The organism is Streptomyces adelaidensis, assembly GCF_016598475.1.
Taxonomy (GTDB): Bacteria; Actinomycetota; Actinomycetes; order Streptomycetales; family Streptomycetaceae; genus Streptomyces; species Streptomyces adelaidensis.
In genome coordinates, this window is record NZ_JAEMUX010000004.1 from 115,343 (window position 1) to 172,491 (window position 57,149).

51 protein-coding genes and 1 pseudogene (2 of these 52 running past the window's edge) are annotated in these 57,149 nt (G+C 70.7%); 28 read left to right on the plus strand and 24 right to left on the minus strand.

The window, feature by feature from the left end:
- Both I8N67_RS03355 and I8N67_RS03360 read left to right on the plus strand, forming a co-directional pair.
- Positions 1-971 carry the 3' portion of a PucR family transcriptional regulator gene (locus tag I8N67_RS03355; RefSeq protein ID WP_200301037.1) on the plus strand. Its footprint begins 310 nt before the window's first position, so only the last 971 of its 1,281 coding nucleotides appear in the window; the start codon falls outside the window, past its left edge; its stop codon occupies positions 969-971.
- An 80-nt stretch (positions 972-1,051) separates the two neighbouring features.
- Complete coding sequence (locus tag I8N67_RS03360) at positions 1,052-1,693, plus strand: cutinase family protein (protein ID WP_200301038.1); 642 nt, start codon at positions 1,052-1,054, stop codon at positions 1,691-1,693.
- A 95-nt stretch (positions 1,694-1,788) separates the two neighbouring features.
- Here I8N67_RS03360 and I8N67_RS03365 read toward each other — a convergent pair whose 3' ends face one another.
- The 4 genes from I8N67_RS03365 to I8N67_RS03380 all read right to left on the minus strand — a co-directional run bounded on the left by I8N67_RS03365 (position 1,789) and on the right by I8N67_RS03380 (position 6,899).
- Positions 1,789-3,435, minus strand: coding sequence for an IS1182 family transposase (locus tag I8N67_RS03365; protein ID WP_234044938.1), 1,647 nt, complete (start codon positions 3,433-3,435; stop codon positions 1,789-1,791).
- 204 nt (positions 3,436-3,639) lie between these two features.
- A complete protein-coding gene (locus tag I8N67_RS03370) occupies positions 3,640-5,361 on the minus strand; it encodes a hypothetical protein (RefSeq protein WP_200301040.1) in 1,722 nt (573 codons plus the stop codon).
- Positions 5,362-5,480: 119 nt separating this feature from the next.
- Positions 5,481-6,080 carry a hypothetical protein gene (locus I8N67_RS03375; protein WP_200301041.1) on the minus strand — a complete coding sequence of 200 codons (600 nt, stop codon included), beginning with the start codon at positions 6,078-6,080 and terminating at the stop codon, positions 5,481-5,483.
- A 42-nt stretch (positions 6,081-6,122) separates the two neighbouring features.
- On the minus strand, positions 6,123-6,899 hold the full coding sequence (locus tag I8N67_RS03380; protein WP_200301042.1) for a pectate lyase family protein: 777 nt from the start codon (positions 6,897-6,899) through the stop codon (positions 6,123-6,125).
- Positions 6,900-7,092: 193 nt separating this feature from the next.
- Between I8N67_RS03380 and I8N67_RS03385 the strand changes: the two genes are divergently transcribed.
- Positions 7,093-10,263 carry a glycoside hydrolase gene (locus I8N67_RS03385; protein ID WP_200301116.1) on the plus strand — a complete coding sequence of 1,057 codons (3,171 nt, stop codon included), beginning with the start codon at positions 7,093-7,095 and terminating at the stop codon, positions 10,261-10,263.
- Positions 10,264-10,326: 63 nt separating this feature from the next.
- On the opposite strand, the gene I8N67_RS03390 is transcribed toward I8N67_RS03385, so the two are convergent.
- Positions 10,327-12,000 carry a cellulase family glycosylhydrolase gene (locus tag I8N67_RS03390; protein ID WP_200301043.1) on the minus strand — a complete coding sequence of 558 codons (1,674 nt, stop codon included), beginning with the start codon at positions 11,998-12,000 and terminating at the stop codon, positions 10,327-10,329.
- A gap of 150 nt (positions 12,001-12,150) precedes the next feature.
- On the opposite strand from I8N67_RS03390, the gene I8N67_RS03395 reads away from it, so the two are divergent.
- Positions 12,151-12,408, plus strand: coding sequence for a substrate-binding domain-containing protein (locus I8N67_RS03395; protein ID WP_307835134.1), 258 nt, complete (start codon positions 12,151-12,153; stop codon positions 12,406-12,408).
- 102 nt (positions 12,409-12,510) lie between these two features.
- On the opposite strand, the gene I8N67_RS03400 is transcribed toward I8N67_RS03395, so the two are convergent.
- Both I8N67_RS03400 and I8N67_RS03405 read right to left on the minus strand, forming a co-directional pair.
- Positions 12,511-13,191, minus strand: coding sequence for a response regulator (locus I8N67_RS03400; RefSeq protein WP_200301044.1), 681 nt, complete (start codon positions 13,189-13,191; stop codon positions 12,511-12,513).
- Positions 13,188-14,423, minus strand: a complete 1,236-nt coding sequence (locus I8N67_RS03405; protein ID WP_200301045.1) for a sensor histidine kinase — start codon at positions 14,421-14,423, stop codon at positions 13,188-13,190. The genes I8N67_RS03400 and I8N67_RS03405 overlap by 4 nt, the downstream gene beginning before the upstream one ends.
- Positions 14,424-14,600: 177 nt before the next feature.
- Here I8N67_RS03405 and I8N67_RS03410 point away from each other — a divergent pair, with 177 nt between their 5' ends.
- On the plus strand, positions 14,601-14,981 hold the full coding sequence (locus I8N67_RS03410) for a peptidoglycan-binding domain-containing protein (RefSeq protein ID WP_200301046.1): 381 nt from the start codon (positions 14,601-14,603) through the stop codon (positions 14,979-14,981).
- A 56-nt stretch (positions 14,982-15,037) separates the two neighbouring features.
- On the opposite strand, the gene I8N67_RS03415 is transcribed toward I8N67_RS03410, so the two are convergent.
- Positions 15,038-15,208, minus strand: coding sequence for a hypothetical protein (locus I8N67_RS03415; protein WP_307835135.1), 171 nt, complete (start codon positions 15,206-15,208; stop codon positions 15,038-15,040).
- A gap of 162 nt (positions 15,209-15,370) precedes the next feature.
- Between I8N67_RS03415 and I8N67_RS03420 the strand changes: the two genes are divergently transcribed.
- From I8N67_RS03420 to I8N67_RS03430, 3 genes are all read left to right on the plus strand, one after another.
- A complete protein-coding gene (locus tag I8N67_RS03420; RefSeq protein WP_200301047.1) occupies positions 15,371-16,486 on the plus strand; it encodes a LacI family DNA-binding transcriptional regulator in 1,116 nt (371 codons plus the stop codon).
- 340 nt (positions 16,487-16,826) lie between these two features.
- On the plus strand, positions 16,827-18,845 hold the full coding sequence (locus I8N67_RS03425; RefSeq protein WP_372443623.1) for a galactose-binding domain-containing protein: 2,019 nt from the start codon (positions 16,827-16,829) through the stop codon (positions 18,843-18,845).
- Positions 18,846-18,880: 35 nt separating this feature from the next.
- On the plus strand, positions 18,881-19,486 hold the full coding sequence (locus I8N67_RS03430; protein ID WP_200301049.1) for a TetR/AcrR family transcriptional regulator: 606 nt from the start codon (positions 18,881-18,883) through the stop codon (positions 19,484-19,486).
- 33 nt (positions 19,487-19,519) lie between these two features.
- Here I8N67_RS03430 and I8N67_RS03435 read toward each other — a convergent pair whose 3' ends face one another.
- From I8N67_RS03435 to I8N67_RS03455, 5 genes are all read right to left on the minus strand, one after another.
- Entirely contained in the window at positions 19,520-20,101 is a 582-nt protein-coding gene (locus tag I8N67_RS03435) for a GTP-binding protein (RefSeq protein WP_200301050.1), read from the minus strand.
- Positions 20,088-20,444 carry a DUF742 domain-containing protein gene (locus I8N67_RS03440; RefSeq protein ID WP_200301051.1) on the minus strand — a complete coding sequence of 119 codons (357 nt, stop codon included), beginning with the start codon at positions 20,442-20,444 and terminating at the stop codon, positions 20,088-20,090. The genes I8N67_RS03435 and I8N67_RS03440 overlap by 14 nt, the downstream gene beginning before the upstream one ends.
- 1 nt (position 20,445) lies before the next feature.
- On the minus strand, positions 20,446-20,874 hold the full coding sequence (locus I8N67_RS03445) for a roadblock/LC7 domain-containing protein (RefSeq protein WP_013005296.1): 429 nt from the start codon (positions 20,872-20,874) through the stop codon (positions 20,446-20,448).
- A 48-nt stretch (positions 20,875-20,922) separates the two neighbouring features.
- On the minus strand, positions 20,923-23,409 hold the full coding sequence (locus I8N67_RS03450; RefSeq protein WP_200301052.1) for a sensor histidine kinase: 2,487 nt from the start codon (positions 23,407-23,409) through the stop codon (positions 20,923-20,925).
- Positions 23,410-23,707: 298 nt separating this feature from the next.
- The gene (locus I8N67_RS03455) at positions 23,708-24,709 is read right to left on the minus strand and encodes a substrate-binding domain-containing protein (protein ID WP_200301053.1); all 1,002 of its coding nucleotides are present in this window, start codon (positions 24,707-24,709) and stop codon (positions 23,708-23,710) included.
- Positions 24,710-25,177: 468 nt separating this feature from the next.
- Here I8N67_RS03455 and I8N67_RS03460 point away from each other — a divergent pair, with 468 nt between their 5' ends.
- The 4 genes from I8N67_RS03460 (at position 25,178) to I8N67_RS03475 (ending at position 30,574) form a co-directional block, all read left to right on the plus strand.
- Complete coding sequence (locus I8N67_RS03460) at positions 25,178-27,241, plus strand: pectinesterase family protein (RefSeq protein ID WP_200301054.1); 2,064 nt, start codon at positions 25,178-25,180, stop codon at positions 27,239-27,241.
- Positions 27,242-27,411: 170 nt separating this feature from the next.
- On the plus strand, positions 27,412-28,869 hold the full coding sequence (locus I8N67_RS03465) for an alginate lyase family protein (RefSeq protein WP_200301118.1): 1,458 nt from the start codon (positions 27,412-27,414) through the stop codon (positions 28,867-28,869).
- A 46-nt stretch (positions 28,870-28,915) separates the two neighbouring features.
- On the plus strand, positions 28,916-29,290 hold the full coding sequence (locus I8N67_RS03470; RefSeq protein ID WP_200301055.1) for a DUF779 domain-containing protein: 375 nt from the start codon (positions 28,916-28,918) through the stop codon (positions 29,288-29,290).
- 57 nt (positions 29,291-29,347) lie between these two features.
- The gene (locus I8N67_RS03475) at positions 29,348-30,574 is read left to right on the plus strand and encodes a phosphodiester glycosidase family protein (RefSeq protein WP_372443620.1); all 1,227 of its coding nucleotides are present in this window, start codon (positions 29,348-29,350) and stop codon (positions 30,572-30,574) included.
- A 59-nt stretch (positions 30,575-30,633) separates the two neighbouring features.
- On the opposite strand, the gene I8N67_RS03480 is transcribed toward I8N67_RS03475, so the two are convergent.
- The 6 genes from I8N67_RS03480 to I8N67_RS03505 all read right to left on the minus strand — a co-directional run bounded on the left by I8N67_RS03480 (position 30,634) and on the right by I8N67_RS03505 (position 35,922).
- Positions 30,634-30,828 (minus strand): hypothetical protein, encoded by a 195-nt coding sequence (locus I8N67_RS03480; protein WP_200301056.1) that lies wholly within the window; start codon positions 30,826-30,828, stop codon positions 30,634-30,636.
- 103 nt (positions 30,829-30,931) lie between these two features.
- Positions 30,932-31,795: a phosphatidylinositol-specific phospholipase C/glycerophosphodiester phosphodiesterase family protein gene (locus tag I8N67_RS03485; RefSeq protein WP_200301057.1), complete on the minus strand. Its 864-nt coding sequence runs from the start codon at positions 31,793-31,795 to the stop codon at positions 30,932-30,934.
- Between the two features lie 195 nt (positions 31,796-31,990).
- Positions 31,991-33,094 (minus strand): acyl-CoA dehydrogenase family protein, encoded by a 1,104-nt coding sequence (locus tag I8N67_RS03490; protein WP_200301058.1) that lies wholly within the window; start codon positions 33,092-33,094, stop codon positions 31,991-31,993.
- Entirely contained in the window at positions 33,091-34,275 is a 1,185-nt protein-coding gene (locus I8N67_RS03495; protein WP_200301059.1) for an acyl-CoA dehydrogenase family protein, read from the minus strand. Before I8N67_RS03495 ends, I8N67_RS03490 begins: the two co-directional genes overlap by 4 nt.
- A complete protein-coding gene (locus I8N67_RS03500) occupies positions 34,272-35,249 on the minus strand; it encodes an NADPH:quinone oxidoreductase family protein (RefSeq protein ID WP_200301060.1) in 978 nt (325 codons plus the stop codon). The genes I8N67_RS03495 and I8N67_RS03500 overlap by 4 nt, the downstream gene beginning before the upstream one ends.
- Positions 35,250-35,343: 94 nt before the next feature.
- Complete coding sequence (locus I8N67_RS03505) at positions 35,344-35,922, minus strand: helix-turn-helix domain-containing protein (protein WP_372443622.1); 579 nt, start codon at positions 35,920-35,922, stop codon at positions 35,344-35,346.
- A gap of 95 nt (positions 35,923-36,017) precedes the next feature.
- Between I8N67_RS03505 and I8N67_RS03510 the strand changes: the two genes are divergently transcribed.
- From I8N67_RS03510 to I8N67_RS03530, 5 genes and pseudogenes are all read left to right on the plus strand, one after another.
- The gene (locus I8N67_RS03510) at positions 36,018-36,947 is read left to right on the plus strand and encodes an NAD(P)/FAD-dependent oxidoreductase (RefSeq protein WP_200301062.1); all 930 of its coding nucleotides are present in this window, start codon (positions 36,018-36,020) and stop codon (positions 36,945-36,947) included.
- A 158-nt stretch (positions 36,948-37,105) separates the two neighbouring features.
- Positions 37,106-38,643, plus strand: a pseudogene (locus tag I8N67_RS03515) (ATP-dependent DNA ligase).
- Positions 38,640-39,113 carry an NUDIX hydrolase gene (locus tag I8N67_RS03520; RefSeq protein ID WP_200301063.1) on the plus strand — a complete coding sequence of 158 codons (474 nt, stop codon included), beginning with the start codon at positions 38,640-38,642 and terminating at the stop codon, positions 39,111-39,113. Before I8N67_RS03515 ends, I8N67_RS03520 begins: the two are co-directional and overlap by 4 nt.
- A 70-nt stretch (positions 39,114-39,183) precedes the next feature.
- The gene (locus I8N67_RS03525) at positions 39,184-40,569 is read left to right on the plus strand and encodes an NADP-dependent succinic semialdehyde dehydrogenase (protein ID WP_200301064.1); all 1,386 of its coding nucleotides are present in this window, start codon (positions 39,184-39,186) and stop codon (positions 40,567-40,569) included.
- A 25-nt stretch (positions 40,570-40,594) separates the two neighbouring features.
- On the plus strand, positions 40,595-40,828 hold the full coding sequence (locus tag I8N67_RS03530) for a DUF6213 family protein (protein WP_200301065.1): 234 nt from the start codon (positions 40,595-40,597) through the stop codon (positions 40,826-40,828).
- Positions 40,829-40,891: 63 nt separating this feature from the next.
- Here the strand turns inward: I8N67_RS03530 and I8N67_RS03535 are convergent, their stop codons facing one another.
- Positions 40,892-41,554 (minus strand): thiaminase II/PqqC family protein, encoded by a 663-nt coding sequence (locus I8N67_RS03535; protein WP_200301066.1) that lies wholly within the window; start codon positions 41,552-41,554, stop codon positions 40,892-40,894.
- Positions 41,555-41,770: 216 nt separating this feature from the next.
- Here I8N67_RS03535 and I8N67_RS03540 point away from each other — a divergent pair, with 216 nt between their 5' ends.
- The 3 genes from I8N67_RS03540 to I8N67_RS03550 are packed head-to-tail and all read left to right on the plus strand — an operon-like array spanning position 41,771 to position 44,580.
- On the plus strand, positions 41,771-42,832 hold the full coding sequence (locus I8N67_RS03540; RefSeq protein ID WP_200301067.1) for a type III polyketide synthase: 1,062 nt from the start codon (positions 41,771-41,773) through the stop codon (positions 42,830-42,832).
- A 6-nt stretch (positions 42,833-42,838) separates the two neighbouring features.
- Positions 42,839-44,053, plus strand: coding sequence for a cytochrome P450 (locus I8N67_RS03545; RefSeq protein ID WP_200301068.1), 1,215 nt, complete (start codon positions 42,839-42,841; stop codon positions 44,051-44,053).
- Positions 44,050-44,580, plus strand: a complete 531-nt coding sequence (locus I8N67_RS03550) for a cupin domain-containing protein (protein WP_307835136.1) — start codon at positions 44,050-44,052, stop codon at positions 44,578-44,580. The genes I8N67_RS03545 and I8N67_RS03550 overlap by 4 nt, the downstream gene beginning before the upstream one ends.
- Positions 44,581-44,638: 58 nt before the next feature.
- Here I8N67_RS03550 and I8N67_RS03555 read toward each other — a convergent pair whose 3' ends face one another.
- Positions 44,639-45,865, minus strand: coding sequence for an acyl-CoA dehydrogenase family protein (locus tag I8N67_RS03555; protein ID WP_200301069.1), 1,227 nt, complete (start codon positions 45,863-45,865; stop codon positions 44,639-44,641).
- Positions 45,866-46,047: 182 nt separating this feature from the next.
- On the opposite strand from I8N67_RS03555, the gene I8N67_RS03560 reads away from it, so the two are divergent.
- Positions 46,048-46,716, plus strand: a complete 669-nt coding sequence (locus tag I8N67_RS03560; RefSeq protein WP_200301070.1) for a TetR/AcrR family transcriptional regulator — start codon at positions 46,048-46,050, stop codon at positions 46,714-46,716.
- Between the two features lie 99 nt (positions 46,717-46,815).
- Here I8N67_RS03560 and def read toward each other — a convergent pair whose 3' ends face one another.
- Positions 46,816-47,367, minus strand: coding sequence for a peptide deformylase (gene def, locus I8N67_RS03565; RefSeq protein ID WP_200301071.1), 552 nt, complete (start codon positions 47,365-47,367; stop codon positions 46,816-46,818).
- A 152-nt stretch (positions 47,368-47,519) separates the two neighbouring features.
- Between def and I8N67_RS03570 the strand changes: the two genes are divergently transcribed.
- From I8N67_RS03570 to I8N67_RS03600, 7 genes are all read left to right on the plus strand, one after another.
- Positions 47,520-48,758 (plus strand): MurT ligase domain-containing protein, encoded by a 1,239-nt coding sequence (locus I8N67_RS03570; protein ID WP_200301072.1) that lies wholly within the window; start codon positions 47,520-47,522, stop codon positions 48,756-48,758.
- A 38-nt stretch (positions 48,759-48,796) separates the two neighbouring features.
- Positions 48,797-49,528 carry a type 1 glutamine amidotransferase gene (locus I8N67_RS03575; RefSeq protein ID WP_200301073.1) on the plus strand — a complete coding sequence of 244 codons (732 nt, stop codon included), beginning with the start codon at positions 48,797-48,799 and terminating at the stop codon, positions 49,526-49,528.
- A gap of 209 nt (positions 49,529-49,737) precedes the next feature.
- Entirely contained in the window at positions 49,738-50,763 is a 1,026-nt protein-coding gene (locus I8N67_RS03580) for a 6-phosphofructokinase (RefSeq protein ID WP_200301074.1), read from the plus strand.
- Positions 50,764-50,936: 173 nt separating this feature from the next.
- Positions 50,937-51,881, plus strand: a complete 945-nt coding sequence (locus I8N67_RS03585; RefSeq protein WP_200301075.1) for a cytochrome c oxidase assembly protein — start codon at positions 50,937-50,939, stop codon at positions 51,879-51,881.
- Between the two features lie 241 nt (positions 51,882-52,122).
- Positions 52,123-53,544 (plus strand): DUF6777 domain-containing protein, encoded by a 1,422-nt coding sequence (locus I8N67_RS03590; protein WP_307835137.1) that lies wholly within the window; start codon positions 52,123-52,125, stop codon positions 53,542-53,544.
- A gap of 16 nt (positions 53,545-53,560) precedes the next feature.
- Positions 53,561-55,486, plus strand: coding sequence for a serine/threonine-protein kinase (locus I8N67_RS03595; protein WP_200301077.1), 1,926 nt, complete (start codon positions 53,561-53,563; stop codon positions 55,484-55,486).
- A gap of 14 nt (positions 55,487-55,500) precedes the next feature.
- Complete coding sequence (locus tag I8N67_RS03600; protein WP_149824039.1) at positions 55,501-55,656, plus strand: hypothetical protein; 156 nt, start codon at positions 55,501-55,503, stop codon at positions 55,654-55,656.
- Positions 55,657-55,675: 19 nt separating this feature from the next.
- On the opposite strand, the gene I8N67_RS03605 is transcribed toward I8N67_RS03600, so the two are convergent.
- Positions 55,676-56,884 (minus strand): sensor histidine kinase, encoded by a 1,209-nt coding sequence (locus tag I8N67_RS03605; protein ID WP_200301121.1) that lies wholly within the window; start codon positions 56,882-56,884, stop codon positions 55,676-55,678.
- A gap of 98 nt (positions 56,885-56,982) precedes the next feature.
- A protein-coding gene (locus I8N67_RS03610) for a sodium/solute symporter (RefSeq protein ID WP_200301078.1) crosses the window boundary here: on the minus strand, positions 56,983-57,149 show its end. 1,579 nt of this gene lie beyond the right edge of the window; 167 of the gene's 1,746 nt are visible here — the last part of the coding sequence; its start codon lies off the right edge, out of view; its stop codon occupies positions 56,983-56,985.

Sequence of the window (57,149 nt, forward strand, 5' to 3'; positions counted from 1 at the left end):
ACGGCCGGGGCCTGGACGCGTTGCAGTCCGCGTTGCGGGTCGGGGGTCTGCACGCCTGGCGGCTGATGGGCCGTACGGCGGAGGAACTGGGCCTGGACTCCTCGGTCGTGGCCGCGCTGGGCGAACTCGCGTTCCAGACGGTGCACGAGGTCGCCGAGGCGGCCGCCGCCGGCTACGCGGAGGCTCAACTGCGCAACACGGACGAGCTGGAGCGGCGGCGCGCGCGGCTGCTCGATCTGCTGCTGGCCGAGGGGCCGGTGTCCCCGGAGGCCGTGCAGGACATGGCGCACGCCGCCCGCTGGTCGGTGCCGAGGCAGGTCGCGGTCGTCGCGCTGGCGGCGAGCCCGGACCAGCGGGAGGCGGACCGGCCGTTGGCGGCGGCGGGGGCGCTGGTGGACATGGAGTCCCGGCCGCCGCGGATGCTGGTGCCCGACCCGGACGGTTCCGGCCGTTTCGGCGGCCGGGCGTTCACCCTCGCGCTGCGCGGCCGGCCCGCGGCGATCGGCCCCACGGTCCCGCTGACGGAGGCCGCCCGTTCGCTGCACTGGGCCATCCGGGCGCTCGGCCTGATGGGGCGCGGCGTCCTCCCCCGGCAGGGCGTGGTGCGCTGCGCCGACCATCTGTCGACGCTGCTGCTGCACAGCGACGAGCCGATGCTCGACCAGCTCCGGTCACAGGTGCTGGCCCCGCTGGACGCGATCGCGGAGGGACCGCGCGGCAGGCTCGCCGAGACCCTGCTGGCGTGGCTGCTCGGCGGCAGCAACGTGCCCGACGTCGCCGCCCGTCTCCACATCCACCCGCAGACGGTCCGCTACCGCCTGCGCCAGCTGGAGAAGCTCTTCGGTGACGCCCTGCACGACCCCGGCACCCGCCTGGACCTCATTCTCGCGCTGCGCGCGGAGGCGCTTCGGGATTCGCTCCCGCTCACCTCGGCACAAAAACCAGAGGAATTCCTGAATTCCCGTCCATAACACTCGGTCCGACAACGCGAATACCTTCGGGACGTCCTTTTCCACAGGCGCTCCACGCGCCCCACCCTCAAAGGATCCCCATGCGTATCCGCTTGTGCCTCGCCGCGCTCTCACTGGCCGGCGGGGCCGGACTGGCCACCGTCTCGGCCCCCACGGCAGCAGCCGCTGCCTGCACGGACATCGACGTCGTCGCGGCTCGCGGCACGTTCGAGCCGGGCACGCTCGGCTTCATCGTCGGCGACCCGGTGTATTCCGCCCTGCAGAAGAAAATCACCGGGAAATCCCTGTCCAGCTACAAGGTGAACTATCCGGCCGACCTTTCGCTCACGTCGGCCGCGCAGGGAAACTCCGACCTGGTGAACCATGTCACGAGCCAGGCTTCGGCCTGTCCGAACCAGCGTTTCGTGCTCGTCGGCTATTCGCAGGGCGCGAATGTCGTCGACAACTCCATCGGTATCAGCAGCGCCGGCGCGGTGGTCGGCAGCCCCATCGTGGCCACGATTCCGGCCGCGCTGGAGCCGAGGGTCGCCGCGGTGCTGCTGTTCGGCAATCCGATCCGGGCCATCGGCAAGAGCGTGACCGGCACCTACCAGAGCCGCACCATCGACTTCTGCGCGGCCGGTGACCCCGTCTGCGAGAACGGCGGGGGCGACGTGGGCGCGCACCTCGGCTACACCGCGAACGCGGACGCGGCGGCGGCCTTCGCCGCGACCAAGGTCTGACCCGTAGCCGTCGCGCATGAGCCTGTATCCGTACAGGCGAAGGGCCCGGGAGGAGAGATCCGACGCTGACTCTGTCGGGGATCTTGGCGGTCTGCTCAGTCTCTGGCGGACCGCCAAGACCTCGGCCGGGTGATTCCGTGCTGGTCCAGGTAGTTCTGGAAGGCGGTCGGCGGCCGGGACGGAGGTGCTTCTCCGGCCGGCGGCCGTCGGCTGAGGCGCTCGATGTTTGCGGCGATGGCCGTGAACACGTGCTGTAAGTGGGCTTTGTGCTGTCCCCGGTAGCGGCAGCGACGCATGCCGTGTCCGTGGGCGAGCTCGTTGATGGTGCCTTCCACTCCGGAGCGGACCGCATAGCGGGCCTGCCATTCGGATGTCTGCTGCTCGGCACGGACGCGGAGCTGCAGGTCACGGAGTTCTCGCGGGGGAAAGCCCACGCTCCGGGCGCTGTCGGCGGTGGTCGTGCAGCGGGTGCGGACCGGGCAGGGACGGCACTGGCTCTTGGTGAACCGTGCCACGATCAGAGGCGCCGCGATGGGCGAGGAGGTCGGATAGGGGCCGTGCCATCCCGCGCTGGTCTCGCCCTGCGGGCAGGTGACCTGCCGGCGGTCGAAGTCGATGTGGAAGTCGTCGCGGCCGAAACCGTTGTTCCTGCGGTTCTGGCGGGCGGTGTTGACCGGCAGTGGTCCGGTGACCGTGACCTGGTGTTCGCGGGCCGCCTGTTCCAGATGGACCAGGGAGGTGTAGCCGCCGTCGACCAGGTGCTCGGCGGGCAGCAGACCGCGGTGCTTCAGCCGGGTGTGGATGCCGGGCAGAGCCTTCGCGTCGTAGCTGGTGGCGTCGGTGGTCGCCACATCCGTGATCACGTTGACGCCGTCGGGATCACAGGTCTCGGTGAGATGCGCGACGAACCCTTTCCAGCGGGTGACGTGTCCGCGGCGCGCGTAGCGGGCCGTCGGATCGTAGGGCGAGACGACTGCGACGGCCGAGGGCGGCAGGCCGCCGTCCTCGGCGGTGCGCCAGCGCAGGCGGCCGACCCCGTCGCGGTAGTAGTTCTGCACCATGATCTGCCGCAGAGCCTGGACGCAGGGACCGGACAGGCGTTCCGGCCCGTGCTGCCCGAGGTGCTCGATCAGCCGGACGGCGTCGCCTCCGGTGGCGAGGATCCTGGTCTTGGGGCGGGTGGGGTTCTTGCCCAGACGGACCGGGCGGCCGTAGCGGCGCCCCCACTCCTCGTCGACCAGGCCGGCCAGCAGGTGCGGAGCTGCGCCGGCCAGTTCTTCCAGCGCGGCGCGGACGGCCTCGGTGACCAGTTCCAGCCGGGTCAGGTCGCGCACTGCGGCCAGGACGTGGGTGGAGTCCGTGCGCCGGGTGGTGCGCTCGCGGACGAGACCGGCCTCCTTCAGGCGCGCGAGCGCGAGGTCGAGGAGACGGTCGGCTCGGCCGTCCTCGGTGAGACGGTCGCGGAAGTCGGCCAGCACGCTGTGGTGGAAGCCGGGATCGTCCAGTTCCATGGCCAGCGCGTACTTGAAATCGATGCGGCAGCGAACCGCTTCGGCCGCCTGCCGGTCCGACAGACCAAGGAGGAACTGGAGCACGCAGACGGTGGCCAGCTGAGCGGGCGAGAGACCCGGACGGCCATCACGCGGATACCAGTCGGCGAAGTCCTCGTCCCGCCACAGCCCGCCCAGGTGGTCTCTCACCCACATCGCCGTCGTACCGCCCGGGTTGCTCGCCCGTGCCATCCGCACAGTCGAAGAAGGGACTTGCTCACCAGAACGGGCGTGGAGCGACAACGGGCACCTCGACAACTGCATCGGCCTTTGAACAGAGCCGAGCATGCCCGTTGATCACGCTGCCCCGCCGGGGATCCTCAAGATCCCCGACAGAGTCAGCGTCGGAGAGATCCTCCCGGGCCCTTCTTCCATGGGGGAAAGTGGCTGGTGGGGTTACTCGGGAGCCCGCGCGAACTCCGTGAGACCCGTGGAGACGGGCTCGGGGCGGCCGTTGTTCTGGGTGGGCGCGGCGGTCAGCACGTCGAGGTGCTGGTAGCCGTCGGCGACGACGGGGTCGAGGTCGGCCGGGACCCGGCCGGCGAGCAGTCCGTCGCCCGCGAGCACGGTGAGCGTCGGGTTGGCGGTGAGCCCGTCCGGGTGGACGACGAGGCGCTTCACCTGGGGCGAGGTGGCGAGTTGGAGGTCGGTGACGAGCTTGGTCGGGAAGTACTGCTCGGTGAAGTCCAGCGGCTGCTGGGCCATGCTGCGGGCCAGTTCCTGGATGTCGGTGACCTCCTTGCCGGCGTCGGTGAACGGCGTCCCGTCGGCCGACCGGTACCCGGGGTCGTCGGGATCGCCGACGCGGTCGTAGTTGCGCCAGGTGTAGAGCGGGCCGTGCGGCTGGTCGGGGATGGCCTTGTACTCGCCGCCGAACAGCGCCGGTTGCTCCTCGCCGCCGTTGGCGACGGGGAAGTTCTTGTCGACGATCGGCCCGCCGTCGTAGAAGCCCACGCTGCTCTGCAGGAAGGCGAGCGGCACGGAGTGGTCGTCCATGAGCGCGCCGAGTATCGCCTCGTTGGTGAGCCGGAAGTCCTTCACCGCCGGTGAGCCGGTGAGGAAGGTGGCGGTGTCCTCGGAGAACAGGAAGCGGTTGGTGGCCTCGATGTTGGTGTTGAGGGGCAGGTAGCCGGGCAGATCGGCCTCGCCGCCGGGGTCCTGTACGGCGCCGAGGCCGGCGATGGCCAGCAGGGTCATGGTCTCGGGGTTGAGGAGCACCGGCGCGGACAGCGAGCGCGGCACTACTCCGCTGTCGAGCCCGGCCTGCACGACGCCGTAACCGAGGCCCACGTCGGGCAGGTTGGTGTCGTCCGGGATGCTGCCGCTGAGGTCGGCGAGCGAGGTGGAGACGGTGGTGTCGAGGGCGAAGTAGCCGGCGCACTGGTTGTGTCCGGCGTCCGCGGTGGTGGCGGGGTCGCCGTCGAAGTCGGCGGTCGCGAAGTACCCGGTGACGACTCCGCCCAGGGAGTGCCCGCCGCACAGCACCTTCTCCTCGCGCATCCGCTGGTCGGGCAACTCGGCGGTGAGCAGGTCGTACTGGTCGCGGACGGTCCGCTCGATGCCGAGCTTCGCCATCCACCCCAGCTCGCCGTCGCCGACGTATCCGGCGAAGGTGCGGCCCTCGACCTGCTTGCCCCGGTAGTAGTAGTCGACGGCCGTGTGCTGGTCGCCGGAGGCCACGCCGGTGCGGTCCTCCAGGCAGTTGGAGCGCCGGTCCAGGGCCCAGAACTCGATGTGCCGGCCCTGTTCGGCGGCGCGGGCGACGGTGTTGCGGGCGACGCTGTCGAACGCTCCGGCGCCTTCCAGGATGCCCGGCTGGGCGACGAGGACACGGTCGGCGTCGGCCGAGGCCGCCGGTCCGTCGGCGGCTCGGTAGCGCAGGTACGACAGCCAGTCGCACGCCGCCGGCCGCGCCCCGAAGGACGCGGGCAGCGGCGACTTGACCCGCACCATGGTCTCGGTGACCCCGCTGACGGGGCTCGTCGACGACACGGCCGTCTCGGTGCGCGCGTCCGCGCCCCGGGCGTCCGGGACGGCCCCGGTGAACGCCCCGACGGTCAGCAGCGCCGCCACCGCGGTGGTGCGGCACGTTCCTGTTCTGCTGCGACTCATGTTCATGCTGGGACGGTAGGACCGCCGCGACGGCCCTGCCGTCCCATGCTCACAAGTACGCAGCTCCTGCCGGCACCTTTGTCACCAGGCACCAACTACCCTTGTTCCAGCGGGACTTACAAGAACTACAGCCCGTCGCTCACCATCGCGGCGACGATCCGGACGTGCCGGTCGGCCGCCGTGCCGGAGTACTCGTTGTCGTAGTTCAGCCCGTACGGCCAGAAGTGGCCGCCGCCGGTGGAGATCTTGGCGCTCGACCCGTCGTACTGCCGGACGAGCGCCGTGGCCTGCGCGCCGGTCCAGGTGCCGCCGCCGCCCAGCCGCGACCAGCCGGAGCTGGTGCCCACGCCGATGGTGTGCGCGATCTCGTGCAGCGCGGTCCGCTCGTTCATGTAGCTGCGGTTGCCGAAGCGGATGGTCCCGTTGATGTTCCCGTCGGCGGTGGGCACACCCGGTTCGTAGCGGACGGTGATGTTCTTCCCGAGGTCGCTGAGGTTGTTGTAGCGGGCGACGGCCGCGTTCATGGCCGCCGTGATGAGGTTGTACGCCGTCTGCTGGTCCTGAGTCGGGTTGCTCGCCCGTACGAGGGTCCAGGTGATCGTGGCCGCCGCGGCCCGTTCGCCGGGCACCGGCGCGGCCTGCGGGGCCGCCTGTGCGACACCGGGTCCGGCCAGCAGCGCCGCCGCCAACGCGGCCATGACCGCTTTCTTGCGCAGTGAACTCATGTGGGGGTCCTTCTGTGGGGGGGGGTGGGGATGGGGGGGTGATCAGGCGCCGATCCTGCCGACGCCCGCCCCGGCCCGTACGAGGGCGGGGACATCTGCGGTGGGGTCCAGCGTGTAGGCGTAGTAGGTGCGGGGCTCGGTCACCGTGCCGTTGGTCTCGCAGGTGCCGGAGCCGGTGAAGAGGTTGTTCCGCTGCACCAGCCGGCCCGGCCCGGAGGCGTCGTAACCGCTCGCCGAGTAGCAGGGTTTGGGGACGCCCTCGAAGTGGTTGCCCTCGACGACGACGCCCGCGTCCATGGTCGACGCGACGCCGTAGACGGCGTTGCCCTTGAAGTCGACGAACTCGTTGTGGTCGATCCAGATGTGGTGCGACTCCTGGCCGACGTTGACGGCGTCGTCCTCGGCGGCGGTGAACCTGATGTTCCGCACGATGACGTTGTACGAGCGGTAGAAGTCCAGGCCGCCGTTGATGACGGCCGACGAACCCACGCCGATGATCGTCTTGTCGGGGCGGACACCCTGCTTGCTGGTGATGTCGATGGTGCCCTGGACCCGGATGACCAGCGGGCCCGTGGTGTCGATGTACTCCAGGAACTGCTCGGTGGTGGTGGCGGTCACGGTCGCACCGGCGGCTCCGCCCGTGGTGCCGTTCTGCCCGAGGGCGTTGACGGCGGCGAAGCCCGTGGGGGACGTCTCCGCCTGCGGCGCCGCCTGGGCCCGCGGCGCCTCCTCCGCCCCTACGGGAGCGGTCGCGGCGAGCAGCAGGGCGAGGGTGAGCGCCGGAACGCCGTGTGCGGCGCGGGACAACGACGAGCTCATGTGGTTCCTCCCGGGTCGAGTGGGGGATCTTCCGGGCCGTACGAGAACGGGAGCACAGAGACTAGAAAGCGCTTTCAGTTTCGTGAATGCTAAGCAGGTGTTTTGGGCATGTCAACGAAATCTCGTCGGCCTCTGTGTTGTGGAAGGGAGTGTCGTGACCCCACGGCATCGCATCGTCCGGGCAATCGCGCCCATGGTCCCCCTGGTGCTCGGCGCGGGGCTGATGGCCGCGCCGGCGGCGACCGCGGACGCGTCGGCCAGGGAGGCCTCCGCCTCGGCGGCGCGGAGCGCGGTCACCGTACGGATCGACCCGTCGTACCGGCAGCAGGAGTTCGAGGGGTGGGGGACGAGCCTCGTCTGGTTCGCCAACGCCACGGGCAACTACCCGGAGCCCGTACGAAGACAGCTCGTCGACATGCTGTTCGGCGAGGACGGTCTCGGGCTCAACATCGCGCGCTACAACATCGGCGGCGGCAACGCCCCGGACGTCCGCACGGACTACATGAAGGCCGGCGCGACGATGGAGGGCTTCTGGAAGGCCCCCGAGGGCACCACCCGGCAGGACATGGAGTGGTGGGACCCCAGCGATCCGGACCACTGGAACTGGGACGCCGACTCGGGCCAGCGCTGGTGGGTGGACCAGATCAAGGACAAGGTCACCACATGGGAGGCGTTCAGCAACTCGCCGCCCTGGTTCCAGACCGTCAGCGGCTATGTCTCCGGCGGCTTCGACGCGAACACGGACCAGATCCGGGCGGACCGCGTCGACGAGTTCGCCGCCTATCTGGTGCGGGTGACAGAGGAGCTGGAGAAGGCGCACGGCATCGACTTCGACACCATCGCCCCGCTGAACGAGCCCAACACCAACTACTGGGGCACCCAGATCGGCGCGAACGGCCAGCCCACCGGCGGCCGCCAGGAGGGCGCGCACGCGGGACCGGCGCTCCAGCAGAAGGTGCTCCTGGCGCTCGACAAGGCGCTCGAAGGGGCGGCGATCGACGCCGAGATCTCCGCGATGGACGAGACCAACCCCACGATCTTCACCCAGAACTGGAACGCCTACGACACCTCCGCACGTGCCGCCGTCCCCCAGCTCAACGTGCACACCTACGGCACGGGCATGCGCACCAGCGCCCGTGACATCGCCAAGGGCGCGGACAAAAAGCTCTGGATGAGCGAGGTCGAGGGCACCTGGGGCACCGGCAGCGACTTCACGAGCATGGAACCGGGCCTCGGCATCGCCACCCGCATGGTCGACGACATGCGTGAACTGGAGCCCTCCGCCTGGGTGTTCTGGCAGCCCATCGAGGACTCGATCCCGCAGGCCGCGGCCGGCAAGAACTGGGGCAGCATCCACGTCCCGTTCAACTGCACGGCCGAGGACACCCTGGAGACCTGCCCGATCCGGGCCAACTCCAAGTTCCACACCATCCGGAACTTCACCCACCACATCCGTCCCGGCGACCGCTTCGTGAAGGTCGACGACCCGTCCAGCGTCGCCGCCGTCAAGAAGTCCGGCCGCGCGGCCACCGTGGTCCACGTCAACAGCGGCACGACCGCGCGCTCCGTCACCCTCGACCTCTCCCGCTTCGGCAAGGTCTCCTCGCGCGCCACCGTCACCCCCGTGGTGACGAGCACCGACGGCGCCCTCGTGGAGGGCACCCCGGTGCGGGTGACCGACCGCACGGCCACCCTCGACGTTCCCGCCAAGTCCGTCACCACCTTCCTGGTCGAGGGCGTCAGCGGGGTGGCGAAGGATGCCCCGCTCGTCCGGTCCGGGCACGTCTACCGGCTCCAGGGCGCGCAGAGCGGCAAGTCGCTCGCCCCGTCGGAGGACGGCACCGGCGTGGTCATCCGCACGACCGACGCCGCGAGCGCCCGGCAGCTGTGGTCGGTGGAGCAGCTGACCCCGGGCACCGACAACCGCGAGCGCTACGCCCTCACCAACGCCGACACCGGCAAGCGGCTGGCGGTGCGCGACAACCAGGCCGTCCTCGAAGACCCGGCAGCGGACCCGGCGGACGGTGATGTCCCCGAAGCCGCGCAGTGGATCATGTCGACGACGGGCGACGGCAGTTGGACCTTCGTGAACGTCGCCACCGGCCGCCTGGCCGACGTCGCCGGGCAATCGTCGGCGGACGGCGCCAAGGTGTCGACGTACACCCCGACCTCGGCGGGCAACCAGCGCTGGACCGTGACCGACGAGACCGTGCTGCGCACCGAGCGGGCCGAGGCGTTCACCGTGCCGCGGCTGCGGCCGAAGCTGCCGGAGACGGTGACGCCGGTGTTCCGGGACGGCGCCCGGGGCTCCCTGCCCGTGGTGTGGGACCTTCCGTCGGACCGGAATTGGCGCGAGCCCGGGACCGTACGGGTCACGGGTGAGGCGACCGACGCCCTCGGGCGGAAGATCGCCGCGAAGGCCGTCGTCACCGTCGACACGATCGCCTCGACCGTCCCCGGCCGCGCCAAGACCTACGTGGGCGGCGAGCCGGAGCTGCCGGCGACGGTCGTCGGCCTCGGCAGGCACGGCGGCCGGACCGCCCTCCCCGTCACCTGGGGCGCCGCTCCCGAGGGGGCGTTCGACAAGGCCGGGGCCGTGACGCTGACCGGCACCGCCGAGGTCGTCGACGGCAGCACGGCCGCCGCGTCGGTACGCGTCCAGGTCACCGAAGCCACAGCGACCAACATCGCGCCCGAGACGGGCGTCTTTGTCGCCGCCACCTTCACCGAGAGCGGCTACTCCGCGGAGCGCCTGCGCGACGGCACCACCGGCGAGAAGGCCTGGTCCAACTGGAGGTCGGGCACCAAGAACCCGTCCGACACCCTCACCTTCACGCTGCCGAAGAGCCGCGACCTCACCCGGATCGTCGCCCACTTCCACCGGGACGGGACCAATGTCTCCTTCCCGGAGAGCCTGAAGGTGCAGGTCAGGGCGGCCGACGACGGTCCGTGGACCGATGCGAGCGGTTCGGTCGCGGTCGGCACGGAGGGCACACCGGTCATCGACGTCCCGCTCGACGAGGGCCCGGCGACCGGCGTGCGCGTGGTCATGACCGCACGTCAGGGCGGCTACATCACGATGAGCGAGATCGAGGTGTACGCCAAGTCCGCCGGCGTCTCCTCGGACGCCGCCGCCACCGCCGTCGAGGTGGCCGGAAAACCGGTCGCGTCCTTCGACCCCGACACCACCGCCTACCGGGTCGTCACGTCCGACCCGACCCGGGCCGAGGTCACAGCGACGGCCCGCGACCCGTACGCGACCGTCACCGTCGACCGGACCACTCGCACCTCGGCCGTCGTCTCCGTGACGAGCGAGGACGGTACCGAGACCCGGAAGTACCGGATCGATCTCGTACGACGCTGAAACAGGTCGGCGGGGGCCGATGACGGCCCCCGCCGACCGTACGAGCGACTGGTCGACCGCTGCTCAACTGCTCACGCAGGCCGCCCCGTTGAGAGTGAAGGTCGTCGGCGCGGTGTTGGTGGTGCCCTTGCTGCCGATGAACCCGGCCGTGACGGAGCCCGCGGCGGGGACGGTGGAGGTGTAGGAGGCGGGGGCGACGCTCACCGAACCGCCTGTCTGCGTGGGGGTTCCGCCCCACATGTTGGTGATCTTCTGGCCGTCCGCGAAGGTGAAGGCGAGGGTCCAGCCGCTGATGGCGCTGGTGCCGGTGTTGCGGATGACGATCTCGCCCTGGTAGCCGCCCTGCCACTCGTTGGTGGCGCGGTAGGCGACGGAGCAGGTCCCTGCGGGTGTGTCGTCGGTGGTGACGCTCACCGTGGCCGAGCGGGGCGACCGGTTGCCGGCCGCGTCCCGGGCGTAGACCGCGAAGGTGTAGGCGGTGTCGGCGGTGAGGCCGGTCACCGTGGCGGAGTTGGCGGTGGACGCGGCGACCTTGGTCTCCGTGCCGCCGCTGACGCGGACGACGTCGTACGCGGTGACGCCCACATTGTCCGTGGCGGCGGTCCAGGAGAGCGTGGCGGAGGTGGCCGTCACCGCGGAGGCGGCCGGGGTGCCGGGGGTGGTCGGGGCCTCGGTGTCGCCCGGGTTGCCGCCGCCGAAGACCGTGGCTTCCTCGGCGGTCTGCGCGATGCCGTCGGCGCCGTTGAAGATGCGCTGGCCCCAGGCGCTGAGCCGCGTGGGGTCGAAGTCGGTCGCCAGGTCGAGGATCGGGTCGGTGTTGCCGCTCCAGGACCAGGCGAGATAGCCGAGGTCCAGCTGCTCGGCGGTGGCCATCATGGTGTCCTCGTCCGGGTCGCCCCACTGGTCGGCGGGCCCGCCGAACTCACCGATGAGGATCGGCAGTCGCGCGTTCACGAAGGCGTTGAGATAGTCGGTGATCTCCGCGGCCGTGTCGAAGACGCTGTACATGTGGATCGAGAAGATCAGGTTGCCCGTGGTGTCGGCGTCGTACACGGACTGGGCGTTGGCGCGCATGACGCCCTGCCAGTCCTGGCCCCAGTTGGGCGCGTCCACCATGATCGTGTGCTCGAAGCCGGCGGCCCGCAGCTTCTGTACGGCGGCGATGGTGGGGGCGGTCCAGCCTTCGGGGTCGGTGTTGCCCCAGGGCTCGTTGCCGATGTTGATGACGACGTAGTTCTCTTCGCCCGTGAGCACGCTCTTGAGGCCGATCCAGTAGTCGGCCGCGTGGTCGAGGGTCCCGGCCGCCGTCTCCTCTCCGTATCCGGTGGTGTCGTGCACCTCCAGGACGCAGATGAGCCGGTTGGCCTTGCACTGCGCGACGACGTTCGCCACGTCCGAGGCGCTGTTCTGGGTCCAGCGGTGTCCGTCGGAGAGGACGACGCGGACGGTGTTGGCGCCCAGCGCCTTGACGTCGGCCAGCGACTGCGTCTCGCCCGGATACCAGGTGTGGGCGTGGTTGACGCCGCGCATCACGAAATCGTTGCCGTTGCCCTCCAGCAGCCGGCCGTCGTCGATGTGGAGTCCGGTGGCGAGCGCACCGGGCGACGACTGCGCCTGGGCGACGGCCGGGGCGAGGACCCCGAGCGCCCCGAGGAGGGCGAGCCCGATCAGGCTCGCGAGTCCGGCCAGGAGGCTGGGTAAGGGGTTCCTTCGCTGTGTGGTTCTTGTCGTTCTCACAGTTCTCACGGTTCTCACTGCGGCTCCAGGTGGGGGTGAGCGCCGGGAATCTCAGGCGTGAAAGGGGGTGCGGAGGCGTGGGGGGTGGCGATGGGAGCGCTCCCATGAACCCACTTCGCCACGTACACGTCAAGACTTCGCGCGCGCTCGGTGACGCAGGCCCCCGCGGACGGCCGCCGCGACGACCGCGTCCCGCTCGGCGCCGTCGCGGTCATGGGCTTCGACAACTGGCAGGTCCTGACCGCCGGTTCCCGCCCCCACCTGACCAGCGTCGACATGAACCTCGAACAGGTGGGACGCGTGGCCGCCCAAGCCCTGTTCACCGCGATCTCCGGAACCGGCCGCTCAGGGATCGAGACGCTCCCCTGCCGAGTGGTGATCAGAGGCTCCACGGCACCACTGTCATGAGCGGCCGCGCCGGAAGACCGCGAGTCAGCGGGTGGTTCCCGGCTCAGGTCACAGCCGCCGAAGCAGCGTGGAACTGACGGGCGCTCACCGGCACGCGGCACATCAGCCAGGAAGACCCGTGCGCCCCGGTTTCACCAACCCGGACTCGTACGCAAGCACCACCGCCTGCGCGCGGCTGCCGAGGTCGAGCTTGGACATGGTGCGGTTCAGATGCGTCTTGACGGTCGCCTCGCTGATGAACAGCCGGCCGGCGATGTCCATGTTCGACAGCCCCTGTGCGATCAGCCGGAGCACCTCCACCTCGCGCGCCGTGAGGACCGCCAGATCGGCCGACGGCTCCACCACCCGGTCATGGGGGGCGAGAGCCTCGATCAGCCGCCTGGTCACGCTCGGCGCGAAGAGCGTGTCGCCGTTCGCGACCGCCGCCACCGCGGCGAGCAGCCGCTCGGGGCCGGCATCCTTGAGCAGGAAGCCGGAGGCTCCCGCGCGGAGCGCGGCGTACACGTACTCATCGAGGTCGAACGTGGTCAGCACCAGGATCCTGGGCGGCGGCCCCGCGCCGTCCGCCCCGGCCAGAATCCGTTCGGTGGCGGTGATGCCGCTGATGCCCGGCATGCGGATATCCATCAGGATCACGTCGGGGCGGGTCGCCGCCGCCCGCTCGACGGCCTCCGCCCCGTCGGCCGCCTCACCGACGACCTCGATGCCGGGCGCGGCGCGCAACAGCCCCACGAGTCCGGCCCGGATCAGAAACTGGTCGTCGACGACGAGCACCCTCGTCATGTGCGTGTCTCGTCCCCCTGAGGCGTGGCCGACGCCGAAGTGGGCAGCGTCAGCCGGACGCCGAAGCCCCCCTCGGGCCGGGGGCCGATGTGCACCGTCCCGCCGTAGAGCCTGGCGCGCTCGCGCATGCCGATCAAGCCGTGTCCGGCACCCGGCAGGAATCTGTCCGGATCCGTACGTTCTTTCGAGCCGCCGTCGTCCGTGACGGTCACCGACAGCTGCCGCACCCCGTACGCGACCACGACGACCGCCCGAGCCGCATGCGCATGCTTGAGAACGTTCGTCAACGCCTCCTGGACCACGCGGTACGCGCACAGCTCCACACCCGGCGCGAGCGGCCGCGGCCGCCCGGTGACGGTCAACTCCACCGGCACCCCCGCGGCCCGGATGCGTCCGGCCATCTCGTCGAGCCGGCCGAGGCCGGGCACGGAGTCGTACGACGCCGGGCCCCGGGCGTCGCCGTTGCCGTCGGTGCGCAGGACGGCCAGCATCCGGCGCAGCTCCTCCAGCCCCTCCCTGCTGGTGTCGCTGATCGTGCGCAACGCCTCATGTGCCGCGCCGGGATCGGAGCCGAAGACGTATCCGGCCATCCCGGCCTGCACCGAGATCACCGACATGTGGTGGGCGACCACGTCATGCAGCTCTCTCGCTATGCGGCCCTGCTCCTCGGCGACCGCTCGCCGGGCCCGTTCCGCCTGCTCGCGGCGGAGTTGCTCGGTCAGTACGGCCAGTTGGTCGCCCCGCTCGGCGGAGACCCGGGCCGCGTGGCCGAACCGGCACATGACCAGAGGGAACACCACCGCTTGCACGGTCACCGTGGCCATGGAACTCTCCTGGGCCGTCAGCCCCGCATACATCCACACCCCGCCCGTCAGCGCCGCGCAGCCCAGCGCCGTGCGCGGCGAGCGCGCGGCGGCGACGGTGTAGAGCGCCAGCATCGGCGCGAGGCAGTTCACCACCGGCCAGTAGCCGGCGGATATGTAACCGGTCCACGCGGCGCACACGATCAGGCAGACGGCGACGGGGGCCCGACGGCGGGCGGCGACGGGCACATTGACCAGTGCGGTCAGCGCATAGCCGGAGGAGTCGAGCGGCTCCCAGCCGGGCGCCGGGACCTGCTCGTGCCCGAGCAGCATGCTCGCCGCCGTGAAGGCCAGCGCCAAGCCCACGTCCACCAGCCCTGTGTTCCGCAGCACGCGCGCAGCGTAGACCCAGGCGACGGGCTCAGGCATCAACCAGGCGGTGTAGCACGGGAGTTGTACGCGACCGGACCGCTACCGCCGTGGTTGGGCGAAAGCTCAACCCCGCACGGGACGCGGTGCGGCCCCGGCTGTACCTACCGTCTGACCGTCACCCAGCGAGCCGGTCCATCGGGACGGCTCGAAGGAGAAACGAGGGGAAGTATGAACATGACCTCACGCAGGCGGATCGCACTCGCCTTCACCACCGCGGTCGTCGGTGCCGGTCTGGCCGTCGCACCCACGGCGAGCGCCGCACCGGCGCAGTCCGCTCAGAACGTCCAGGCGGCGGCCTTTTCCTGCGGCTACTACAGCGGCACCGCGCTGACCAAGGCCAACCAGACCGGTGCCGCCGCGGCGGCACGGATCAAGGAGGTGCAGTGCCTGATCAACTACAACACCTCCTACCCGACATGGCTCAACGAGGACGGGGACTTCGGCACCGCGACATACAACGCCGTGAGGTCGGTCCAGAGCCACGCCGGGATCTCCGTCGACGGCCAGGTCGGCTCCGTCACCTGGGGCAAGCTGCGCGCCGGCGTGTGGTGGTGACCCCGCGCCCGATCCGCTAGCCCCATGACCTCCAGGAACAAAAAACGGGATGCGGCCTAGCAGGACTCGTCCAGGTAACCGCGCGCCAGTGCGCCGGCGCGGGTGAACCAGTCGGTGAGGACGGTGAGTTCGTCGGCCGTGTACTGGGTGAACAGCTCCGCGAGGCGGGCGTGGAACGGGCCGTAGACGGCTCTCACGCGCTCGGCGGCGTCGGGGGTCGCGACCACGCGGACCCGGCGCCGAGGGAGGCCGCGGCCACGGAGGCGAGGGTCGTGCTGCGGAACCTGGACATCGGGTCCTCCAGCCTGGGTAAACGATTACTCCCCTCGCAGCCCAGCAGTCCCGCCTCCACCCCTCGAAACAGAGCTCGGATGCAGTAACGTCGAGCCGTGACGGACATCGAAAACGGCCGCCGGAAGAGCCCGGAACCCAAGAGTGCCAGGCGCCGACGGAGCAGCACCTCGGTCGGCGAGCGGCCCAGCACGATTCGGGATGTCGCCGCGCAGGCCGGGGTGTCCGTAGCAACCGTTTCCCGGGCGTTGGCCGGGAACTATCCGGTGTCCAAGGAGACCAGGGCCCGGGTCATGGCGGCCGTCGAGTCGCTGCGCTACGTGGTGAACGTGCACGCCAAGGCGCTCTCGGGACGGGTCGCGGGCCCGGTCGCCCTGGTCATCAGGGACATCACCGGGCCCTCGCTGGCCCATGTCGCGGCGGGGGTGGAGCAGGAGGCCGCCGACCGGGGCCGGCTGAGCCTGGTGTGCGCCACACACGACGACGCGGCCCGCGAGGACGACCTCGTGCAGCTGATGCGGGAGCAGCACGCGGCCGCGGTCGTCCTGGTCGGCGGCGCGGTCGAGAACGAGGCGTACCGGCGGCGCATGGCCGAGTACGCCACAGCGCTGGACGCGGTCGGCTCCCGGCTGGTGCTGGTGGGCCGCCCCCCGCTGCCCGGCGACCTGCCGGTCACCGTGGTGCAGTACGACAACCGGGGCGGCGCCTTCCAGGCCACCGACCATCTGCTCACCGCCGGGCACCGGCGCGTCCTCTTCCTGGGCGGGGCCCCCGGGCTCAGCACCGGCGAGGAGCGCCGCGACGGCTTCCGGCAGGCGCTGCGGTCACACGGCCTGGCGCCCGTGGCGGAGTTGGAGCTGCCCGGCCCGTACACCCGCGTCTCGGGCTACCAGCGCACCCGGGAGGCGCTGGCGGCCGGCCTGGAGTTCACGGCGGTCTTCGCGGGCACCGACATGGTGGCCACAGGGGCGCTCGCCGCGCTGCGCGAGGCCGGTCTCGACGTGCCGGGCGACGTCTCCCTCGTCGGCTTCGACGACGTCCCGTTCGCCGCCGACCTCACCCCCGCGCTGACCACGGTGCGGGTGCCGTACGAGGATCTGGGGCGCACGGCGGTCCGGTTGGCGCTGGAGCGCGAGGAGCGCGTCGGGGGCGACGACCACGTGGTACTGAGCACGCAGTTGGTGATCCGCCAGTCGGTACGGGCGCTTCAGTGAACGTTCGCCTGCCTTCGTGAACGTTCGCCTGCCTTCGTGAACGTACACCCCGGTTCGTGACGGCGGCGCCGAAACAACCTCCGCTCGTCCACGTGAATTTGACGCGTCGCCATCTTGCCTTCGGGCCCTCGGCGCCATCAGGTCAACCGTCCCGGACTATTGACTCGGCTCACCCCAGTAGCGATTCTCGTCACATCGCTTGTGCCAGCCATGACAATCGGGCTATGGCGTCGTGGTGTTCCCGCGTCCCGGAAGGTCTGGCCCATCGACCGCATCCCCCCGACCGAGGACGTGAGTGATGACCAGGACTCGACGCGCCCAGCACAGACGCAGACCCCTCATGGTGCTGACGCTGTTCCTCACCGCGATGGGCATGCTGCTCAGCCCGTCGTCCAGTTCGGCCGCCACCACCGACTGGTGGCTCCCCACGTCCCGGTCCTCGCCCGACTCCCAGATCAACGTCACGGGCGCGCCCTTCACGGGCACCGACTCGGCGGGCGATGTGCGCGGGTTCGTCGACGCCCACAACCACCTGTTCTCCAACGAGGCGTTCGGCGGCCGGCTGATCTGCGGCAAGGTGTTCTCGACGTCGGGCATCGCGGACGCCCTGAAGGACTGTCCCGAGCACTACCCGGACGGCTCTCTCGCGCTCTTCGACTACATCACCCACGGCGGTGACGGCAAGCACGACCCGGTCGGCTACCCGACGTTCAAGGACTGGCCGGCGTACGACTCTATGACCCACCAGGCCAACTACTACGCCTGGATCGAGCGCGCCTGGCGCGGTGGCCAGCGGGTGCTGGTCAACGACCTGGTCACCAACGGCATGATCTGCTCGATCTACCCGTTCAAGGACCGCAGCTGCGACGAGATGACGTCGATCCGGCTGCAGGCGAAGCTGACGTACGCGCTGCAGGACTACATCGACGCGCAGTACGGCGGCACCGGCAAGGGCTGGTTCCGGATCGTCACGGACAGCGCGCAGGCCCGCTCGGTCGTCGCGCAGGGCAAGCTCGCCGTGGTGCTGGGCGTGGAGACCTCCGAGCCGTTCGGCTGCAAGCAGATCCTCGACATCGCGCAGTGCAGCAAGTCGGACATCGACAAGGGCCTCGACGAGCTGTACGACCTGGGTGTGCGCAGCATGTTCCTGTGCCACAAGTTCGACAACGCGCTGTGCGGTGTCCGCTTCGACGAGCACGATCTCGGTACGGCGATCAACGTCGGCCAGTTCCTGTCGACCGGCACGTTCTGGCAGACGGAGAAGTGCACCGGCCCGCAGAAGGACAACCCGATCGGTGAGGCGTCCACCGAGGCCGAGGAGGACCTGCCGGCGGGCACCGAGGTCCCGGAGTACGACGAGGACGCGCAGTGCAACGTGCGCGGGCTCACCGATCTCGGCGAGTACGCCGTGCAGGGCATGATGCAGCGCAAGATGATGCTCGAGATCGACCACATGAGCGTCAAGGCCACCGGCCAGGTCCTGGACATCTTCGAGGCCGCGTCGTACCCCGGCGTTCTCTCCTCGCACAGCTGGATGGACCTGAACTGGACCGAGCGCGTCTACTCCCTCGGCGGTTTCGTCGCCCAGTACATGCACGGCTCCGAGGAGTTCAGCGAGGAGGCCGAGCGCACGGACGCGCTGCGGGCGAAGTACGACGTGGGCTACGGCTACGGCACGGACTTCAACGGCATCGGCGACCACCCGGCCCCGCGCGGCGCGGACACCTCGAACCCGGTGACGTACCCCTTCAAGAGCGTCGACGGCGGTTCCACCATCGACAAGCAGACCACCGGTGAGCGCACCTGGAACTACAACACCGACGGTGCCGCCCATGTCGGCATGGTCCCGGACTGGATCGAGGACATCCGGCTCGTCGGCGGTCAGGGCGTCGTGGACGACCTCTTCGAAGGCGCCGAGTCCTACCTCGGTACCTGGGGCGCTTCCGAGGGCCACCAGGCGGGCGTGAACCTCGCCAAGGGCGTGGCGGCGACCGCCAGTTCGTCCGAGTCGAACCCCGTCACCAGCTACCAGCCGGGGCGGGCCGTGGACGGCGACAGCTCCAGCCGCTGGGCGAGCGACTGGAGCGACAGCCAGTGGCTGAAGCTGGACCTCGGCTCCTCCCGCGTGGTCAAGAAGGTCACGCTGGACTGGGAGCGCGCCTACGGCAAGGCGTACCGGATCGACGTCTCCACCGACGGCTCCACCTGGAAGACCGTATGGTCGACGACGGCCGGTGACGGCGGCCTGGACACGGCCAAGTTCTCCGGACTGACGGCCAGATACGTCCGGATGCTGGGGACGGACCGCGGCACGGACTGGGGCTACTCCCTCTACGAGGTCGGCGTCTACAGCAGCTGACCGCGCCGACGGCGGGAACGGGGAGAGGAATCCACATGGCACGCTTGCCTTCGGCGGAGCGGCGCAGGCAGCTGACCGAGGCCGCGATCCGCGCGATGACCCGGGACGGCGTCCCCAGGACGACGACCCGGTCCATCGCGGCCGAGGCGGGCGTGTCACTGAGCGTCTTCCACTACTGCTTCGAGTCGAAGCAGGAGCTGATCGAGTCGGTCATCACCACCATCACCGGGCACTACGTGACGCTGGTGCGGGAGGCGATCCGGCCCCGGGAGACACTCCGGGAGACCGTCCGGGCCGGTTTCCAGGCGTACTGGGACCATGTGTCCGCCCACCCGGGCGAGCACATGCTCACCTACGAGCTGACCCAGTACGCCCTGCGGGAGCCCGGGTTCGAGCATCTGGCGCGGCGGCAGTACGAGATGTACCGCGACACCTACGCCGAGCTGATCGAGCAGCTGCGGCAGTCCATGGAGTTCGAACTGACCGTGCCCGTCCCCGTGCTGGCCCGCTATCTGGCCGCCATGACGGACGGGCTCACCCTGAACTTCCTGGTCCTCGGCGACGACGCCACCTGGGCGGACATCCTCGACACGATCACCGACCATGTGTCGGGTCTCGTGCGGGAGGAAGTCCGCCCCTAGGCCTCAGTCGGGGCGGGGCGGGTTGCCGTCGCCTCAGTGGGCCGAGGCGGCGATCAGCTGGTCCAGCAGGGCGATCAGTACGTCGCGGGACGAGGTGCGTTCCCGGGCGTCGAAGGGGATGACGGGGGTGTTCTCGGGCAGGGCCAGGGACTCCCTGATGTCGTCCGGATCGTAGGGGTGTTCGCCATGGAAGCCGTTGACGCCGATGACGAAGGGGATCTTGCGGCGCTCGAAGAAGTCGATGGCGGCGAAGCTGGACTCGGGCCGGCGCACGTCGACCAGGACGACGGCGCCGAGGGCGCCGATCGAGAGGTCGTTCCACATGAACCAGAACCGCTGCTGCCCGGGGGTGCCGAACAGATAGAGCACGAGGTCCTGGCCGATGCTGATCCGGCCGAAGTCGAGGGCCACCGTGGTGGCCTTCTTCTCGGGGATGCCGTCGAGGTCGTCGACGCCGAGACCGGCGGTGGTGAGGGGTTCCTCGGTGCGCAGCGGGACGATCTCGCTGACCGACCCGACCATGGTCGTCTTGCCCACGCCGAAGCCGCCGGCGATGAGGATCTTCACCGTGTCGGGAGCCGAGATGCCCTGTGGGGTGGGGTCAGAGCCGGCCAAGGCCGTCCCTCACTTTCTTCAGCAGGTCCAGGTCGGGGACGCGGGAGATCATGCGTGGCTGGCGCACGCTGATCCGGCCCGCTTCGAGCAGGTCGCAGAGCATGATGGCGACCACGCTCACCGGGAGGTCGAGCTTGGAGGCCAGCTCCGCGACCACGATCGGTTTGGCGCAGAGTCTGACGATCCGCGCCTGCTCGGGCTGCGACCGGGTGCCCCCGCTCGGCTGCGGGTCCACCGCCGTCACCATCGTGATGAGCGTGAAGTCGCCACGGGCGGGCCGGGTACGGCCGCCCGTCAGGGTGAACGGGCGAACCAGCCGGCCCGCCGCGTCGCCTCCGTTCACCTCACTCGCCGCTGTCGGCCGCGACAGCGCCGGTGCGTGGTGCCGCGCTGAGGTGCTCGCCGATCTTCTTCACCAGCATGTTCATCTGGTACGCCACCACGCCGACGTCCGCGCCCTGCCGGGTCAGCACGGCAAGGTTGGCGCCGGGCCCGGCGTTGGTGAGGATCAGGAAGGCGTTGCCCATCTCGATGAGCAACTGGCGCACGGGGCCGCCGCGGAAGTCCATGCTGACCCCCTTGCTGAGGCTCATCAGGCCCGACGCGGTCGCGGCCAGCCGCTCGGCGTCGTCGCGCAGGAACGCGGTGGACTTGCTGACGACCAGTCCGTCCTCGGAGAGCACGACGGCGTGGTCGACCTCGGCGACCCGGTCCACCAGTCCGGTGAGCAGCTGGTCGAGCTGACTGTGCGTGGCGGGGATGGGGCGTGTCATCTGTGTGTCCTTCAATGAGCGGTCTGCGTGGGGAGTCGATGGGGGACGTCAGGTGCCGGAGGCGGGGATCCGGTCTCCTGGGTCTTCGGATGCGGATTCCTCCCAGGAGTCCCCTTGTTCGTACTCGGGTTCCGCGTCGTCGTCACGTGCCTGGAGCGTTCCGCGCTGGAATCCGGCGAGCGAGGAGGCCGCGGCTTCGGCGGTGAAGTCGGCCAGGACGTCGCCGTCCGGGTCGGGTGCCTCCTCCTTCAGCTCGGCGGCCAGGCTGGTCTGCGGGACCCGCCGGGGCAGCGGCATCAGGCCACCTTTCTTCCCGGCCGAGGACTTCCGGGACGCGGCCGGCCGTGTCGCGTTCTCGGCCTTGACGGTGTCGGCGATCCGCCCGTTCACAGCGGTCCGGGCATCCCGCACCGGGTCCGCGTCCGGCTCCCCGTCCGCGTCCTGCCGTACGGACTCGGACTCGGACTCGGAGTCGGAGTCGGAGTCGGAGTCGGGCATGGACTTGGACCCGGGCTCGGACTCGGCGGCCGCGATCCGCGCGGCCACGAGCGAGGTGCGTACGGGCGGTTCGGCGGCCTCGGTGCCGTCCTTGCCCAGGGCGGGGGCCTCGCGCACCACGATCTCGTCCGGGATCAGCACGATCGCGGTGGTGCCGCCGTACGGCGAGGCGCGCAGGGTGACAGCGGTGCCGTGCCGGGTGGCGAGCCGGGCGACGACGAACATGCCGAGCCGGAGGTCGTCGGCGAGCGCCACCACGTCGAACTGCGGGGGCACCGCCAACTGGGTGTTGAACGTGGCGTAGTCCTCCTCGGACATGCCCAGTCCGCGGTCCTCGACCTCGATGGCGAGGCCCTTGGCGACGATCGCGGCCCGGACGCTGACCGGGCTGGGCGCCGGCGAGTACGAGGTCGCGTTGTCGATGAGCTCGGCGAGGAGGTGGATCACGTCGGCCACGGCCGGCGGGGCGATCCACACGTCGTCGTCGGCGTGCACCTCGACCCGCTGGTACTCGGCGACCTCGCCGACGGCGCTGCGCAGGATGTCGACGAGCGCGACCGGTTCGGTCCAGCTGCGGCCGGGGCGCTCGCCGCTGATGATGACCAGGTTCTCCTCGTAGCGGCGCAGCTGGCTCGCGGTGGAGTCCAGCTCGTAGAGGCCCTTGAGGATCTCGGGGTCCTGGTGCTGGCGCTCCAGCTTGTCGAGCTTGGTGAGCTGGAGGTTGACCAGGTTCTGGCTCTGCCGGGCGATGCCGAGGATGACGCGCTGGAAACCGCGCCGGGTGTCGGCGAGTTCCACGGCGGTGTGCACGGCGGTGCGCTGGGCGGCGTTGAACGCCTTGGCGACCTGGCCGAGTTCGTCGGTGCCGTAGTCCAGGGGCGCCGCGGCGGCGTCCACGTCGACCTTCTCGCCCCGGTCGAGGCGGGCGACGACGTCGGGCAGCCGCTGCTCGGCGAGGGCGAGGGTGGCCGTCCTGAGGCCGGTGAGCCGGCGGGACAGGGAGCGGGTGATGCGCCAGGACATCCCGACGCACAGCAGCAGCGCGGCGAGACCGCCGGCGCTCAGCGAGCCGGCCTTGATCAGCAGGCCGCGCGCCTCCTCACCGCTGCGGTCCAGCAGCCCCTGGGTCTCCTCCCGGATCAACTGCTCGTACTGGCTCGACAGCTTGGCCATCGAGGCGTCCCAGCGCGCCTGGACGTCCGGCAGCTCGGTCTTGCGGGACTCGCCGGTGCCCGTGGTGTGCGCGGAGAGGACCTGGTCCTCCACGGCGGTGAGGGCCTGCCAGTCCTTGTCCTGGACGATCCGCTCGACCTCGGTCTTCACCTCGCCCTCCAGCGAGGGGACGAGCTGGTTGTCGACGAGCCAGCGCCGGGCGTTGACCGCCTGGGCGAACCGGTCCCGGGTCGCCTCGTCGAACCGGCCGGACGGCCAGTTGAGGGTGAGGAGCGCGTCCTCCTGGGAGACCAGCTCGGCGGCCTGTTCGAGGATGACGAGCGGGCCGGCCAGCGAGGTGAGCTCGCCGTCGTCGACCTGGGAGAGCGCCTGGAAGGCGTGGATCTGGCCGTCGATGATCTCCGAATACTGGTCCAGGGCCTGCTCGGGGGTGATGTCGGTGGGGTTGTCCACCTGGTCCCGGTAGTACTCCAGGCTGCCCGAGCCGGCCATCACCGAGTACAGCCGCTCGCCGATGCGGTCGGGGGCGTCCTCGATCGCGCCCGCGCGCGCGGCGAGTTTCGCGACCGCCGCGTCGGTCTCCTCGCGCTGCTGCTCCAGGGCGTCCATGGAGCTGCCGGGGGCGGCCATGTAGGCGGCCGACAGCGCGCGTTCGCGCTGGAGGGCGAGGGTCGCCTCGGTTCCCATGGCGCCGGTGGACTTGCTCAGTCCGGTCTGCGACCGCAGCCGCAGGCCCTCCGAGAACATCTGGGTCGTCGTCACGGCCCAGCTCGCGGTGAGCGTGACGCTGGGGATCAGAGCCAGCAGGATCAGCGAGAGACGTATGGAGCCGAGACGGCGCCGGGCGCCGGTCCGTGGGGGCATCGTCGTCCTTGGGCGGTTGGGGCGGGGAGCGGAAGGGGCTGGATACGGGCGACAGGGGTCCCGGATGATGGGTGGACACCTGTCAGTACGACGCACAGGGGATGCGCAGGATGTTATCCGCACAAGTGAACACACGTGTCAGGGGAGGTCGGAAGTTTGGCGTCGCCGTTACACGACCGTTCCGGATGCTTGGGTTCCGGCGTGTGGTCATGCCCGAACGGAAGGTTCCGGTTGGCCGTTCCCGGCCACCGGGACGGCGGGGCCGCGGGCGGTCGCGTCGGGCGCCGTCCGCTTCACGTCAACGGGTCCCGTTCGCCGCGAACTTCGCGATTTTGGCGAGGTTCTTCTTGGTCACGAACGCGGGGCCGGTGAGCACGGGCTCCACGCCGCCGCCGCTGATGTTGCCGTTGGTGCGGTAGAGCCAGAGCGCGTCGACCGCGAGGTAGCCCTGGAGATAGGGCTGCTGGTCCACCGCGAACTGCACATCACCGCTTTGCACGGCCTTGACCATGTCTTTGTTGAGGTCGAACGTGGCGACCTTCGCCTTGCTGCCCGACTCGTCGACCGAGTCCACGGCGGCGAGCGCGAACTGCGCCCCGAGCGTCACCACCTCGTCGATGGTGGGGTCCTGGCGGAGCTTCGCGGCGATCGCGCCGGTCACCGAGTCCATGTCGGTGCCGTCCACATAGAGGTTCTCGGTCAGGCCCCCGAAGGCCTTCCGCACGCCGGCACAGCGGGCCTCCACGGCGACGTTGCCGCGCTCGTGGATGACGCACAGGGCGTGTTCGGCGTCGCGGGCGTCCAGCTCGTTGCCGAGCGCCCGGCCGGCGACGCTCTCGTCCTGGCCGAAGTAGCCCAGCAGGCCCTGCGCGCTCCAGGCGTCGATGCCGGAGTTGAGGGCCACCACGGGTATACCGGCCGCGCGGGCCTCGGCGACCGCGCCGCGCATCGCCTGCGGCTTGGCCAGGGTCACCGCGATGCCGTCGACCTTGTCGGCGACCGCGTCCCGCACCAGCTTCGCCTGGCCCGCCGGGTCGGGGTCGCTGACGAAAGTCAGCTCGATGCCGTCCTTCGCGGCCGCGACCTCCGCGCCCTCGCGCACCAAGTCCCAGAACGCGTCCCCGTCGGCGCTGTGCGTGATCAGGGCGACCTTCATCCCCCCGCCCGAGGTACCGGTGTCCGCGTCGGACTCCGATCCGCCGAGGACCGAGCATCCGGCGGCCGTCAGGCAGACGGCGGCGGCGAGCGCCGTGACCCGGAAGGCTGTGGCGAGCCGGTGGGGAGCGGAGGGTTGGTTCATGAGGGTGCGGCACCTCGCTGTGCGACCGATGAGGGGAGGTCAGGAGTGTGCGAAATCGCCGTGTACGCCGCCATGACGTGCGGCGACTGGCTGACTTTCGCTGGGCGGAGCCAATCGCGTGTGACGCCTGGTAGTCAAGTGGACAACGTGATCGATGTGTTGCTGTGACTGCCCGGGCTTGACCTGCACACACGTGTCACCGACGACGGCGGGGCGGGCCGGGGAACTGCGGGTTCCCGGCCCTCAGGACAACTGGGGGCGAGCCCCCGCTTTCCAGGGACGCGGGGAACCGCGCGACCAGCACCCACCCACCCGCACCCGCCCTGCACACCGCACCCCCCGAACCCTCCCGCGCGATGGGGTCGATTATCAGCCACCCCCCACTTCGCACAGGAACACGGCAACCATTCCCCCCGCGGCGGCGACTGCTCGGCTGACCCCACTCCCCGCACGGAACGGAAGCGACACGTGAGCGAGAACCACAGCAAGGCCCGCCACCGCAGAAGAAGGACCGCCCTCGCGGCCGGAGTCCCCCTCACCCTCGCCGCCGCCGGAACCATGGCCTACGGCACGGTCTTCGGCGTCTTCGGCGAGGACGCCCAGCCGAAGGCCGCCGCCGCGGCCGCCGCCCCGGCCTGGGCCACCGCGACCGCCGACGGCTTCGCATCCGTCAACGCCCTGGGCCAGAACGGCACCTACGGCGGCCGGGACGGCCGGACCGTCACCGTGAAGACTCTCGCCGACCTGGAGAAGTACGCGACCGCCGCCGAGCCGTACGTCATCGTGGTGGCCGCGACGATCGACATGAACCCGGTGGGCAAGGAGATCAAGGTTGCCTCCGACAAGACGATCGTCGGCTCGGGGACCTCGGGCCACATCGTCGGCGGCGGCTTCTTCCTCGGCTCGGGCGTCCACAACGTCATCATCCGCAATCTGACGATCCGTGACGCCTACCAGGGCACCTGGAACGACAAGGACCACGACTTCGACGCGATCCAGATGGACGGCGCCCACCACGTCTGGATCGACCACAACGACCTGCGGCACATGGCGGACGGTCTCATCGACAGCCGCAAGGACACCACCTACGTCACGGTGTCCTGGAACAAGCTGAGCCAGAACAACAAGACCTTCGGCATCGGCTGGACCACGAACACCACCGCCGACCTGACGATCCACCACAACTGGTTCCGCGAGACCGAACAGCGCAACCCCTCCACCGACAACGTCGCCCACGCGCACCTGTACAACAACTTCCTGGAGGACGTGTCCGGCACGGACATCACCTCGTCGTACGGCAACTACGCGCGCGGCAACACGAAGATGGTCCTGGAGAACAGCTACTTCCAGGGCATGCGGAACCCGGTCACCAAGGACTCCACGGCCACGCTGGTCCAGCGCGGCAACGTCTTCTCCGGCACCTCCGGCCGCAACGAGAGCGGCGGCACGGCCTTCGACCCGAAGACGTACTACAGCTACACCCTCGACAAGACGGCCGACGTGCCCGCGCTCCTCAAGTCCGGTACGGGGCCCAGGAGTTCGATCGGTACGACGGCCACGACCACGGCCGCCGCGGCCACCACGCTCACCGTCGCCAAGGACGGCAGCGGCCAGTACACCAGCGTGCAGAAGGCCGTCGATGCCGTGCCCGCGAACAACGCCTCGCGGGTGGTGATCTCGGTGAAGCCGGGCACGTACCGGGAGCTCGTGAAGGTCCCCGCCAACAAGCCGCACGTCACCATCCAGGGCTCGGGCGGCAGCCGCAAGGACACCACGATCGTGTACGGCAACGCCTCCGGCATGCAGAAGCCGGACGGCTCCGGCACCTACGGCACCCCGGGCAGCGCGACCATGTCCGTCCAGTCCGACGACTCCCAGGTCCGCAACCTGACCGTCACCAACGACTTCGACGAGAAGGCCAACCAGTCCCTCTCCGGACACCAGGCGGTGGCGCTGCTGACACAGGCCGACCGGATCGTCCTCGACGGGATCATCGTCAACGGCGACCAGGACACCCTGGAGCTGGAGACGGCCGCCAAGGACAAGCTCGGCCGGGTCTACCTCACCAACTCCTACGTCACGGGGAACGTCGATTTCATCTTCGGCCGGGCCACGGTGGTCGTCGACAAGTCGGTCATCACCCTGAAGAAGCGCTGGGACGGCACGTCCGCCGGGTACATCACCGCGCCCAGCACACCCGCCAACCGCAAGGGCATCCTGATCAACCGGTCCACCGTCAACGGTGACGTGTCCTCGGCGAGCTTCTTCCTGGGCCGCAACTGGCACCCCGGCGGCGACACGACCGTCGACCCGCAGGCCACGGTCCGCAACTCCACCCTCAGCGCCGCGATCAAGTCCACGCCCTGGTCCGACATGGGCGGTTTCTCCTGGAAGGACGACCGCTTCGCCGAGTACAAGAACACCGGAGCGGGCGCGGGCAGCGCGAGCGGCAACCGCCCGCAGCTGACGGACGCGCAGGCCGCCGACCAGGAGGTCGCGGACTGGCTGGGCGACTGGACGCCGAGCGCCTGACACCGCCACGCGCACAACGGGAGACGCACCGCCCCGGTTTCTGTTATCGCCGCCGGGCCGGTGCGTCTCCTGTTCGTAGCCCCCCGCGCGGGCCGACGCGAGCGCGAGCTACGACCCGTACCCGAGACCTGAGGACCTCCAACGTGACAGCACAGATCAGCCGCCGGAGCATGCTGAAGATCGCCGGAACCGCCGCGACAGCGGCCGGGATCGGCGTCGGCACGGGCGCGGTGGCGACACCGGCCGCGGCGGCGGGCGGCGCGTACGCGCACCCCGGTCTGCTCCACACCAAGGCGGACCTGGCCCGTATGGCGGCCAAGGTGAAGGCGGGCGCCCAGCCCTACACGGCGGGCTTCGCCAAGCTGACCGCCAACGCCCACGCACAGAGCTCCTGGACACCCCGCCCGGCCGCCACGGTCTACCGGGGCGGGGGCTCCCCGCAGAACTACGCCGCGCTCTACAAGGACATCCACGCCGCCTACCAGAACGCCCTGCGCTGGCACATCACCGGCGAGGGGGCGCACGCCGACACCGCCGTGAACATCCTCAACACCTGGTCGGGGACGCTGACCAGTGTGCAGGGCAGTGCCGACCGGTTCCTCGCGGCGGGCCTGTACGGCTACCAGTTCGCCAACGCCGCCGAACTCGTCCGTGACCACGCCGACTTCGAGCTGGACCGGTTCAAGACCATGCTGAGCGAGGTCTTCGCACCGCTCAGCGACGACTTCCTGGCGAACCACAACGGCGCGGTCGTCACCAACTACTGGCCCAACTGGGACCTCGCCAACATGGCCTGCGTCCTGGCCACCGGCATCTTCTGCGACGACAAGGCGCAGGTCGCCCGCGCCGTCGACTACTTCAAGGACGGCGAGGGCCTCGGCGCCGTCAAGAAGGCCATCCCCGTCGTGCACGACGACGGCCTCGCCGAATGGCTGGAGGCCGGCCGCGACCAGGGCCACGCCCTGCTCGGCGTCGGCCTGATGGGCACCTTCTGCGAGATGGCCTGGAACCAGGGCATCGACCTGTACGGCTACGACGACAACCGCTTCCTCAAGGGCGCCCAGTACGTGGCCAAGTGGAGCATGGGCGACAACGTGGCCTACACGGCCAACACCCGCGCCAAGGGCGCGGTCAACGGCTGGTCCGGCCGGGAGACCGCCGCCGACGCGGCCGGCGTCGACCAGAACATGACCCGCCCCATCTGGGCCATGATCGCCAACCACTACACCAAGCGCCGGGGCCTCGACGCCTCGTACCTCACCCGGATCGCGGCCAAGGCGGCCCCCGAGGGCGGTGGCGGCGACTACGGCCCCAACAGCGGCGGCTACGACCAACTCGGCTTCGGCACCCTGGCGTTCACCCGGGACAAGGCCACGGCCGCCGAGGCGGGCGCGTCGCCGTCGGCGTCCACCACCACGTCCGGCTCGGGCACCACCTCGAAGAAGGGTGCCTCGTCGGCCGACCCGTCCGCCTCCGCGAGCGCGCAGGGCGGCCGGAGCGAGGACCTGGCCGCGACCGGCACCTCCGACTTCCCGGCCTGGACCGCCGCGGGCGGCGTCGCGGCCCTCGCGGGCGGCCTGCTCCTGCTGCGCCGCCGCAACCGCTCGGGCGGCGGCCCCACCGCCTGACGGCCACGCAACGTCCTCGCAACCTGGCGAGGCGTTCACTGCGGCCATGGATGTGGTCCCACGCGTAGAACTGACCCCCGCGGCCGCCGATCTCGTACGGCGGCTGCGGGCGGCCCACGGCCCGTTGATGTTCCACCAGTCGGGCGGCTGCTGCGACGGCAGCGCCCCCATGTGCTATCCGGACGGCGAGTTCCGTACGGGAAACTCGGACATCCTCCTCGCGGAGCTGGCTGTCGACGGAGTCGGTGAGACGGTCGGGTTCTGGATGTCCCGCAGCCAGTACCAGGCGTGGAGCCACACCCGGCTGATCGTCGACGTCGTACCGGGCCGGGGCAGTGGTTTCTCCCTGGAGGCACCCGAAGGGGTACGTTTTCTGATCCGTTCCCGCGTCGTCGAGGCCGACCCGCCACCCGGCCCGTAGTCGTCTGGTGCACTTCCCCTGAGTCCTGAAACAGTTGACGAGACATCAGGGGGCACCGTGACACGTCGTGGCGGACGGCTCAGAACGGTACTGACGGTTCTCTCGGCGTGGAGTGTGCTGGCCGGCGCGGCCCTCGTGGGGGCGGCACCGGCCAGTGGCGCGCCCGGGGCCGTCGTCCTCGCTCCCGGCATCGAGTACAGCCGGTTCGACATCCAGGCGGCCGAAGGTGTGGCGCACGCGCATGTCCTGAGCGTCGATCTGCGCAGCCGTCAGGTGGGCGTCGGGCTGCTGTACCCGGGAAAGGTGGCCGCGCGGGCGACCGTGTCCCGGCTGGCCGCCTCGGCGGGCGCGGTGGCCGGTGTCAACGGTGACTTCTTCAACATCACCGAGACCCAGCATCCCGGCATCGCGGCCACGGGAGCGCCGGTCGGCCCGGCGATCGCACTCGGGCACGCGCTCAAGGCCGCCGTCCCGAACGGCCAGCGCTTCGGTCCGGCCCTGCCGCCCGGCACCACCACCAAGGACGTACTGGGAGTCACCGCCGACGGCACGGCCCGCCTCGACAGCATCGCCCTCGACGGTTCCGTCACCACCGGCGAGGGCGATCTTCCGCTCGGGGGCCTCAACCAGTACGCCCTGCCCGTCGGTTCCGTCGGGGCCTTCACCTCGGACTGGGGCACCGTCTCCCGGCTGCGCGCCGTCTGCGGCACGGACAGCGACCGGGGGGCGCCGTGCGGCACCGACACGCATGAGGTGCTGGTCGCCGACGGCCGCGTCGTCAGCTCCGCCGACGCGCCCGGCAGCGGGGCCATCGAGCCCGGCACCACGGTGCTCGTCGGCCGCGAGACAGGCGCCCAGCGGTTGCGCGACCTCTCCCCCGGCGACCCGGTCCAGGTACGCCACCGCCTGATCGCGTCAACCACCCGCTCCCCGTACACCTTCGCACTCGGCGGCTACCCGGTCCTCCGCGGCGGCCTGCCCCTCCCCGGCCTCGACGCCACCACCTCAGCGGTCCGCACCGCCGCCGGCATCGCCGACGGCGGCCACCGTCTCCTGCTCCTCGCCCTCGACGGCGCCGCCGCGTACCGCACGGGGTTGACCATCGCCGAAGTGGCCGACACCATGCGTGACTTGGGCTCCACGGAAGCCTTCAGCCTCGACGGCGGCGGCTCCTCCACCCTGGTCGCCCGCGCCCCCGGCGCCGCCCTGACCGTACGCAACCACCCAAGCGGCGGGGCGGAACGCCCGGTCCCGAACGGAATCGGAGTCTTCACCAAGCCCTGACGCCGACCCGAGACTTTCCTCGCCCCGGGGCTCCGCCCCGGTTTCAGCCCGTCCGGCGTTTACGGCTTGAGGCTGCTCACAATGTCCGCCGTCGCCGTCAGCCCGTTGTGGATGGTCGGCGCGAGACTCGTACTGGCCATGTAGAACCCGAGCAGCACACACACCGCCGCATGCGACGGCTTCAACGTCCCGTTGCGCATGAAGACCACCGCCAGAACCACGAGCAACAGCACCACAGAGATGGAAATGGCCATCGTCAACCTCCTCCGCCACGCCCACTTCGCGGCATTCGGCCGCAAGTGTGACGCAGCGAAGGGCCCATCCGTGCGGCTGACGTGTCCGCCGAACGTGTGGTGTCTACGCCGACCGGTAGGCGTCGAGGAACGCCTCGAGCCCGGCCAGGTCATCCGTGTTGAGGAAGTCCACGTCCGCCCCGGCCAACTCACCCCACAGCGCGTCCCGCCCCGCCCCCGCCAGATCCGGCGTCGCCCAGAACCGCACCCGCTGCCCCCGCCCATGCGCCGTCGACACGATCGTCCGCAGCTTGGCACGCTCGGCGTCCGGGAACGGACCGACACCCTGCCAGGTGAAGTTGAGCAGCCAGTTGTCGGAGATCAGCGGGATGAAGGAGGCGGGCGCCGCGCCGCCGAGGTCGGCGAGCCGGCCGTCGTAGAAGGCGCGCCGCACGGTCTGCGCCGCCATGGGGACGCGGGCGGCCCGGTCACCGGAGATCACGGCGGTGACGGCACCGGGGCGCACCCGGCCGTTCGCGTACGTCGTGAAGAGGTGCCGGTGGCGCCGCAGGTGGCGGTCGAGTTCGAGGTATGTCGACGAGCCCTCGGTCTTGATGTCTATGAGGAGTTGCAGCGGCTTGCGCTGCCCCCGGTACACCGAGCCGTGGTTGGCCCGGACGCGGGCGGCGAGCGGGTCGAGGTAGAGGGATTCGAGGGTGCGGGTCGGGTCGAGGCCGGTGGCGTCGTGGGCGACGAGAAGTTGGTCGCCGACGAGGAAGATGTCGGCCTCGACACTGCCGAAGCGGTGGTCGAGGGCGTCGAGGAGCGGCCGCGGGTGCTCGTAGTCGTTGTGCGCGTGGGCCCGCCACAACGGACGCGGCCGGTGCTTCCGCTCGCCGGCGAGCGCACGCGTGGCGGGCAGGGCGACCGAGCCCGCGAGGGCGGCGCCGAGGGTGGTGAGGGCTCTGCGACGGGTGGTGAGGGCCATGCTCTGCCTCCCGGGTGGGGCCGGTTACGGACTGAAGCGAGTATGCGAGCCGGAAGGGGCGGATGAGCAGTGGTGTGCGGGGAGTTGGCCGGGCCGCCGTCGTTCGTTCATATGGGTCGCCTGCGCACATGCGAAAGCCCGCCCCAGGAATTCGCCAGGTGGGGCGGGCTTTGCCTGTTCTTCTCCGGCTGTACGTCAGGGGGCTCGCAGGTCGACCAGTTCGGCCAGAGCCGCCCGGTGGGCGCCCGCCGTGCCGTACGCGATCGAGTCGGTCTTCGCCCGCTTCAGGTAGAGGTGGACGGGGTGCTCCCAGGTCATGCCGATGCCGCCGTGCAGTTGCAGGGCCTCCTCGGCCGCGTGGACGGCCACGGGTGCCGCGAAGGCCTGGGCGACGGCGACGGCCACATCGGCGTCCTCGCTGCCGGTGGCGAGCGCGTCGGCCGCGTTCCGGGCGGCAGCCCGGAGGTTGACGACCTCCAGCCACAGTTGCGCGAGGCGGTGCTTGAGCGCCTGGAAGCCGCCGACGGGCCGGTTGAACTGCTTGCGTTCCTTGAGGTAGCGGACCGTCTCGGTCAAGGTCCACTCCGCGAGCCCGAGTTGCTCGGAGGCGAGCAGCCCGGCTCCGGCGCGCAGGGCACGTCGTACGGCGGGTTCGGCGTCGCCGAGGAGACGGCCGGGCGCCCCGTCGAGGACGATCTTCGCCAGCGGGCGGGTCAGGTCCAGGGACACCTGCGCAGTGATGATCGCGGCCGTCGCGTCCACCGCGTACAGGCCGCCGTCGTCGGCGGGCACCAGCAGCACATCGGCGGCCGCCGCGTCCGCGATGCCGGTCAACTCGCCGTGCAGGGCCCCGTCCTCGAACCGTACGACCTTGTAGGCGCTGCCCGCGGGAAGGTTCAGGGCGACCGCGAGGGTGCCGATCCTCCGTCCGGAGGCCAGCTCGGCGAGGAGGTCGGGGGCCTCACCGGCCAGCAGGGCCTCGGTAGCGACGACGGCGCTGGTGAGGAAGGGCACCGGGGCGACCGCGCGCCCCAACTCCTCCACGACGACGGCGACTTCGCGGTGGGTGGCGCCCTGGCCGCCCAGTTCCTCGGGGACGAGCAGGCCGGCCAGGCCCATGCCGTCGGCGAGCAGCTTCCACAGTTCACGGTCGTGCGGGGCGTCCGACTCGATGCGCGCGATCACGCCCGCCGCGTCGCAGTGGTCGGCCAGCAGGTCGCGGACGGCCGCGCGGAGGGCGTCCTCCTCCTGCGAGTACAGCAGGTCGGGCTCTGCGCGCTGCGTGGGCTGCGTGCTCATCGGGCGAGGTCCTTCCAGGGGACGTCCTTGTCGGTGCGCGGTTCGGAGGGCAGGCCCAGGACGCGCTCGGCGACGATGTTCAGCAGGACCTCGGTGGTCCCGCCCTCGATGCTGTTGCCCTTGGAGCGGAGGTAGCGGTAGCCGGCGTCGCGGCCGACGAAGTCGACGAGCTCCGGGCGCCGCATGGTCCAGTCGTCGTACAACAGGCCTTCCTCGCCCCGGAGTTCGACCTCCAGGCCGCTGATCTCCTGGTTGAGGCGGGCGAAGGCGAGCTTCATGCCGGCGCCCTCGGGGCCGGGCTGGCCGGCGACGAGTTGCTGGCGCAGCCGTTCCGCCGTGAGCCGGGCGGCCTCGGCCTCGACCCAGAGCTTCAGGAGCCGCTGGTGGAGGTCGTGGGTGCGCAGTTCGGGGCGTTCGCGCCAGGTCCTGGCGACCGGGCCGATCATGCCGCCCTCGCGGGGCAGCCGCATACCGCCGATGGCGACGCGTTCGTTGTTGAGCGTGGTCTGCGCGACCTTCCAGCCGTCGCCGACCTCGCCGAGGCGGCGCGCGTCCGGGATGCGGACGCCGGTGATGAACACCTCGTTGAACTCGGCCTCGCCGGTGACCTGGCGCAGCGGCCGTACCTCGACGCCGGGGTCGGTCATGTCGCAGATGAAGTAGGTGATGCCCCGGTGCTTGGGCACGTCCGGGTCGGTGCGGGCGATGAGGATGGCCCAGCGGGCGACGTGCGCGCTGGAGGTCCACACCTTCTGCCCGTTGACGACCCAGTCGCCGTCGCCCTCCCGCACGGCACGGGTGCCGAGCGCGGCCAGGTCGGATCCGGCGCCGGGTTCGCTGAAGAGCTGGCACCAGACCTCCTCGCCCGTCCACAGGGGCCGCAGGTACTGGCGCTTCTGCTCCTCCGTGCCGTAGGCGAGGATCGTCGGCGCGGCCATGCCGAGGCCGATGCCGATGCGGCGCGGGTCGTTGTCGGGGGCGCCTTCCGCCTCCAGATCCGCGTCCACCACGGCCTGGAGTGAGCGCGGGGCGCCGAGCCCGCCGAGGCCCTCGGGGTAGTGCACCCAGGCGAGCCCCGCGTCGAAGCGGGCCCGCAGGAAGTCCAGCCGGTCGGTGTCGGCGGGCGGATACGCGGCCAGCAACTCGGCCGTGCGGCGCCTGAGTTCAGCTGCGTCGGTCATGCGGTGGCTCCGTTCTCCAGCGAGGGCACCACGACGACCCGGCCGGTGGTGACGCCGTCCGCGACCCGCTGTACGGCGGCCCCGGCCCCGTCGAGCGGTGCGCGCTCGCTCACCAGCGGCCTGACGACGCCCCGGGCCGCCAGATCGGTGAGCTGCTCGTGGCAGTGCTGGACCAGCTTCGGGTTCTTGGTGTTGTACAGGCCCCAGTGCAGGCCGAGGATCGAGTAGTTCTTCACCAGGGCGTGGTTGAGGCCGGGGCTGGGGATGGTCCCACTGGCGAAGCCGACGACCACGATGCGTCCCTCGAAGGCGACGACCTTGGTCGACTGCGTGTAGGCCTCGCCGCCCACGGGGTCGTAGACGACATCCGCGCCCCGGCCTCCGGTGGCCTCCTTCACGGCGGAGACGACGTCCTCGCTCCGCCGGTCGACCACCACGTCGCAGCCCAGCTCCCGGGCCACGGCCACCTTGTCGGCGCCGCCGACGACACCGATGACCGTCGCGCCGGCCGCCTTGCCGAGCTGCACGGCCGCGCTGCCGACCCCGCCCGCGGCGGCGTGGACGAGCAGGGTCTCCCCCGCCTCCAGCCGGGCCCGGCGGTGGAGGCCGAACCAGCCCGTCTGGTAGCCGATGTGCAGGGCCGCGGCCTCGGCGTCGTCCAGCGCCTCGGGCGCGGGCAGCAGGGCGGCGGCGTCCGCGACGGCGTACTCGGCGAAACCGCCGTACGGCAGTGCGGGGTTGGCGATGACGCGGCGGCCGTCCTCGGTCTCGCCGCAGATCTCCACGCCCGGGGTGAACGGGAGCGGCGGCCGGACCTGGTAGTGGCCCCGGCACATCAGCGCGTCCGGGAAGTTGACGTTCGCGGCGCGCACCTTCAGCAGGACCTGGCCGTCACCGGGCGTGGGCCGCTCCACGTCCTGGAGCCGCATCACCTCGCTCGGCTCGCCGTTCTCGTGCACTTGCCATGCCTGCATGCGGTGCCTCCACGGGACTTCTTCGTCGGACCGGGGTCGACTGTTCGAGTGCATACTAAGCGGTCGCTTGCCCTCCGGGGAACAGTAGCGTGCGTCACGAACGCGCGGGCTTGGCCCTGACGTGGATCCGCTCCCCCTGCGGCCCGAACAGACTGAGGAACTCCACCGGCCCGTCCCCCGTCGACCCGAACCAGTGCGGGACCCGGGTGTCGAACTCGGCGGCCTCCCCGGCGACCATCACCACATCATGCTCGCCGAGCACGACCCGCAGTTTCCCGGACATCACATACAGCCACTCGTAGCCCTCATGGGTGCGCGGCTCCGGCTCCTGCTGCGACTGGGGCACGAGGACCTTGAAGGCATGGAGGCCGCCCGGCTGCCGGGTGAGCGGCCAGTACGTCCGCCCGTGCCGCACGATCGGCCTCGATCTCACCCTCGGATCACCGACGGGCGGCTCCCCGATCAGTTCGTCCAACGGCACCTGATGAGCCCGCGCGATGGGCAGCAGCAGCTCCAGGCTGGGCTTGCGCAGCCCCGACTCCAGCCGGGAGAGCGTGCTCACCGAGATACCGGTCGCCTCCGACAGCCCGGCGAGCGTCGCCCCCCGCTCCTTCCGGATCCGCCGCAGCCGTGGCCCGACCCCGGCGAGAACCCCGTCCGTCCCCTCGCTCATCCCACTCTCCTCACTCATGCCGGTATTGCAGTTTCGGCAAACAGGTTTGTCAATGCCGCAGCGCTCGGGCGACTCTCGTCGTGGAGGTGGTCACCATGACCGAGCAGTACGAAGTGATCGTCATCGGCGGCGGCGCTGCCGGACTCTCCGCCGCCCTGGTCCTCGGCCGGGCCCGGCGCCGCACCCTGGTCGTCGACGCGGGCGAGCCCCGCAACGCACCCGCCGCGCACATGCAGGGCTATCTGTCGCGGGACGGGATGCCGCCGACGGAGTTCCTGGCCGTGGGCCGGGAGGAGATCGCCCGGTACGGCGTCGGGCTGGTCCGGGGCCGGGCGGTGGACGTCACCCGAAATGAGGACGGGCAGAGCTTCACCGTGACCCTCGCGGACGGCCGAGCCGTACGCACCCGGCGCCTGGTCGTCGCCACCGGCCTGAAGGACGAACTGCCGGCCGTCCCCGGCGTCGCCGAGCGTTTCGGCCGGGACGTGCTGCACTGCCCGTACTGCCACGGCTGGGAGGTCCGCGACCAGCCCTTCGGCGTGCTGGCCACGACCCCGCTCAGCGTGCACCAGGCGCTGATGGTCTCCCAGTGGTCCAAGGACGTGACCCTGTTCCTGCACACCGTCACCGAGGACGAACTGTCCGACGACGACCTGCGCCGCCTCTCCGCCGCCGGGGTCTCGGTGGTACCCGGGGAGGTCTCGGGCCTGGTGGTGGACGACGACCGCCTCACCGGCGTACGCCTCGCCGACGGCACGACACACGACCGCTCGGTGCTCTTCACGGCCCCGCGGCCGATCCCCCGGACCGGCCTGCTGGAGAAACTGGGCGCCGAACTGCACGACACCCCCTTCGGCGCCTACCCCGTGGTCGACCCGACCGGCCTGACCACCGTCCCCGGCGTCTGGGCCGTCGGCAACGCGATGGGCTTCTCCGAACAGGTCGTCAACGCGGCATCCTCCGGATACCGGGCTGGCGCCACGATCAACGGAGAACTGCTGATGACCGACCTGGACACGGCATGAGCGATCGGCCCGAAGGGCCATCGAGGGGCGCGGGGCTGTGCTGAATCTGCGGCTACCGCCGCGTGGGCGCGACAAGCCACGACGAACCCGCAGCCGCCAAACCGCCCGCACCCCCAACCCGATGGGCACCCGGCCTGACTCCGTAGGACCATGGCCGCATGTTGTTCGCCCGGCTCGCCCGTGTGTCCCAGGAGGTGGCCGCCACCTCGGCCCGCTCCCGGAAGACGGCTCTGCTCGCCGACCTGTTCCGGGACGCCGACGCGGCGGACGTACCGGTCGTCATCCCCTACCTCGCGGGCCGTCTGCCCCAGGGCCGGCTGGGCATCGGCTGGAAGGTGCTGAACCAGGAGATCCCGCCGGCGACCGAGCCCAGCCTCACCGTGCGCGAGGTGGACACCCGGCTCACAGCGATCGGCGGCGTCACCGGCGCCGGTTCGCAGGCCGAACGCAAGCGCCTGGTGGGCGAGTTGCTGGCGGCGGCCACCAAGGACGAGCAGCGCTACCTGTTCGGACTCCTCACCGGCGAGGTCCGGCAGGGCGCCTTGGACGCGGTGGCCGTGGAGGGCCTGGCCGGAGCCACCGGGGCGCCCCCGGCCGACGTACGACGGGCGGTGATGCTCGCCGGATCGCTGCAGACAGTGGCCCAGGCGCTGCTCGCGAACGGGCCGTCGGCCCTGGAGGAATTCCGGCTCACCGTCGGCCGCCCCGTCCTGCCGATGCTGGCGCACAGCGCGTCCTCCGTCACGGAGGCCGTGGCGAAGCTGGGTGCGTGTGCGGTCGAGGAGAAGCTGGACGGCATCCGCGTCCAGGTCCACCGCGACGGCTCCGACGTACGCGTCCACACCCGCACCCTGGACGACATCACCGGCCGCCTCCCCGAACTCACCACCGTCGCCCTGGAGTTGCGGGCCGAGCGGTTCATCCTCGACGGAGAGGTGATCGCGCTCGACAAGGACGGGCGGCCACGCTCCTTCCAGGAGACGGCCGCCCGCGTCGGCTCGCGGATGGACGTGACGACGGCGGCCGAGCAGGTCCCCGTCTCCCCGGTGTTCTTCGACGCACTCTCCGTGGACGGCCGGGACCTCCTCGACCTGCCCTTCGCCGACCGCCACGCCGAACTGGCCCGTCTCGTCCCCGAGCCGATGCGGGTCCGCCGCACCCTCGTGGCCGGCCCCGACGACCTGCCCGAGGCGGAGAGGTTCCTCGCGGACACGCTGACCCGCGGCCATGAGGGTGTCGTGCTCAAAGCCCTCGACGCCCCCTACAGCGCCGGCCGGCGCGGTGCCTCCTGGCTGAAGGTCAAGCCCGTGCACACCCTCGATCTGGTGGTCCTGGCCGCCGAATGGGGCCACGGCCGCCGCACGGGCAAGCTCTCCAACCTCCACCTCGGCGCCCGCACCGCCGACGGCTCGTTCGCGATGCTCGGCAAGACGTTCAAGGGCATGACCGACACCATGCTGGCCTGGCAGACCGGGCGACTGCGGGAGCTGGCCGTCGAGGAGCACGGCTGGGGCGTGACCGTCCGCCCCGACTCGTCGTCGAGATCGCCTACGACGGCCTCCAGCGCTCCACCCGCTACCCGGCCGGCGTCACCCTCCGCTTCGCCCGAGTGGTCCGCTACCGCGAGGACAAGTCGCCCGCACAAGCCGATACGGTCGAGTCCCTGCTATCCGCCCACCCGGAGGTCACCCGGTGACGACCGCCCCCAAGCGCAGCGCCGGCCTGCTGCTCCACCGCCGTACCGCCGACGGCGTCCAGGTTCTCCTCGGCCACATGGGCGGCCCGTTCTTCGCGCGCAAGGACGCGGGCGCCTGGTCCGTGCCGAAGGGCGAGTACGAGCCCGACGAACCCGCCTGGGACGCGGCCCGCCGGGAGTTCCAGGAGGAGCTGGGGCTGGCGCCGCCCGACGGCGAGGCCGTACCGCTGGGCGAGGTGCGGCAGACCAACGGCAAGATCGTCACCGTATGGGCGATCGAGGCGGACCTCGACCCGGCGACGGTCGTGCCGGGGACGTTCCGGATGGAGTGGCCGCCGAAGTCCGGGCAGATCCAGGAGTTCCCCGAGCTGGACCGCGTGGAGTGGCTGGGCCTGGAGCGGGCCCGGGCGGTGATCGTGAAGGCGCAGGCGGAGTTTCTCGACCGCCTTCTGGAGCACTCGGGCCGATAACGACTCCGCGTTGCGGCGGGCGCCGCCGCGCGGGAAGGTCGAAGGACAGCCCGCGCTCAGGAGGCCGACCATGCCCATCGCCACGGTGAACCCGGCGAACGGCGAGACCCTCAAGACGTACGACGCGCTCGGTGAGGAGGAGATCGAGCGACGGCTCGCGACCGCCGACACCACGTTCCGTACGTACCGGACCACGTCCTTCGCGCAGCGCGCCCGGCTGCTGCACCGGGCCGCCGAACTCCTCGACGAGGACGCGGACGCCGTAGCCCAGGTGATGACCACCGAGATGGGCAAGCCGGTCAGGCAGGCCCGCGCGGAGGCCGCCAAGTGCGCGAAGGCGATGCACTGGTACGCCGAGCACGCCGAGGTGCTGCTCACCGACGTGGAGCCCTCCGACGCGGACGTGAAGGACTCGGGCGCCTCCCGCGTCCTGGTCCGCTACCGGCCGCTCGGCCCGGTGCTCGCCGTGATGCCGTGGAACTTCCCGCTCTGGCAGGTGATCCGCTTCGCCGCGCCCGCGCTGATGGCGGGCAACGTGGGCCTGCTCAAGCACGCCTCCAACGTCCCGCAGACCGCGCTCTACCTGGAGGACCTCTTCCGCCGGGCGGGCTTCCCCGAGGGCTGTTTCCAGACACTGCTCATCGGCTCCGGCGCGGTCGAGGACATCCTGCGCGACCCGCGCGTGAGGGCCGCCACGCTCACCGGCAGCGAGCCGGCGGGCCGGGCGGTCGCCTCGGTCGCCGGGGACGAGGTCAAGAAGACGGTCCTGGAGCTGGGCGGCAGCGACCCGTACGTCGTGCTGCCGTCCGCCGACATCGAGCAGGCGGCGCGGGTCGCCGTGACGGCCCGGGCGCAGAACAACGGGCAGTCGTGCATCGCCGCCAAACGGTTCATCGTGCACGCCGACGTGTACGACGCCTTCGCCGAGCGGTTCGTGGCCGGCATGCGCGCGCTGCGGATCGGCGACCCGCTGGAGGAGGAGACGGAGATCGGCCCGCTCTCCAGCGAGCAGGGCCGCGAGGACCTGGAGGGACTGGTCGAGGAGGCCGTGGAGAGCGGCGCCACCGTCCTGTGCGGCGGGGAGCGCCCCGACGGGCCCGGCTGGTACTACCCGCCGACCGTCCTCGCCGACGTCACCCCCGAGATGCGTATCCACCACGAGGAGGCCTTCGGCCCGGTCGCCACGCTGTACCGGGTCGCCGGCCTCGACGAGGCGATCGCGATCGCCAACGACACGCCCTTCGGTCTCAGCTCCAACGTGTGGACCCGGGACAGCGCCGAGGCCGACCGCGTCGTACGGGATCTGGAGGCCGGCGCGGTCTACGTCAACGGGATGACCGCCTCCCACCCGGCGTTCCCGTTCGGCGGGGTCAAACGGTCCGGATACGGGCGTGAGCTGTCGGGACACGGAATCCGCGAGTTCTGCAACATCACCACCGTATGGCACGGGGCGTGAGCGTTCCGCGGTTACCATCCCCGTTGTGAACCGCGAAGTGACTCTGCCTCTGATCGTCGACGACCGCGGGACCTTGCAGGTGTCTGCCGCCGATGTGAGCAAACTACTGCGAACGGTGGGTGGGCGCTGGCTGCACCTGGTGGAGGCCGGTGCGGACGGGCTCGACGAGGACACCGTCGCCGCGTTGACCATCGAGCTGGCGAAGTTGGCGGACCGGATCGATGTGGCGTGCATCGCGCACAGCAGTGGGGCGCCGTAGGGGGCGCGGTTCCGTGTCGGCCGCCGGTCGCGTGTGGTTGATCGCGCGGTTTTCCGCGCCCCTTCAGGGGCGCGCCAGTGTGGTCCAGAACATCGATTCATAGCTCTGCAGCAGTCGGCCGTGGTGGTACGCCGCGTTCTCGTCCATCCGGCCGCCGTCCAGTGCCGCCTGGACGGCCTCCCTCGCCCGCCGCTCCAGCTCCGGTGACGGCTCGGCGAAGAAGTCGAAGAAGCCGCATGCGTCGTCGGTGAAGCCGTAGTGGCGGCGCAGGGCGTCGGCGATCGTCGCGCAGTAGGTGCCCCAGGACGAGAAGTTGGCGCTCAGGGCGAGCACCACGTCGGCCGGTGACGCGCCGAGCGCGAGGCGGGCGACGTACGACGGGTAGGCCTGGCAGCCCGGCAGCGGCTCGTACGCCGCGCTTCGCTCCTCGCTCACGCCGCACGCCTTCGCGAATGCCCCAAGCCGCTCTCCCGCCACCGTCTCGCCCTGGGCGAGCATCTCGAAGAAGGGCGCGCTCGCGGGCTCCTCGGTCGCCGCCCGCTGGGCCAGGTGGAGGAACGAGCGGTGGTCCGCGGCGATGACCAGGCGCTGTTCCATGGCCAGCGCGGCGAGGGTGTCGCGGCCGGCCGTGCCGGTGGCGATCAGCGGGAGCAGGGGGTCGGCGGTGGGATCCGGGGCGAGTTTCGCGGCGGTGGTCTCCAGCAGTCGGGTGGCGGTGTGCGTCATCGCGGCTCCCCTGGGTGCGGTTGTCTCGCTCGTCCTGCTCCGACCCTGGCACGGCTGCCCGGTTCGGAGTAGTGGGCGGTGGTTCGTCGGGGTTCGCCGGTCTGGAGTAGTCCGGCGCGAGATCCGGGAGGCGCCGGGTGATCGTGGATGAACCACCTGAACCACCCCGTGCTCGGGAGGCGAAGGCCTTCCGGATGGCGAAAGCAGGCGCGCTCCATGGCCACTTTGTGCAGACCCGCGGTGTCCGTCCCGGAGTACGTGATCACGATGGAGGACACGTTGGCGCTGGCGCGTGAGCGCCACCCCGACCACCCCCAACTCCCGCTGGCGCTGAGGCTGATCGAGAACACCGGCGTCCGAACCCGGTACATCGTGCAGCCCATCGAGGAGACGCTGAAGCATCCCGGCTTCGAGCAGCGGAACAAGGTCTACGAAGCCGAGGCGAAGGCCCGCGTCCCGGCGGTCGTACAGCGGGCGCTGGACGAGGCGGAGCTGCTCAGCTCCGACATAGACGTGATCGTCTACGTGTCGTGCACGGGCTTCATGATGCCGTCGATGACCGCGTGGCTGATCAACAACATGGGCTTCGGCCATGACACCCGGCAGATACCCATCGCCCAGCTGGGCTGCGCGGCGGGCGGCGCCGCGGTCAACCGGGCGCACGACTTCTGCACGGCCTACCCGGAGGCCAACGCCCTGATCGTGGCCTGCGAGTTCTGCTCGCTGTGCTACCAGCCGACCGACCTGGGCGTCGGCTCGCTGCTCTCCAACGGCCTGTTCGGCGACGGCATCGCGGCCGCCGTCGTACGCGGCCGGGGCGGCGAGGGCATCAGCCTGGAGCGCAACGGCTCGTACCTGATCCCCAAGACCGAGGAGTGGATCATGTACGACGTCCGGTCCACCGGGTTCCACTTCCTGCTGGACAAGCGGGTGCCCGGAACCATGGAGCCCCTCGCGCCGGCGCTCCAGAAACTGGCGAGCGCCCATGGCTGGGACGCCTCCGACCTGGACTTCTACATCATCCACGCGGGCGGTCCGCGCATCCTGGACGACCTCAGCAAGTTCCTCAAGGTCGACCCGCACGCGTTCCGCTTCAGCCGGGCCACGCTCACCGAGTACGGCAACATCGCCAGCGCCGTCGTCCTGGACGCGCTGCGCCGGCTGTTCGACGAGGGCGGTGCCCACGACCGGGCACGCGGCCTGCTCGCCGGGTTCGGTCCCGGTATCACCGCGGAAATGGCCCTGGGCCGCTGGCAGGGCACCACACGAGAGACGTGACGTGACATGACGACGAGCGAAGAGACCATGGCGGCCCCTCCGGTACGGCACTGGCCGGCCCTCGATCTGAGCGGGGTCGACTTCGACCCCGTCCTGACCGAGCTGATGCGCGAGGGCCCGATCACCCGGATCCAGCTGCCCAACGGCGAGGGCTGGGCCTGGCTGCTGACCCGCTACGAGGACGTACGGCTGGTCACCAACGATCCCCGGTTCAGCCGTAAGGAGGTCGTGGGCCGCCCGGTCACCCGGCTCGCCCCGCACTTCATCCCGCAGGCCGACGCGATGAACTTCGTCGACAAGCCGGACCACGCCCGGCTGCGCAGGGCCGTGGCGCCCGCCTTCACGGCCCGGGGCATCGAACGCCTGCGGGCGGGCGCCCGGCGGACCCTGGACGCGGCGGTCGACGCGCTGCTGCGCGACGGCCCGCCCGCCGATCTGATCGAGCGGGTCCTGGAGCCCTTCCCGATCACCGTGATCTGCGAGTTGATGGGCGTGCCGGAGGCCGACCGTGAGGACATGCACATCTGGACCCAGCGGATCCTGTCCTCCACGCACGGCATCAAGGCCAGCGAGCGGGCGAAGCTCGACATGGAGGCGTACTTCGCCAAGGCGATCGCCGAGCACCGGGGCGCGGACGGCGAGGACGTCATCTCGCTGCTCGGCGCGGCCGTGGGCCGGGGCGACATCAGCGAGGCGGAGGCGATGGCCCTGGCGGGGCCCCTCCAGATCGGCGGTGAGGCGGTCACGAACAACACCGGCCAGATGTTCTTCGTCCTGCTGACCCGCCCGGACCTGCTCGACCGCATGCGCAGCGAACCGGCCCTGCGCCCGCAGGCCCTCGAAGAGCTGCTGCGCTACATCCCGCACCGCAACGCCGTGGGCCTGTCCCGCATCGCCACGGAGGACATCGTCCTGCACGGCGTCCGCATCCGGGCGGGCGACCCGGTCTACGTCTCCTACCTGGCCGCCAACCGCGACCCGGACGTCTTCCCGGACCCCGAGCGCATCGATTTCGACCGCGCCCCCAACCCTCACGTGGCGTTCGGCTACGGCGCCCACTACTGCGCGGGCTCCACCCTGGCGAAGCTGGAGACCGAGCTGATCGTGGACACCCTGCTCGACCGTCTGCCGGGGCTGCGGCTGGCGGTCCCGCCGGGCGAGGTCCCCTGGCGTCGCGGTGCCCTGATCCGCGGCCCCGAGGCCCTCCCCGTCACCTGGTGACCGCGCTCACCCCGCCCGAAGGGCTCCTCGTACCGCCGGGCCACGGCCGCACCGTCACGACCCCCGCGCACGCCGTGACCTTCAAGGTCACGGGCACCCACTCCCGGACGGCCTCCAGCTTCGAGGTGGTCGTCCCGCCGGGCTTCGACGTCGGCGCCCACGTGCACACCCGGAGCGAGGAGCTCTTCTACGTCCTCGAAGGCGAGCTGGACGTGCTCGCCTTCGAGCCGCGCGTCCGCACCCCCGACAACTGGCAGCACTGGCAGTCCGCTTCGGGCACCCGCACGGTCCGGGCCACCCCGGGCACGGTCATCGTCGTCCCCCCGGGCTGCCCCCACGCCTTCGCCAACCCCACCGACACCCCGGCGAAGATGTTCTTCCAGTCCTCACCGCCACCGGATCACGAACGGTACTTCGAGGAGTTGCTGGAGATCCTGGAGGCGGGGGGTCCGCCGGACGGCGAGGCGATCGAGAGACTGCGCAAGAGGTACGACATCGAGCAACTCACACCTCTGAAACACCGGTGAAGAGCAGCGGAGTCAGGGGCGCGGGGCTGTGTCGATACACACAGCACACCGCACGACGCTACCGAATCGGCATCCCCGACAAGGTCCGAGCGATCACCAACCGCTGAATCTCACTCGTACCCTCGAAGATCGTGTAGATCGCCGCATCCCGGTGCATCCGCTCCACCGGGTACTCACGGGTGTACCCGTTCCCACCCAGTATCTGAATGGCCTGCCCCGTGACCTTCTTCGCCGTCTCGCTCGCGAACAGCTTCGACTGCGACCCCTCGGCCCCGGTGAACGGCCGCCCGTTGATCGCCATCCAGGACGCCCGCCACACCAGCAGCCGCGCCGCGTCCACGGAGGTCCGCATGTCCGCGAGCTGGAAGGCGACGCCCTGGTTGTCGATGATGGGCCGCCCGAACTGCGAACGCGTCATGGCGTAGTCGAGGGCCACCTCGTACGCGGCCCGGGCGGTGCCCACCGCCATGGCGCCGACAGCAGGACGGGACGCCTCGAACGTGGCCATCGCCGCGTTCTTCACCCTCTCGCCACCGGTCTTCGCCCGCTCGCGGGCCCGCGCCAGGCGCTCGTCGAGCTTCTCCTTGCCGCCGAGGAGGCAGGAACCGGGGACCCGGACGTCCTCCAGGACGACCTCGGCCGTGTGGGAGGCGCGGATGCCGTGCTTCTTGAACTTCTGGCCCTGGGACAGGCCGGGCGTCTTCGGCGGGACGATGAAGGAGGCGTGGCCCTTGGAGCCGAGCTCGGGGTCGACCACCGCGACGACGACGTGGACGTTGGCGATACCGCCGTTGGTCGCCCAGGTCTTGGTGCCGTTGAGGATCCACTCGTCCTTGGCCTCGTCGTACACGGCGCGGGTGCGCATGGAGGCCACGTCTGAACCGGCGTCGGGCTCGGAGGAGCAGAACGCGGCGACCTTGACGTCGTTCGCGTCCCCGTACATCTGGGGGATCCAGGTGCCGATCTGCTCCTCGGTGCCGTTGGCGAGGACGCCCACGGCGGCGAGGCCGGTGCCGACTATGGAGAGGGCTATGCCCGCGTCGCCCCAGAACAGCTCCTCCATGGCCATGGGGATGCCGAGGCCCGTGGGGTCGAAGTACTGCTGGGCGTAGAAGTCGAGGGAGTAGATGCCGAGTTTGGCGGCCTCCTGGATGACCGGCCAGGGGGTCTCCTCGCGCTCGTCCCATTCGGCGGCCGCGGGGCGGATCACATCGGCGGCGAATCCGTGGAGCCAGTCGCGAACCTCTCGCTGTTCCTCGTTGAGTTCCATGGTGAACTCGGCCATGACGCGCCTCCAGCACTGCACTAAGATGTTACCTGCGGTAACTAGGAGTCTGTTACCGGCCGGTAGGAAAAGTCAACTCCCGAGCCGGGCCCGGCAGCCCGTTCGATCCGTTCGATCGGGACGTGGCAATCAGTGCTAGTTTGCGCAGGCGTCACCGAAATCAGTACCTGGGGGAGAGACTCATGGACACCACGCAGCGGACCGACCAGGAACGGTCCGCCGACCGTCGTCGGCGCGAGCTGCTGGAGGCCGCGGACAGAGTGGTGCTCCGCGACGGTCCAGGAGCGTCGATGAACGCCATCGCCGCCGAGGCCGGCATCACCAAGCCGATCCTCTATCGCCACTTCGGCGACAAAGGCGGACTCTACGCCGCTCTCGGCCAGCGCCACACCGACGCCCTCCTCGACTCCCTGCGGGCCGCGCTGGACGCCCCGGCCGAGCGCCGCGAACGCGTCGAGGCGACCCTCGACACCTACCTGGCGGCCATCGAGGCCCGACCCCAGGTGTACCGCTTCCTCATGCACCCCGCCGAGGGCGCCCACCCCGGGGACCAGCCCGGCGAGCAGCCCGCCGACCAGGGCTTCGACGTCGGCAAGCACTCCGCCCCCCTGCTGCGCCGCATGGGCGAGGAACTCGGCAAGGTCATAGAGGAACGCCTCGACCTCGGCCCCGACAGCCAGCGGCTCGCCCGTGTCTGGGGCCACGGCATCGTGGGCATGATGCACGCGGCAGGAGACTGGTGGCTCGGCGAACGCCCGTGCACGCGGCAGGAGTTGGTCCGCAGCCTGGCAGACCTCCTGTGGGGCCGCCTGGCAGCGGCCGGCGACAAGGTGGGCAGCCCGGGCTTCTGAGGGCGCCTGGCAGCCGTACGTGGGCGGGGCGGGGCCCCTTGAGGGGCGCGGGGAACCGCGCGAGCGACCACAGACAACCCGCGCCCGCCCACCCGCGGCTCATCCCGAGCGACGAGGCGCCCACGAAGCCCGCGCGGCCTTCCGCAGAACCCTGCTCCGACGCCACCCCGAAAGCCGGTCCACATACACGCCGCCCTCGAGGTGATCACACTCATGCTGAAGGCACCGCGCGAAGAACCCCGTCCCCCGCACCCGCAGCCGGTCTCCGTCCACCGTGAACCCCTCGACCACGGCCTCGTCGTACCGCTCCGTCCCCGCCTCGAGGCCGGGCAGCGACAGACATCCCTCGGGGCCGCGCAGTACGATCCCCTCCGCCGAGACGAGCCGCGGGTTCACCACATGGCCGAGATGCCGCACATCGTCGTCGTCCGGGCAGTCGTATACGAAGACCCGCAGCGCCCGGCCGACCTGGTTCGCGGCGAGACCCACACCCCGCGCGTCGTACATCGTCGCGAACATGTCCTCCACAAGCCGCACCAGTTCGGGCCCGAACTCCGTCACGTCCTCACAAGGGGCGTGCAATACGGGGTCCCCGAGCAGTGTCATGGGGAGAACGCGCCCTCGGGCGCCCGGAACAGAGCCGCTTCGCATGGCCGCAAGAGTACGTTCAGACCCGATATCGCCGGTCCGGGGCATGTAACGCCCCGGTCGAGATTCGGGCGCGTGAGTGGATCTCGATAGTCTTCGGTCCACACGTTGCCGGGACTGGGCGCGGCGCTGTACGCAAGGAGGATCGAGAACTGATGGCAGGGAACTCGGACCCGCTGACGCCGCGGGCCAAGCTGGCCGTGACGGCGGGCAAGGCGGTCGCGGCGGCATCGCGTGCCGCGGGACGCGGTAGCGGATCGGTGATCGGCGGCCGGGTGGCACTCAAACTCGACCCCGATCTCCTCGCCAGGCTCGCGCAGAGCCTGGACGTCATCCTGGTCTCCGCCACCAATGGAAAGACCACCACGACCCGTCTGATCGCGGAGGCGCTGCGCGCCGCGGGGCCGGTCGTGTCGAACGCGCTCGGGGCCAACATGCCCGCGGGCATCACCTCGGCGCTGGCGGGGAACTCGGACTCCAAGTTCGCGGTCATCGAGGTCGACGAGAAGTACCTCGCCGGTGTCGCGCGGGACACCGACCCCAAGTGCATCGCGCTGCTCAACCTCTCCCGCGACCAGCTCGACCGCGCCGCCGAGACCCGCATGATGGCGGAGGCCTGGCGGGAGGGCCTGGCCGGCACGAAGTCCGTGGTGGTGGCGAACTGCGACGACCCGCTGATCGTGTGGGCCGCGTCGTCCTCCCCGAATGTGATCTGGGTCGCGGTCGGCCAGATGTGGAAGGACGACGCCTGGTCGTGCCCGTCCTGCGGCGGTGTGATGCAGCGCCCCGGCGACGACTGGTTCTGCGGCGAGTGCGGTTTCCGCCGCCCCACGCCGAGCTGGGCGCTCTCGGGCGACCACGTCCTCGACCCGCACGGCTCGGCCTGGCCGATCCACCTCCAGCTGCCGGGCCGCGCCAACAAGGCCAACGCGGCCTCGTCGGCCGCCGTCGCCGCCGTCTTCGGGGTGCCGCCGCAGGTCGCCCTGGAACGCATGTACCAGGTGCAGGCGGTGGCCGGACGGTACGACGTCGTCCAGTTCATGCAGCGTGATCTGCGGCTGCTGCTCGCCAAGAACCCGGCGGGCTGGCTGGAGACGTTCTCGCTGATCGACCCGCCGCCGTCGCCGGTGATCCTGTCCGTGAACGCGCGCGGCGCCGACGGCACCGACACCTCCTGGCTGTGGGACGTCGACTACACCCGGCTGACCGGCCACCCGGTCTTCGTGCTCGGCGACCGCAAGCTCGACCTCGCGGTGCGGCTGGAGGTCGCGGGCCAGCACTTCCAGGTCTGCGACACCCTCGACCAGGCGGTGCAGATGTGTCCGCCGGGGCGGATCGAGGTCATCGCGAACTACACCGCGTTCCAGGACCTGCGCCGCCGCGTGGGCAACTGAGCACCCGTCCACGAACGACTCTGAGGGGCACTGACTTCATGAGTGACAACAGCCTGCGGATCGTCTGGGTCTACCCGGACCTGCTCAGCACCTACGGCGACCAGGGCAACGTCCTCGTCGTGGAGCGGCGGGCGCGGCAGCGCGGCCTGGACGTGGCTCGGCTGGACGTGCGCAGCGACCAGCCGATCCCGACCTCCGGCGACATCTATCTGATCGGCGGCGGCGAGGACCGTCCGCAGCGGCTCGCGGCCGAGCGGCTGCGCCGCGACCGGCATCTGTACCGGGCGGTGGAGAACGGCGCGATCGTCTTCGCGGTGTGCGCCGGCTACCAGATCCTCGGCCACGAGTTCGTCAACGACCTCGGGCAGCGCGAGCCGGGCCTCGGTCTGCTCGACGTGACCAGCACGCGTGGCGAGGGCGAGCGGTGCGTCGGTGACGTCCTCGGGGACATCGACCCGCGCCTCGGTCTGCCGCAGCTGACCGGGTTCGAGAACCACCAGGGCGTCACCCACCTCGGCCCCACCGCCCGCCCGTTCGCGAACGTGCGGCTCGGCAAGGGCAACGGCACGGGTGACGGCACGGAGGGTGCGTACAACGACACCGTGTTCGGCACCTACATGCACGGTCCGGTGCTGGCGCGGAACCCGCAGATCGCCGACCTGCTGCTGAAGCTGGCGCTCGATGTGAACGCGCTGCCGCCGAGCGACGACCGCTGGTTCGACGCGCTGCGGAGCGAGCGCATCGCGACGGCCCAGCAGCAGCCCGCGTAACGCGTCCGGCAGGAAGCCGAGGAGCCTGAGAAACGGTTCCTCAGTGCCCGTACGAAAGCCCGTCTGACCTGGTCTCCGCTCACCTGTGCGGGGCCGTCCAGCAGGCGGACGCCCGCTACGGCCCCGCCCCCTGCCGCCGGTAGGGTGGCGGGCATTCCCGCCGGACAACGTGGTCCGGATCCGGCCCACGTCGATAAGGTGATCGGGCTATGCGCATTGGTGTCCTCACGTCCGGCGGCGACTGTCCCGGGCTGAACGCCGTCATCCGGTCCGTCGTGCACCGCGCCGTCGTCGACCACGGCGACGAGGTCATCGGGTTCCGGGACGGCTGGAAAGGCCTCCTGGACTGCGACTACCTCAAGCTCGACCTCGACGCGGTGGCCGGCATCCTGGCTCGCGGCGGCACGATCCTCGGCTCCTCCCGGGTCCAGCCCTCCCATCTGCGGGACGGTGTGGAGCGGGCGAAGGGCCATGTCGAGGAGCTCGGCCTCGACGCGATCATCCCCATCGGCGGTGAGGGCACCCTCAAGGCGGCCCGGCTGATGTCGGACAACGGCCTGCCGATCGTGGGTGTGCCGAAGACCATCGACAACGACATCGCGGTCACCGACGTCACCTTCGGCTTCGACACGGCCGTGGGCGTCGCCACCGAGGCCCTGGACCGGCTGAAGACCACCGCCGAGTCCCACCAGCGCGTCCTGGTCGTGGAGGTCATGGGCCGCCACACCGGCTGGATCGCGCTCCACTCCGGCATGGCGGCCGGCGCGCACGCCATCGTCGTACCGGAACGGCCCTTCGACATCGAGGAGTTGGCCGCGCGGGTCGGCGAACGCTTCGAGGCGGGCAAGCGGTTCGCGATCGTCGTGGCGGCGGAGGGGGCCAAGCCGAAGACCGGGTCCATGGAGTTCGACGAGGGCGCCAAGGACATCTACGGGCACGAGCGGTTCGCCGGCATCGCCCGGCAGCTCTCCGTCGAGCTGGAGGCGCGCCTCGGGAAGGAGGCGCGGCCGGTGATCCTGGGGCATGTACAGCGGGGCGGGACGCCCACGGCGTACGACCGGGTGCTGGCCACGCGGTTCGGGTGGCATGCGGTGGAGGCCGTGCACCGGGGGGAGTTCGGGCGGATGACGGCGCTTCGGGGGACGGACATCGTGATGGTGCCGCTCGCCGAGGCGGTCGAGACGTTGAAGACGGTTCCGCAGGAGCGGTACGCCGAGGCCGAGTGCGTGCTCTGAGTCTCGCCGTGGGTCTGCGGGAACGTCGCAGACCGCGGGTGGGTCGTGGCTGGTCGCGCAGTTCCCCGCGCCCCTGGGCAGGTCGCACCGCCCCCGAGCGCAAACGTGACCGGGGGCGGTTCTAGTCTGGGGCGGACAGACAGCGCAACCCCCCACGAATCAGGAGCCGGCGGATGGAGCACAGCGGGCACGGTATGGGGCTTTCGCCCTTCACCCTCGGGCGGGGACTCGCGTGGTCGGCGGACCCGTTCTTCCTGGTCGCGTGTCTGCTGGGGCTGGGGCTGTACGGCTGGGGGGTCGTGCGGCTGGTCCGGCGCGGGGACAAGTGGCCGGTGGGCCGGACGGTCGCGTTCGTCGTAGGTGTGCTGCTCGTGATGCTGATGATGTGCACCGGGCTGAACGACTACGGGATGGTCATGTTCAGCGTGCACATGGTGCAGCACATGGTGATCAGCATGCTGGCGCCGATCGTGCTGCTGCTCGGTGCGCCGATGACGCTGGCGCTGCGGGCACTGCCGGTGGCGGGCCAGGGGCGGAAGGGGCCGCGTGAGCTGCTGCTGATGTTTCTGCACAGCTGGTACATGAAGATCGTCACGCACCCGGCGTTCACGATCCCCATGTTCATCGCGAGCCTGTACGGGCTGTACTTCACCCCGATCTTCGACTCCCTGATGGGGTCGACACCGGGACACATCCTGATGATGGTGCACTTCCTCCTGGTCGGTCTGTTCTTCTTCTGGCCGATCATGGGCATCGATCCGGGACCGCACCGGCCGGGGTATCTGATGCGGATGCTGGAGCTGTTCATGGGCATGCCGTTCCACGCGTTCTTCGGCATCGCGCTGATGATGGCGTCCGCGCCGATGGTCAAGACGTACGAGAACCCGCCCGCCTCCCTGGGCATCGACGCGCTCGCCGACCAGAACGCGGCCGGCGGCATCGCCTGGGCGTTCAGCGAGATCCCGTCCGTGCTCGTGCTGCTCGCGCTGCTCTTCCAGTGGTACGGCTCCGAGCAGCGGCAGGCCAAGCGCGAGGACCGCGCGGCCGACCGGAACGGCGACAAGGAGCTGGAGGCGTACAACGCCTATCTGGCCTCATTGAACGCACGTAGTCGCTGAGTCACTTTTCTTTTTCGTGCCCCAATTCTTTTGTTTGGCCCCACGGCCCTTCTTTTGTTTTTTCCTCGACCGAAAGGCTTTGCCCTTCAGTAGCATGATGCGTGAGCCCCGCTTCCGTACTGCGGGGTGACGGGGGAAACCGCCGGGGGGAGCGGTCATGACAATTCACGCATGCTTGCGAACATGTTTGCGAAAAGCGGGGAAATCGGCTGCCCGGAGGATCGCCGTCCTACTGGTGGGCGTGGTGATCCTCAGCGGCTGCGGCGACTCGACGCCGGCGCTGTTGGCGGTGAAGGCGGTGGCCGCGGGCGTGCCGTCTCTCGCGCCCTTCTTCGACGAGGGCGAGCGGCTGGGCCGGGACGAGCCCGACCTCAGGTCCCTGGAGCCGCACAGCGGCCTGCAGCAGGGCAACACCCCCGGCCTGTACGGGGGCACACAGCAGCCGAAGATCTGTGACGTCGGCAAACTGGAGGATTTCCTCACCGATCCCGAGAACAAGAAAAAGGCTCAGCAATGGGCCGGGATCGTCGGAATCGACGTGGCCGGAATCGCTGATTATCTCGACGAACTCACTCCCGTTCTCCTGCGCCACGACACCCTCGTGAAGAACCACGACTACAAGAAGGGCAAGGCCGTCCCCTTCGACGCGTTGCTGGAAACCGGTATCGCGGTATTGGTCGACAGTCAGGGCCTGCCCGCCGTGAAGTGCAGCTGCGGAAATCCCCTGCGCGCGTTCGACGAGGACCCTCAGCGCATCAAGGTGGATTTCGCCGAGGGCAACGAGGAGTGGAAGGGCTACGACAAGTCCCGGGTGGTCGTCGTCAAGCCCGCGCCCGAGCAGCTGAAGGAGGTCAAGCTCGTCGACGTCGAGGACCCGGACCAGGGCATCAGCCGGGACGTCGGCACCACGGGCGAGTCCGACACGACGTTCGACACCCGGGCGCGGCAGGCCGTGCCGAAGGTACGGGGGATGACCTTCGGCGACGCCAGTGCGGCCATGGCGGACAAGGGTCTGGCCGTTGCGGTCGCCGGGGACGAGATGCCGCCCAGCGACGCGCCGGTGACCGGTTCGAGCCCCGGGCCGGGTACCCGGCTGGCGTTCGGTGACGCCGTGGCACTGCAGGTGGACTGGCCGGGGGCGTCGTCCGACGAGGGTAAGGACGACCCGGGATCCGGCTCGGGCTCGGGCTCGGGTTCCACGGGGACGGGACCGGAACCGACCGGGCCCTCGGCGACGGACGGCTCACCGTCGAACAGCTCGCCGTCGTCCGGGTCGCCGATGGCGAGCACTCCCCCAACGGCCGGCGGCACATCTCCGACACCGACACCGACACCAACGCCGACTCCGACTCTGACACCGACTCCGACTCCGACTCCGACTCCGACACCGTCCAAGACCCCCGAGCCGCCACCGACGCCCACACGCACTCCCACGCCAACCCCCACACCCCCGCCCACTCCGACGCTCACCACATCCGCACCGCCCGCCACCCCGACCCGGACGAGCACGCCGCCGGAGCCCCCCGATCCCGACCCCAGCCCCCCGGAGGACAGCGAGCCCCCGGAGGAGAGCGGGCCGGCCACCGACGACCCGGTGGATCCCGGGGGCCCGAGCGACTCGGGTGATCCCGTCGAGAACCCCGTCCAGTCCGTGCGGATCTGAACCCCGGGAGTGACCGATGCAGTCAGGAGCACCGCATTCGGGAGTCGGCCGGGTGATCGCCGACCGCTATCTCCTGCTGAACCGGCTGGGCAGCGGCGGCATGGGCCACGTCTGGCTGGCGCACGACCAGCAGCTGGACTGCGAGGTGGCGCTCAAGGAGATCGTGTTCCGCGATCCGGACGAGGCCGAGCGGGACCGTACGGCCCGGGTGGCGCGCGCCCGTGCCGAGGCCCGGCATGCCGCCGTGCTGCGCGGCCACCCGAACGTGGCGACCGTGCATGACGTCCTGGAGCACGACGAGCTGCCTTGGATCGTCATGGAGTACGTGCCGGGTGCCCTCGACCTGAAGGCCGTCGTCACCCGGCGCGGCGCCCTCGCGCCCGCCGAGTGCGCCCGGATCGGGCTCGCCGTGCTGGACGCGCTGACCGCCGGGCACGAGCGCGGCATCATGCACCGGGACGTCAAACCCGCCAACATCCTGCTCGCCCCGGATCGCACCGGCTCGCCGTACGCGCGTGTTCACCTCACGGACTACGGCATCTCCGTCCAGCCCGATACCCAGGAGACCCGGTACACGCGGACGCATGTGCTGGTCGGGACCTCCGGGTATCTGGCGCCCGAGCGGGCCCAGGGCGGGCCGCCGACCGCCGCGGCCGACCTGTTCTCGCTGGGCTGCACGCTGTACTACGCCGTCGAGGGGTACGGGCCCTTCGACCGGGACTCGGAGATCGCGGCGCTGACCGCAGTCGTCCTGGAGGAACCGCGCCCCATGCTGCGGGCGGGCGCCCTGGAACCGGTGCTGGCCGCCATGCTCGGCAAGGATCCCGTGCACCGGATCACGGCGTCCGAGACCGAGGCCGCGCTCTCGGCGATCGTCACGCCCCAGGCGCACCCCCGCACCGAGCCCGACCTGGGCTCGCAGCCGCACTGGGCGAGTGAGCGGACGCACACGGCGGAGCCGGAGATCCTCGGCTCGCCGATCCCGCACGAGTCGCCGTGGTACGCGCCGGCGCCCGCACCGGCGAGCCCCTCCGCCTGGGCCCCGGCCGCCGACCCGGGCTACGGCGCTCCCCCGCGCACCACCGGCACCGGCGGCCGCCGCCGACGCCACCGCAGCCGGGCCCTGCTGGCCGGGGTGGCGACCACGCTCGGCCTCGCCCTCACGGTGGGCGGCACCTGGTACGCCTTCGGGAACCTGCCGGGTGGCACGGGCGACGGCGACACCGTCGGCGGGAAGCCGTACGGGGATGCCGTCGGGCTGTCCGAGCCGCTCAAGGACGGCGACTGTGTACAGGTCACCTGGGCGGGCGTCCGGTTCGAGGGGACGCCGCGACTCCAGCTGGTGCCCCAGTGCACGGGGCCCGCGGTGGACGGGCAGGTGATGGCCTTCCACGAGGCGTCCTCGGCCGAGGACGCGCGGGCGAGCGGGACCGCGCGGTGCGAACAGCTGACCGAGGAGGAGCGCGGGAACCTGGTGGACATCCGCTCCTACCCCGTCCTCCCGGCCGACGACGGCTTCGACGCCGCGGGACACCGGGTCGCCTGTCTGCTGCTGGGCGAGCGCCGGCCGGTGTACGGGCCGATCGGGCGCCACCGTCAGGAGGGGGAGACCGTGTTCGTCGACGCGGCGACCATGCAGAAGCAGGACTGCCTCGACGTGATCTCCGACAGCAGGGCCCGGCTGGTGTCCTGCCTGGGCCGCCATCGGCAGAAGGTGCTCGGCTTCCACGAGATGAGCCCCGGGACGACCTACGCGAAGGCGAACGCCGAGGCGCTGGCCGCCTGCGCGAAGAACGTGCCCCCGGAGGAGTACGGCTACGAGGAGGCCGTCACCGCCTCCGGCTACTGGCTCAGCGAGGACGGCTGGAAAAAGGGCGCACATTACGTCGTCTGCACTGTCATTTCCGGTAGTGGGGGCACCATGGAGGGAGAAGAAGCCTGAGGAAGGGTGTTGCGATGCCCGGTTCGACGAAGGCCATGGGGGTGCTCACCGTCGGTGGGCTGGTCGTGGTGACGGCCTACTCGGTGGCGCTCGGCAGCAATGGCTGGCTGTGGTTCGGATGGGTCGTCCTCGGCCTGTTGACGCTGGGGATGGTGGCATCGCGCACCTGAGGCTCAGCGTCGGTGACCTTCAGGCGCGGGGGATTCCCCCGTCCGGGTGTACGCCCGGCTGGTATTTGGGCAGCCGGGCGGTGATTTTCATGCCCGCGCCGACGGCGGTCTCGATGACGAGGCCTCGGTCGTCGCCGTACACCTGGCGGAGCCGTTCGTCGACGTTGCTGAGGCCTATGCCACCGGAGGGGCTGCTCTCGCCTGCCAGGATGCGGCGGAGCACCTCGGGTTCCATGCCGACGCCGTCGTCCTCGATGACGACGAGTGCCTCGGCGCCCGCGTCCTGTGCGGTGATGCTGATGTGGCTCTTGTCGGTCCTGCCTTCGAGGCCGTGTTTGACGGCGTTCTCGACCAGGGGCTGGAGGCAGAGGAAGGGCAGGGTGACCGGCAGGACCTCGGGGGCTATCTGGAGGGTGACCGAGAGGCGGTCGCCGAAGCGGGCCCGGACCAGCGCCAAGTAGTGGTCGATGGCGTGGAGTTCGTCGGCGAGGGTGGTGAAGTCGCCGTGTCTGCGGAACGAGTAGCGGGTGAAGTCGGCGAATTCCAGGAGGAGTTCGCGTGCGCGCTCGGGGTCGGTGCGGACGAACGAGGCGATCACCGCGAGCGAGTTGAAGATGAAGTGCGGGGAGATCTGGGCGCGCAGGGCCTTGATCTCGGCCTCTATCAGCCGGGTGCGGGACTGGTCGAGGTCGGCCAGCTCCAGCTGGACGGAGACCCAGCGGGCGACCTCCCCGGCGGCCCGGACGAGGACGGCGGACTCGCGCGGCGCACAGGCGACGAGCGCCCCGTGCACGCGGTCGTCGACGGTGAGCGGGGCGACGACGGCCCAGCGGACCGGGCAGTCGATGATGTCGCAGGTCAGCCGGAAGGCCTCGCCCCGGCCGGTCTCCAGGGGCCCGCCCAGCCGTTCCATGATCTCGGCGCGGTGGTGCTCCCCCACTCCCTCCCAGGCGAGGACCGACTCGTGGTCGGTGAGGCAGAGCGCGTCGGTGCCGAGCAGGGTGCGCAGCCGCTTGGCGGATCTGCGGGCGGTCTCCTCGGTGAGGCCGGCGCGCAGCGGGGGCGCAGCGAGCGTGGCGGTGTGCAGGGTCTGGAAGGTGGCGTGCTCGACCGGTGTGCCGAGTCCGCCGAGGCTGTTGCGGGGCCGGGCCGTGCGGCGGCCGAGCCAGAACCCGGCCGCGAGCAGCGGGAGCACGGCCACGAAGACCCCCGCCAGGAACCCGCTCACTTCACCGCTCATCATTCACCTCCCGCATGTGGTACACCGCTCACCGCCCGCGGGTTCCCTCCCGCCGATCCTCGCCGCCGCCACAGTCCGATCGATCCTCACCTTCGCCACAGTTCGATCTCCTTGGTCGCCGCGCGGGTCCGGCCGCCGACCAGCTCCTCCGGGAGGTGGAAGCGCGCCAGGATCGCCGGTGTCTCCGCCGGGACCTTGCCGGGGGTGGCCAGGGACACCAGGACCATGGTGAGGAAGGCGAGGGGAACCGACC

Bases quoted from the DNA above. Each gene is read 5' to 3' on its own strand.
- I8N67_RS03360 (WP_200301038.1), top strand. From the start codon at position 1,052: ATGCGTATCCGCTTGTGCCTCGCCGCGCTCTCACTGGCCGGCGGGGCC.
- I8N67_RS03365 (WP_234044938.1), bottom strand. From the start codon at position 3,435: ATGGCACGGGCGAGCAACCCGGGCGGTACGACGGCGATGTGGGTGAGA.
- I8N67_RS03370 (WP_200301040.1), bottom strand. From the start codon at position 5,361: ATGAACATGAGTCGCAGCAGAACAGGAACGTGCCGCACCACCGCGGTG.
- I8N67_RS03375 (WP_200301041.1), bottom strand. From the start codon at position 6,080: ATGAGTTCACTGCGCAAGAAAGCGGTCATGGCCGCGTTGGCGGCGGCG.
- I8N67_RS03380 (WP_200301042.1), bottom strand. From the start codon at position 6,899: ATGAGCTCGTCGTTGTCCCGCGCCGCACACGGCGTTCCGGCGCTCACC.
- I8N67_RS03385 (WP_200301116.1), top strand. From the start codon at position 7,093: ATGGTCCCCCTGGTGCTCGGCGCGGGGCTGATGGCCGCGCCGGCGGCG.
- I8N67_RS03400 (WP_200301044.1), bottom strand. From the start codon at position 13,191: ATGACGAGGGTGCTCGTCGTCGACGACCAGTTTCTGATCCGGGCCGGA.
- I8N67_RS03405 (WP_200301045.1), bottom strand. From the start codon at position 14,423: ATGCCTGAGCCCGTCGCCTGGGTCTACGCTGCGCGCGTGCTGCGGAAC.
- I8N67_RS03410 (WP_200301046.1), top strand. From the start codon at position 14,601: ATGACCTCACGCAGGCGGATCGCACTCGCCTTCACCACCGCGGTCGTC.
- I8N67_RS03425 (WP_372443623.1), top strand. From the start codon at position 16,827: ATGGTGCTGACGCTGTTCCTCACCGCGATGGGCATGCTGCTCAGCCCG.
- I8N67_RS03430 (WP_200301049.1), top strand. From the start codon at position 18,881: ATGGCACGCTTGCCTTCGGCGGAGCGGCGCAGGCAGCTGACCGAGGCC.
- I8N67_RS03445 (WP_013005296.1), bottom strand. From the start codon at position 20,874: ATGACACGCCCCATCCCCGCCACGCACAGTCAGCTCGACCAGCTGCTC.
- I8N67_RS03450 (WP_200301052.1), bottom strand. From the start codon at position 23,409: ATGCCCCCACGGACCGGCGCCCGGCGCCGTCTCGGCTCCATACGTCTC.
- I8N67_RS03455 (WP_200301053.1), bottom strand. From the start codon at position 24,709: ATGAACCAACCCTCCGCTCCCCACCGGCTCGCCACAGCCTTCCGGGTC.
- I8N67_RS03465 (WP_200301118.1), top strand. From the start codon at position 27,412: ATGCTGAAGATCGCCGGAACCGCCGCGACAGCGGCCGGGATCGGCGTC.
- I8N67_RS03470 (WP_200301055.1), top strand. From the start codon at position 28,916: ATGGATGTGGTCCCACGCGTAGAACTGACCCCCGCGGCCGCCGATCTC.
- I8N67_RS03480 (WP_200301056.1), bottom strand. From the start codon at position 30,828: ATGGCCATTTCCATCTCTGTGGTGCTGTTGCTCGTGGTTCTGGCGGTG.
- I8N67_RS03485 (WP_200301057.1), bottom strand. From the start codon at position 31,795: ATGGCCCTCACCACCCGTCGCAGAGCCCTCACCACCCTCGGCGCCGCC.
- I8N67_RS03490 (WP_200301058.1), bottom strand. From the start codon at position 33,094: ATGAGCACGCAGCCCACGCAGCGCGCAGAGCCCGACCTGCTGTACTCG.
- I8N67_RS03495 (WP_200301059.1), bottom strand. From the start codon at position 34,275: ATGACCGACGCAGCTGAACTCAGGCGCCGCACGGCCGAGTTGCTGGCC.
- I8N67_RS03500 (WP_200301060.1), bottom strand. From the start codon at position 35,249: ATGCAGGCATGGCAAGTGCACGAGAACGGCGAGCCGAGCGAGGTGATG.
- I8N67_RS03505 (WP_372443622.1), bottom strand. From the start codon at position 35,922: ATGAGCGAGGGGACGGACGGGGTTCTCGCCGGGGTCGGGCCACGGCTG.
- I8N67_RS03510 (WP_200301062.1), top strand. From the start codon at position 36,018: ATGACCGAGCAGTACGAAGTGATCGTCATCGGCGGCGGCGCTGCCGGA.
- I8N67_RS03525 (WP_200301064.1), top strand. From the start codon at position 39,184: ATGCCCATCGCCACGGTGAACCCGGCGAACGGCGAGACCCTCAAGACG.
- I8N67_RS03535 (WP_200301066.1), bottom strand. From the start codon at position 41,554: ATGACGCACACCGCCACCCGACTGCTGGAGACCACCGCCGCGAAACTC.
- I8N67_RS03540 (WP_200301067.1), top strand. From the start codon at position 41,771: ATGGCCACTTTGTGCAGACCCGCGGTGTCCGTCCCGGAGTACGTGATC.
- I8N67_RS03545 (WP_200301068.1), top strand. From the start codon at position 42,839: ATGACGACGAGCGAAGAGACCATGGCGGCCCCTCCGGTACGGCACTGG.
- I8N67_RS03555 (WP_200301069.1), bottom strand. From the start codon at position 45,865: ATGGCCGAGTTCACCATGGAACTCAACGAGGAACAGCGAGAGGTTCGC.
- I8N67_RS03560 (WP_200301070.1), top strand. From the start codon at position 46,048: ATGGACACCACGCAGCGGACCGACCAGGAACGGTCCGCCGACCGTCGT.
- def (WP_200301071.1), bottom strand. From the start codon at position 47,367: ATGCGAAGCGGCTCTGTTCCGGGCGCCCGAGGGCGCGTTCTCCCCATG.
- I8N67_RS03570 (WP_200301072.1), top strand. From the start codon at position 47,520: ATGGCAGGGAACTCGGACCCGCTGACGCCGCGGGCCAAGCTGGCCGTG.
- I8N67_RS03575 (WP_200301073.1), top strand. From the start codon at position 48,797: ATGAGTGACAACAGCCTGCGGATCGTCTGGGTCTACCCGGACCTGCTC.
- I8N67_RS03580 (WP_200301074.1), top strand. From the start codon at position 49,738: ATGCGCATTGGTGTCCTCACGTCCGGCGGCGACTGTCCCGGGCTGAAC.
- I8N67_RS03585 (WP_200301075.1), top strand. From the start codon at position 50,937: ATGGAGCACAGCGGGCACGGTATGGGGCTTTCGCCCTTCACCCTCGGG.
- I8N67_RS03595 (WP_200301077.1), top strand. From the start codon at position 53,561: ATGCAGTCAGGAGCACCGCATTCGGGAGTCGGCCGGGTGATCGCCGAC.
- I8N67_RS03600 (WP_149824039.1), top strand. From the start codon at position 55,501: ATGCCCGGTTCGACGAAGGCCATGGGGGTGCTCACCGTCGGTGGGCTG.